39 protein-coding genes and 2 pseudogenes are annotated in these 41,565 nt (G+C 36.7%); 35 read left to right on the forward strand and 6 right to left on the reverse strand.

The features are described 5' to 3' along the window. The 5 genes and pseudogenes from Q9Q35_RS10120 to Q9Q35_RS10140 form a co-directional block, all read left to right on the forward strand. Positions 1 to 258 (forward strand): GntR family transcriptional regulator (locus tag Q9Q35_RS10120; protein WP_304653253.1); only part of this gene is annotated, 258 nt, incomplete at its 5' end. A 763-nt stretch (positions 259 to 1,021) separates the two neighbouring features. Then, positions 1,022 to 2,401: an FAD-dependent oxidoreductase gene (locus Q9Q35_RS10125; RefSeq protein ID WP_304653254.1), complete on the forward strand. Its 1,380-nt coding sequence runs from the start codon at positions 1,022 to 1,024 to the stop codon at positions 2,399 to 2,401. A gap of 160 nt (positions 2,402 to 2,561) precedes the next feature. Continuing rightward, positions 2,562 to 2,857: pseudogene (locus tag Q9Q35_RS10130) on the forward strand (Fic family protein); the annotation flags it as partial. A 294-nt stretch (positions 2,858 to 3,151) separates the two neighbouring features. Continuing rightward, positions 3,152 to 4,156 carry an Abi family protein gene (locus Q9Q35_RS10135; protein ID WP_304653255.1) on the forward strand — a complete coding sequence of 335 codons (1,005 nt, stop codon included), beginning with the start codon at positions 3,152 to 3,154 and terminating at the stop codon, positions 4,154 to 4,156. 618 nt (positions 4,157 to 4,774) lie between these two features. Continuing rightward, positions 4,775 to 4,939 carry a hypothetical protein gene (locus Q9Q35_RS10140; RefSeq protein ID WP_304653256.1) on the forward strand — a complete coding sequence of 55 codons (165 nt, stop codon included), beginning with the start codon at positions 4,775 to 4,777 and terminating at the stop codon, positions 4,937 to 4,939. Between the two features lie 253 nt (positions 4,940 to 5,192). On the opposite strand, the gene Q9Q35_RS10145 is transcribed toward Q9Q35_RS10140, so the two are convergent. Beyond that, positions 5,193 to 5,954, reverse strand: a complete 762-nt coding sequence (locus tag Q9Q35_RS10145; protein WP_304653257.1) for a DeoR/GlpR family DNA-binding transcription regulator — start codon at positions 5,952 to 5,954, stop codon at positions 5,193 to 5,195. Between the two features lie 177 nt (positions 5,955 to 6,131). Here Q9Q35_RS10145 and Q9Q35_RS10150 point away from each other — a divergent pair, with 177 nt between their 5' ends. The 17 genes from Q9Q35_RS10150 (at position 6,132) to Q9Q35_RS10230 (ending at position 19,203) form a co-directional block, all read left to right on the forward strand. Beyond that, complete coding sequence (locus Q9Q35_RS10150) at positions 6,132 to 6,587, forward strand: PTS sugar transporter subunit IIA (RefSeq protein ID WP_304653290.1); 456 nt, start codon at positions 6,132 to 6,134, stop codon at positions 6,585 to 6,587. Between the two features lie 15 nt (positions 6,588 to 6,602). Next, entirely contained in the window at positions 6,603 to 6,914 is a 312-nt protein-coding gene (locus Q9Q35_RS10155; protein ID WP_304653258.1) for a PTS galactitol transporter subunit IIB, read from the forward strand. Positions 6,915 to 6,928: 14 nt separating this feature from the next. After that, positions 6,929 to 8,458, forward strand: coding sequence for a PTS galactitol transporter subunit IIC (locus tag Q9Q35_RS10160; RefSeq protein WP_304653259.1), 1,530 nt, complete (start codon positions 6,929 to 6,931; stop codon positions 8,456 to 8,458). Next, positions 8,459 to 8,686 carry a hypothetical protein gene (locus Q9Q35_RS10165; RefSeq protein ID WP_304653260.1) on the forward strand — a complete coding sequence of 76 codons (228 nt, stop codon included), beginning with the start codon at positions 8,459 to 8,461 and terminating at the stop codon, positions 8,684 to 8,686. Beyond that, a complete protein-coding gene (locus tag Q9Q35_RS10170; RefSeq protein ID WP_304653261.1) occupies positions 8,683 to 9,396 on the forward strand; it encodes a class II aldolase/adducin family protein in 714 nt (237 codons plus the stop codon). The genes Q9Q35_RS10165 and Q9Q35_RS10170 overlap by 4 nt, the downstream gene beginning before the upstream one ends. 127 nt (positions 9,397 to 9,523) lie before the next feature. Further along, complete coding sequence (locus Q9Q35_RS10175; RefSeq protein WP_304653262.1) at positions 9,524 to 9,829, forward strand: bacteriocin immunity protein; 306 nt, start codon at positions 9,524 to 9,526, stop codon at positions 9,827 to 9,829. Positions 9,830 to 10,055: 226 nt separating this feature from the next. Next, a complete protein-coding gene (locus Q9Q35_RS10180; RefSeq protein ID WP_304653263.1) occupies positions 10,056 to 11,507 on the forward strand; it encodes a PRD domain-containing protein in 1,452 nt (483 codons plus the stop codon). Next, the gene (locus tag Q9Q35_RS10185; RefSeq protein WP_304653264.1) at positions 11,497 to 11,931 is read left to right on the forward strand and encodes a PTS sugar transporter subunit IIA; all 435 of its coding nucleotides are present in this window, start codon (positions 11,497 to 11,499) and stop codon (positions 11,929 to 11,931) included. Before Q9Q35_RS10180 ends, Q9Q35_RS10185 begins: the two co-directional genes overlap by 11 nt. A gap of 19 nt (positions 11,932 to 11,950) precedes the next feature. Next, entirely contained in the window at positions 11,951 to 12,412 is a 462-nt protein-coding gene (locus tag Q9Q35_RS10190; protein WP_304653265.1) for a PTS sugar transporter subunit IIA, read from the forward strand. A 20-nt stretch (positions 12,413 to 12,432) separates the two neighbouring features. Further along, positions 12,433 to 13,311, forward strand: a complete 879-nt coding sequence (locus Q9Q35_RS10195) for a ketose-bisphosphate aldolase (RefSeq protein WP_304653266.1) — start codon at positions 12,433 to 12,435, stop codon at positions 13,309 to 13,311. Positions 13,312 to 13,326: 15 nt separating this feature from the next. Further along, positions 13,327 to 13,638, forward strand: a complete 312-nt coding sequence (locus tag Q9Q35_RS10200) for a PTS fructose transporter subunit IIB (RefSeq protein ID WP_304653267.1) — start codon at positions 13,327 to 13,329, stop codon at positions 13,636 to 13,638. Between the two features lie 4 nt (positions 13,639 to 13,642). After that, entirely contained in the window at positions 13,643 to 14,743 is a 1,101-nt protein-coding gene (locus tag Q9Q35_RS10205) for a PTS fructose transporter subunit IIC (RefSeq protein ID WP_304653268.1), read from the forward strand. A gap of 13 nt (positions 14,744 to 14,756) precedes the next feature. Further along, positions 14,757 to 15,272: a D-lyxose/D-mannose family sugar isomerase gene (locus Q9Q35_RS10210; protein WP_304653269.1), complete on the forward strand. Its 516-nt coding sequence runs from the start codon at positions 14,757 to 14,759 to the stop codon at positions 15,270 to 15,272. A gap of 54 nt (positions 15,273 to 15,326) precedes the next feature. Next, positions 15,327 to 16,268: a hypothetical protein gene (locus tag Q9Q35_RS10215; RefSeq protein WP_304653270.1), complete on the forward strand. Its 942-nt coding sequence runs from the start codon at positions 15,327 to 15,329 to the stop codon at positions 16,266 to 16,268. Positions 16,269 to 16,276: 8 nt separating this feature from the next. Beyond that, positions 16,277 to 17,752: a xylulokinase gene (gene xylB, locus Q9Q35_RS10220; protein WP_304653271.1), complete on the forward strand. Its 1,476-nt coding sequence runs from the start codon at positions 16,277 to 16,279 to the stop codon at positions 17,750 to 17,752. A gap of 936 nt (positions 17,753 to 18,688) precedes the next feature. Further along, entirely contained in the window at positions 18,689 to 18,853 is a 165-nt protein-coding gene (locus Q9Q35_RS10225; protein WP_304653272.1) for a hypothetical protein, read from the forward strand. Continuing rightward, positions 18,850 to 19,203, forward strand: coding sequence for a bacteriocin immunity protein (locus Q9Q35_RS10230; RefSeq protein ID WP_304653273.1), 354 nt, complete (start codon positions 18,850 to 18,852; stop codon positions 19,201 to 19,203). The genes Q9Q35_RS10225 and Q9Q35_RS10230 overlap by 4 nt, the downstream gene beginning before the upstream one ends. 64 nt (positions 19,204 to 19,267) lie before the next feature. On the opposite strand, the gene Q9Q35_RS10235 is transcribed toward Q9Q35_RS10230, so the two are convergent. From Q9Q35_RS10235 to Q9Q35_RS10245, 3 genes are read right to left on the reverse strand one after another with little or no spacing between them, the layout of a single operon-like run. Next, the gene (locus tag Q9Q35_RS10235; protein ID WP_304653274.1) at positions 19,268 to 19,735 is read right to left on the reverse strand and encodes a PTS glucose transporter subunit IIA; all 468 of its coding nucleotides are present in this window, start codon (positions 19,733 to 19,735) and stop codon (positions 19,268 to 19,270) included. Positions 19,736 to 19,737: 2 nt separating this feature from the next. Further along, a complete protein-coding gene (locus Q9Q35_RS10240) occupies positions 19,738 to 21,237 on the reverse strand; it encodes a PTS transporter subunit EIIC (RefSeq protein WP_304653275.1) in 1,500 nt (499 codons plus the stop codon). A gap of 5 nt (positions 21,238 to 21,242) precedes the next feature. Next, positions 21,243 to 21,935, reverse strand: a complete 693-nt coding sequence (locus Q9Q35_RS10245; RefSeq protein WP_304653276.1) for an N-acetylmannosamine-6-phosphate 2-epimerase — start codon at positions 21,933 to 21,935, stop codon at positions 21,243 to 21,245. A 155-nt stretch (positions 21,936 to 22,090) separates the two neighbouring features. Between Q9Q35_RS10245 and Q9Q35_RS10250 the strand changes: the two genes are divergently transcribed. From Q9Q35_RS10250 to Q9Q35_RS10265, 4 genes are all read left to right on the forward strand, one after another. Next, positions 22,091 to 22,909 carry a MurR/RpiR family transcriptional regulator gene (locus tag Q9Q35_RS10250; protein ID WP_304653277.1) on the forward strand — a complete coding sequence of 273 codons (819 nt, stop codon included), beginning with the start codon at positions 22,091 to 22,093 and terminating at the stop codon, positions 22,907 to 22,909. A gap of 100 nt (positions 22,910 to 23,009) precedes the next feature. Continuing rightward, the gene (locus tag Q9Q35_RS10255) at positions 23,010 to 25,559 is read left to right on the forward strand and encodes a hypothetical protein (protein ID WP_304653278.1); all 2,550 of its coding nucleotides are present in this window, start codon (positions 23,010 to 23,012) and stop codon (positions 25,557 to 25,559) included. Between the two features lie 227 nt (positions 25,560 to 25,786). Further along, complete coding sequence (locus tag Q9Q35_RS10260) at positions 25,787 to 27,829, forward strand: hypothetical protein (protein ID WP_304653279.1); 2,043 nt, start codon at positions 25,787 to 25,789, stop codon at positions 27,827 to 27,829. Beyond that, positions 27,810 to 28,103 carry a hypothetical protein gene (locus Q9Q35_RS10265; protein ID WP_304653280.1) on the forward strand — a complete coding sequence of 98 codons (294 nt, stop codon included), beginning with the start codon at positions 27,810 to 27,812 and terminating at the stop codon, positions 28,101 to 28,103. The genes Q9Q35_RS10260 and Q9Q35_RS10265 overlap by 20 nt, the downstream gene beginning before the upstream one ends. A 756-nt stretch (positions 28,104 to 28,859) precedes the next feature. On the opposite strand, the gene Q9Q35_RS12005 is transcribed toward Q9Q35_RS10265, so the two are convergent. Further along, entirely contained in the window at positions 28,860 to 28,982 is a 123-nt protein-coding gene (locus Q9Q35_RS12005; protein ID WP_370648902.1) for a hypothetical protein, read from the reverse strand. 677 nt (positions 28,983 to 29,659) lie between these two features. Then, complete coding sequence (locus Q9Q35_RS10270) at positions 29,660 to 30,988, reverse strand: hypothetical protein (RefSeq protein WP_304653281.1); 1,329 nt, start codon at positions 30,986 to 30,988, stop codon at positions 29,660 to 29,662. 366 nt (positions 30,989 to 31,354) lie between these two features. Between Q9Q35_RS10270 and Q9Q35_RS10275 the strand changes: the two genes are divergently transcribed. The 9 genes and pseudogenes from Q9Q35_RS10275 to Q9Q35_RS10315 form a co-directional block, all read left to right on the forward strand. Further along, the gene (locus Q9Q35_RS10275) at positions 31,355 to 31,774 is read left to right on the forward strand and encodes a (deoxy)nucleoside triphosphate pyrophosphohydrolase (RefSeq protein WP_304653282.1); all 420 of its coding nucleotides are present in this window, start codon (positions 31,355 to 31,357) and stop codon (positions 31,772 to 31,774) included. After that, a complete protein-coding gene (locus Q9Q35_RS10280; RefSeq protein ID WP_304653283.1) occupies positions 31,767 to 34,694 on the forward strand; it encodes a DUF3427 domain-containing protein in 2,928 nt (975 codons plus the stop codon). Before Q9Q35_RS10275 ends, Q9Q35_RS10280 begins: the two co-directional genes overlap by 8 nt. Before the next feature lie 118 nt (positions 34,695 to 34,812). Further along, the gene (locus Q9Q35_RS10285) at positions 34,813 to 35,127 is read left to right on the forward strand and encodes an AbiH family protein (protein WP_304653284.1); all 315 of its coding nucleotides are present in this window, start codon (positions 34,813 to 34,815) and stop codon (positions 35,125 to 35,127) included. Between the two features lie 47 nt (positions 35,128 to 35,174). Continuing rightward, positions 35,175 to 36,023: pseudogene (locus tag Q9Q35_RS10290) on the forward strand (hypothetical protein); the annotation flags it as partial. A 253-nt stretch (positions 36,024 to 36,276) separates the two neighbouring features. Next, complete coding sequence (locus Q9Q35_RS10295) at positions 36,277 to 36,975, forward strand: hypothetical protein (RefSeq protein WP_304653285.1); 699 nt, start codon at positions 36,277 to 36,279, stop codon at positions 36,973 to 36,975. 263 nt (positions 36,976 to 37,238) lie between these two features. After that, positions 37,239 to 38,294 (forward strand): DUF871 domain-containing protein, encoded by a 1,056-nt coding sequence (locus Q9Q35_RS10300; RefSeq protein ID WP_304653286.1) that lies wholly within the window; start codon positions 37,239 to 37,241, stop codon positions 38,292 to 38,294. Beyond that, the gene (murQ, locus tag Q9Q35_RS10305; RefSeq protein WP_304653287.1) at positions 38,291 to 39,187 is read left to right on the forward strand and encodes an N-acetylmuramic acid 6-phosphate etherase; all 897 of its coding nucleotides are present in this window, start codon (positions 38,291 to 38,293) and stop codon (positions 39,185 to 39,187) included. The genes Q9Q35_RS10300 and murQ overlap by 4 nt, the downstream gene beginning before the upstream one ends. Positions 39,188 to 39,205: 18 nt before the next feature. Then, positions 39,206 to 41,155 (forward strand): glucose PTS transporter subunit IIA, encoded by a 1,950-nt coding sequence (locus Q9Q35_RS10310; protein WP_304653288.1) that lies wholly within the window; start codon positions 39,206 to 39,208, stop codon positions 41,153 to 41,155. A 60-nt stretch (positions 41,156 to 41,215) separates the two neighbouring features. Then, positions 41,216 to 41,565 (forward strand): MurR/RpiR family transcriptional regulator (locus Q9Q35_RS10315; protein ID WP_304653289.1); only part of this gene is annotated, 350 nt, incomplete at its 3' end.

Below are 41,565 nucleotides of genomic sequence, written 5' to 3' on the forward strand. Positions count from 1 at the left end.
CGTTTTCTGGCAAAGGAACTGCGTATCAGTGTGATTACGACGAAGAGGGCTTATGAAGAGCTGGAGCGGGATGGGTTTATTTCGACCGTTCCGGGAAAAGGAAGTTTTGTTGCCAGGAAGAATCTGGACTTTGTCCGGGAGGAGCAGCTGCGTAGAATCGAGGAGCATATGCAGGAAATTGTAGAGCTTTCCGTAGGCTGTTCTCTGAGCCTGAAGGAACTGCAGGCTATGCTGGAACTGATTTACACCGGAGAATAATTGCTGCAGGAGAACAATTGACGCAGGAGAGTAATTGATACCGGAGAACAATTAATACAGGAGAGTAATTGATACCGGAGAATAATTGATACATAGGAAAACAGGAAACATTGATTACTATTGATTTGAAAAGGAAGAGCAGGGGGCTTTGCCACCGGAAATGGAGGAGATATGAAAAACGTAGTTGCTAGAAAATAAAATTAGGAAAGGAAAAGCTATATGTCTTTCTCAAATGTAATCATTTGATTACGTTTGTTCACGTTTTATATAGCAGATGATCTTGGAAACTATTGTATTTTCATACTTAGCTTCACTTTTTAGGAGTTTTTTGATTCAGATAAGATGAGCACGATGCAAAGACTGCCAAAAAAGTTTGATCAGGTAATACCTTATTAGATGACAACTGTAAAACTTTTTTGTGTCCCAACGGCTTTACTAGGGCGTACTCATCCAGTGTGTATCTATACTTGGTATGAAGCAGATCTCATCTTTGATGGGAACCTTATATCGGACACCAAGAGATCAAGGGACTTTCTTTGAGCAAAGCTGTCAAAAAAGTGCAGCATACCAAATAAATGATAATGATACCGATGGTGTTACACTAGCGTTCGCAAAATTAGCTTTAAAATATCAAAGACGTCTCAGATACCTAATATAGCTAGAAGTGTTAAGATGAAGTTGAGCATTATAATTGATATCTCAATGAAATGTTTCGTACAATATAAATATACTTGCTAGAATTGATCGTGAGGAGGAATTTTTGATGGAAAAAAGTAAAGTAGTTATTGTTGGTGCCTCACATGGGGGACATCAATCGATCTTAGAATTATTGTCACGTTATGGACAAAATGTAGATATCACACTGTTTGAAGCTGGTGATTTTGTCTCGTTTATGTCGTGTGGAATGGAATTATATTTAGAAGATCAAGTTACAGATGTCAACGATGTACGTAATTTTAGACCAGAAAACTTCCCTCAGCCAAATGTCCATATTTTGAATAACCATGAGGTGAAAACGATCAATGCGGATACTAAAACAGTAACGGTAACGGATAAACAAAAAAATGAAACTAAAGAATATGCTTATGATAAGCTGATCTTGAGTTCAGGTGTCAAACCTAAAGCTTTACCAGTTCCTGGAAATGACTTAGAGAATGTCTTTTTGATGCGCGGTTATGATTGGGCACAAAAGATCAAAGCTAAGTTAGAAGATGAAAGCGTAAAAAAGGTCGCCGTTATCGGTGCTGGTTATATCGGGATCGAAGCAGCTGAAGCTTTTAACAAAGCTGGTAAAGAAGTTGTCTTGTTAGATGCGCTAAAACGTCCTTTAGGCACATACTTGGATAAAGAAATGACCGATATTTTGACCGAGCATCTAGAAGAAAAAGGCGTCAAAGTCGTGACTGGTGCTAAGGTCGAAGCCTTTGTCGGTGATACGAAAGTCGAAGCTGTGAAGACGGAGCAAGCTGAATATCCAGTTGACTTGGTGATCCAAGCAGCCGGTGTTTACGCAAATACAGCTTGGCTCAAGGGAATAGTTGACCTAGATGAACACGGTTGGATCGTCACGGATGAATATTTGCGTACTAACTTACCTGATGTTTATGCTGTTGGTGATGCGACTTTAGCTTATTCGATCCCAGCTAAAACTAAATTACCGATCGCTTTAGCAACTGTTGCAAGACGAGAAGCCCGCTATGTTGTGGAGCATTTGTTTGAAGATATTCCAAGTGAACCATTTGGCGGTGTGGTAGGTTCTTCGGCTTTGAGCGTCTTTGATCATCATTTTGCAACAAGTGGTCTGAACAGTTTTACAGCCAAAAAAGCTGGCATCACGCTTAGTTCTGCTTACTATGAGGACACTTTACGCCCGAAATATGTTCCAGCTAAAAACGGCAATCCTAAAGTTTTTGTACAGCTCTTCTTTGATAAAATGACCCATCAGATCTTAGGTGGTGCGGTGTTATCGACTTATGACGTGACAGCCCAAGGTAATGTTTTGGCCTTAGCGATCCAACAAAAAATGACCCTAGAAGATCTAGCTAAAGCAGATTTCTTCTTCCAACCAGGCTTTGATCGCCAATGGAGCTTGCTCAATCTAGCAGCACAAAAAGCTTTAGGTGAAGAAACGTTTGTCGAATAGGAAATAGTGATCTGCCATAGTCCTACACTGAAATGTTATTGGTGTGGGGCTATTTTGTTTGGGTAAAATGAATGCCAAAGTGGTAGATAAAGGATGTGTAGTTGATGAGACCACTATTTTCGATAACCGATAAGATGCTAAATTTGACAGTCGAGATCGCGATGTAGGTGTGTATGATGGCAATGGAACTGTGGTCCATATCGGTGCAAGGCCACAATTTGTTTATGGTTTAGTCGATGAATTATTTAAATGGGCAAAAAAACAGATATACCAGCTTCGATCAAGAGTTGTGTCGTTCATTTTGAATTAGAGATGATCCATCCTTTTCTTGATGGTAATGGGCGGATGGGCAGATCATGGCAAAATTTACTTTTAGCAAAATGGCAACCAGTCTTTGAATGGATCCCAATAGAGACTTTGGTTTATAAACATCAAAAGCAGTACTATGAATTATTAGCTGCTGGGGCCTTTGTGTGGTTAAAAATCAATATAAAAAACTCAACTTGTAAGTTAGTTTATTTTAGCTAGAATAAGGCTTGTGGTGATGAAGGGATGGATCGCTGTGGCGGTGAAATTTTAGTTTGATGACGTGAGTAACAAAAAATTCACACATAGCATAATAAATGATTGACAATATTTCACAAAAAGTGATAGAGTGTAGATGAAAAGAGATCAATCCCTCCACATTGGAATTTGTAGCTTATGCTCAGAGACCGTACGTGGGGGTTTTTTATTTGGGGAGAAATTAAGATGAAAAAATATGAGCAATTGAGTTATAAAGAACAGCTAGAGTTGTTCCATAATAGAGGGATGAAGTTTGATTACAGCTTTAATGAATTAGATGAAACTTTACCGGTGTATTTAAAGAATATACAAACTATTAGCACTTTGGGATATTACCAGTTGAAAGATTATGCTTATCCATATTTTGTCGACGGTAGGTACAATAATGTAGATTTTGCAAAAATTGTTGCCCATTATTATCGAGATAAACACTTAAGAAATGCAGTAGAGCATGCAATCGAGGATATAGAAGCAACGTTAAATACACGAATTGCATATTTGTTGGGCGATAAATATGGGCCTTTTGGATATTTGGAATTTAGAAATTGGTGTCAAAAAGAAGGTAAGAACAAATATATTCAAAATAAAAAAGTTAACAAATATTATATTGCTAAGGAACAAAATAAATTTTTAGGAAAAATACAGGGAAAGGCGAGAAGATCAAGTTCAAGAGATGTTAAAGCATTTGATAAAAATGATGACGATCAGGTTTACATGCCAGTTTGGTTAATGATGAATGAATTAACATTAGGTGATTCAATTTATATTGTTAAGTTAATGTCAAATAGAAATAGAAGAGCCATTGCCGAAAAATTTGAATGTAGTGTTGATGAGTTGATCAGTTGGTTAGAATGTATAAATTTGGTGCGAAATATTTGTTGTCATAACGGCAACTTAGTTGATATCAAGTTAGTTACTCAGCCTAAATTGCCAAAAGATTTTGAAGATGTTTTGTATTTAAAAAGTGAGAAAGAAGACAGTGCAAACTATACGAATAGACTTGCCATTGTTATTTGTATAGTTGTTAAACTGATGAGTAGCATCAACATTCGGTATCGCTTTGGTAATTTAATAAATGCATTGAATCATTTATTAGATGAAACTAACACGCCCGAAGTATATGGATTTAGGGATAAAAAGGCAATATATGAATGTTTTAGCAAAGAAAGAGAACTGATTTTTAAGGAGTAGCTTGGATCTCTTCTTTTGTTGGTGTAGGAGCATCGGCAGGTAATTCATAGATTTTCCTAACTAACAGGAGAAGTAAAGTTATGTTTTGTCCAAGGTTTACTAAAGGTTCATAAAAGCAAAAAATATCCCTAAATCACACTGTACTAGGGAGAGTAAAATTTTACTTTGAGCTATCTAATTTTAATTGGTATGAATTATAAGCCTATCATATAATATGCTTGCAATAGTTAACTATTTTAGTGGTGGAAAATTAGCCAGTAGAAAAGAAATCCAAGCTGCTTTGAATTTGCAAAAAAGTTATACTTCAGAGATTATTGCCACTATGAAAAAGAAGGGGATACTACTGTCTGAGGGAAGAGGCAGAGCAACTAAATATTATTTGGCAACAGATAACACATTAAATTAATGCCCCCAATGTTGAATAGGAGCAAAAGATTACCGGACGAAAAAGCGGATGAAAGTTGGAAAATCCTAGTATAACGTGGAAAAGCTACCGGACGAAAAGGCGGACGAAAGACGATAAATCCCGTCATACCAGCAAAAGGTTACCGGACAAAAAGTATTTCTATTAAGATTAAGCTGAATGCATGTTTTATGTTAAGGAAGTGATGGATCACCATGACAGTGAATTTTAAAGTTGATGAAGCAAGTGTAAGAGAGTTCTTTGATAATTTGGACAGTGAGACATTACTGATAAATATTGATCGGATGTTAAAAGAGCAACAAGCTTCTCGTGTTAAGTACAAACAGTCTGATTGGAAACAGATTTTTGATCAAAAATGATTGATTATCTGTTAGCTAAAGTGTTAGAGTATAAATGAAAAAGATCGATCCCTCCACATTGGAACCTATTCTTGGAACCGTGCGTGGAGTTTTTTTGGATTACGGGAACATAGCTGTCCTTTTTGAGCAAATGACAGCAGTAAAAAATAGTTATCCACAGGGGCAAATTTAATTTTGAAAAAAAGGAATCGCATGTGGCTCTAAGGCTATGTGAATTATAATTTTAATTTGGAAAAATATATTAACTGCCGTTTCAGTACACCACCCGAACATCGCTATTCTTGCACAGTTTCAAGAACGTGGTATCAGGCTTTTGATCGGTAATGATGATATCCAGTTTGTGGATCGAGACCATCTTGATGAAATCAGTATCTTGCCGAAACTTTGTGTGATCAACTAAAAGAACTGCTAGCTCAGCATTTTTGAGCATATATTGTTTGCAACGAGTCTGTTCCATATCAGCCATGAAGACGCCTTTTTCACTGATCGAGTTGCAGGAGAAAAAGGCCATGCGAGCATGAAAATTAGTAAGATACTTGATAGTATCATCACCTAAAAATGAATTTGAATAAGGCTTAAGGGCGCCTCCAGCCAAGAAGATGTGTAGATTGGAACGGAGGCGTCCTTTTTCTGCGATCGCAAGGTTATTGGTGATGATCTTGATATTGGTTTGGTCGTTCAAATGTTCAAGAATGTATTGGCAAGTTGTTGAAGTATCGATAAAGATGGCATCATTATTGCTGATCAGTTTTGAAGCAAAATAACTGACCTTATTTTTTTCATCAGCATTTTGTGCTTCACGGTAAGTCGTGGTAAATTCAATGTTATTTTTCTTCAAGAGCGTCACAAAGCCAAATGTACGCCGAACCATACCGGATTTTTCCAATTCGATCAGATCACGGCGAAGCGTTGAAGTTGATGTCTCCATCAACTCCTCTAACCGCTTGATATGGATATGCTGGTTTTCTTCAAGGACTGATAATAATTTTTCGAGTCGCCGTTGCTGTTTTTTCATCGTTACTTACCTCTTTGAATAAATTCTGAACTTTTGAACAATATGATAAAGCTTTTTTGAATGTTTGTCATATATTTAATAACATTTATTTTTTGAATTGTTTAAGTATTATAATTAAATTGTAAATAAATGAAAGCGGTTTATCAAGGAGGTAGAAGCTTATGCCAGTTGATTATCGTGCGATGTTGCATCCAGAACTTATTTTTTTTAGATCTTGCTGCTGAAAGTGAAGCCCAATTATTTGAACAAGTAGGCAAGCGCCTGCAGAAATTAGGGTATGTTAAGGAAAGTTACGCTGGGGCTCTAGAAAAACGTGAGCAGGAATTTCCGACTGGATTAGTGACCAAATACTTACCAGTAGCTTTGCCCCATACTGATCCTAAACATGTGGATCAGGCCTTTATCTGTATGGTCAAAAATGAAAAATTATTAGACGTATTGCAGATGGGATCAAATGAACCAATGCAAGCTCAATACTTTTTCTTTTTGGGGATCACCGATTCCAAAAATCAAGTGATCTTACTCCAAAAGTTCATGAAGTTGCTACAAGATCAAGAATTTGTAGCAGGTTTGACTAATATCAGTGCAAAAAATGAAATGTTTGAATTTTTACAACGTGAATTTGATAAATAATGGGAGGGATCTAAAATGGCAAAAATCGTCGTAGCATGTGGTAGTGGTGTTGCAACTTCAGAAACAGTTGTTGGGTCGATCAAGGATTTCTTAGATGACCACAATATCAGTGGAGTCGAAGTCGAAGCAACTGATTTTAAAGGGTTGGCAAGTGTGTTACCAAAATATGATGTTTACGTTTGGATCGCTAAACCAACGCAAGAGATCCAAGATATTTGTGATAGCCACGGGATCGTTGATGTCAATGGGGTCAATATTTTGACAGGTAATAATGCTGAAGATTCATTTAGAAAGATCATTTGGGCTTTGCAACAAATGGCAAGTTGAAAGAGGTGTGCTAAATGGAAGTCTTAAAAGAGATCGTCAATTTTGTCTTGAATTTAGGTGGACCTGTGTTTGTGCCACTTATCATGTTGATCATTGCGCTAGTTGCAGGTCTGTCGTTTAAGAGATCATTTATTGCAGCGATCACCTTGGGCGTGGCCTTTTCGGGGATGAATCTAGTTGTTAACTATATGCAAGAGATCATTGCACCAGCTGGGAAGGCGATGTCTAAAGCGCTGGGGGTGACCCTAAATGCAGTTGATGCCGGTTGGACCGGTGTGGCAGCGATCACGTGGTCATATAAAGTAGCTTTTCTCTTTTTCCCGTTGTTATTAGCGATCAATTTTGTGATGTTGACATTCAACTGGACTAAGACGCTCAATGTTGATATGTGGAACGTTTGGAACAAGATCTTTACTTATGTTATCGTGTACTACTTTACCAATAATATGTTTTTAGGCTTTATTGTCGCTTCTATCCAGATCATTTTTGAACTCAAGATCGGTGATGTTTGGCAACGCCACATTGAAGACATGACGGGGATGGAAGGGGTAACGGTCCCGCATTTCATTACGTTATTTGCCGTTATCCTTAACCCGGTAAATAAATTATTGGATCATATTCCGCTCTTCAATAAGCCATTTGACTCAGAAGCGATCCAAAAAAAGATCGGGATCTTTGGGGAAAATAAAGTTATGGGCTTTATCATCGGGATCTTGTTAGGGTTTGGTGCTGGATATGGACTCTCAAGATCATTGATGCTAGCTATCCAAGCTGCAACTGCGATGACGCTGTTTCCAATGATCTCTAAATTATTCATGGAGGCTTTGAACCCGATCGCAGATGCTATGGGTAATTTTATGAAAAAACATTTCAAAGATCGTCAAGTCTACATTGGTTTAGATTGGCCGATCTTAGCCGGACGCAGTGAATTTTGGGTGACCGTTATCGTTTTAGTGCCAGTTGAATTACTCTTTGCGATCATCTTACCAAATAATAATATCCTACCATTTGCGGGGATCATCAATCTTTCCTTTGCAGTAGCGGCCTTGCTTTTGACGGGGGCAAATCTTTTGCGCATGATCGTTTTAGGAATCATCTCAACTCCGATCTTCTTATATGGCGGGACGTACTTTGCACCAATGATCACTAAATTAGCAGTTCAGACCGGAAGTTTTAAAGTTCCAGCTGGACAACAACTATCTTGGTCAACGATCGAAGGCTCCGATTTTCGTTTGTTCTTTGGACAAGCATTTGCGGGACAATGGTGGGCAGTAGTAGCTACAGTTATTTGGACAGCGCTGTTTATTTGGTTGTACAAAGACCAACAAAAGATCGCTTTGCCAAGTAAACGCTATGCGACTCTAGCTAATGTTACCCCAACTAATACTGCTACACCAAAGACAAGTGCAAACTATCAAGACATCGATCTGAACGCTTTAGATGGGATGCATATTGGTGGTAAAAAGAAGGTCAACGATTATAAAAATATTGATTTAAATGCCTTGGATGGGATGGATCTTAGTCAGAAAAAGAAGGTGAGATAGATGTTATCGTCAAAGGGATCTTGGTCACTATGTTTATTATTAGCGGTAGGTTTATTTTTGGCTAGTCTGATCAAGCAGGATCTGTGGTTGTTACTAGCGGCTGGAAGCCTGGCGACCGTAACGTATTTCATGGGTGATGACATATTATTTGCAGAATATAACAAGAAACGTGAAGCTAAGCGAGCACGTTTGCAAAAAGCATTTGATGACAGGAGGAAACTGCGATGACAGAGACATTTTTATTTGAAGCAGAACGGCGTGATATGGCACGGGTCGCACGAAAGATGTTTGAGCGGAAAATGACGAACGTAGCTGGGGGAAATATTTCCCAGAAAATAACCGCCCATCAGGATGTCGAATATGGACATGTTAAGATCAAAAAAGGACATGACTATATGATAATGACACCAACCTTTATGTCAGAAGCTTGGTTTGGCGAACTCGAAGCGAGCCAGATCTTAGTAGTGGACTTGGAAACGGGGCAACAGATCGATGGTTCAGGGCGCCTGACTCGTGAAGTGAATATGCACCAAGAGGCCTATCAAGCAAATAAGAATATCGAGGTCGTCTATCATTCGCACGCTCCTAAATCAATGTTTTGGGCCACGATCGGGCGTGACATGCCTAATGTGACCGAGGCAACGAGTAACGATCTAGCTTTAGGTGAGATCAAATGTCTGCCGTATCGCCCAGCTTGTTCTAAAGAGCTGGCAGATATGGTGTATGAACACTTGCTAGCCTTAGGGGATAAAGCTGCTAATAACATCTTCTTGCTGGATAGCCATGGGGTACTGATCACCACTGATGACTTGCATCATGCTACCTGTATTTTGGAAACAGTCGAATGGAATGCCGAGATCGCATATAAGGAAGCAGTATTCCAGGGGCTGGGACTGTTGCAGGGGTACCGGTCTAAAGGAGTGGTTGTGGAGGGATAGAATAACTACGAATACCGGTAGCTTTAGGGGACGGAGGTTTCTGGCCCCCTTTTTGTATGGAGTTAAAATTATTGGACAACAGACGGTCTCTTGCATATAATACCCTAAAAAAGGAGTGATTTGATAGATGGAGAAAATTATAAATGAAGATGAGATCATGACTGTAGTTTATAATTTCATTGTAGATAGCAGTATAACTGATGATGAACGAAAAGTATTTATAAGTTTTAAAAATAGTGTAGGTTCAGGAACAAATTTTAGTCGAGCATTAATGAACTTATCGTATGATCTAAGGCAGATAGCGCTCAAAAATGTCTCTAAACATGTTGGGATGACACCAAATGTTAGTGAATTTTACAAAAAGATCGTGACTTATGGGCAACGGGAACTTAACTGGGCCTATGGGCTATCAGCGTATGGGATAATATTTTAAAAGAGGTGGAAGACTTGTGCTTACCATCTCTTTTTTGTTGTAGAAAATAAGTAGTAGACTGGGTTATTTGGATCGCTTGGGAAACGATTGTTAGGAGTATATAAAACATGTTATATTTGCTTTAAGAGAAAGGGGTTTCATTAATTGCTAGTTGCAACTATCAATTTTGAAGCTAACGTAAGGCATAAGTTTCGGTACAATAAGAATTGTAAAGAGGGTGCCACTTATGAAAAAAGAAAAAATGAAGGAATTGTTGAATTTTTTGCTGCACAGTACAGACTATGTGACATCTGAACAGTTGGCTAAACGATTTGACATCTCTAAAGTGACAGTCATTCGTTGGATCGCTACGATCAATCAACGTTACGATCAGCCGATAATTATTTCTGAAAGGGGTGTAGGCTACAAAATAAATTACGGCGTATATTTGCGTAATACTTCGCCGATCGATGAAGAAGAAGACCGCTGCTTGGCTGTGATCCGTGAATTACTTTTGAGCGCGCCAAAAGCTAAAAGACTTGATCAGATCTATGATAAATTTTTTGTCAGTGAGTCTGTCATCAAAAAAGATCAGCAACTGATCGGTAAAAAGTTAGCAAGGTATGGCTTAGCGCTAAAGCGACATGCGCGTAGTCTAGCGATCGCGGGTTCTGAAAAGAATGTGCGTGCTGCGATCATGGAGATCATCTTAAATCTAGATAAAGCAACTGACATCGGAGCTATTGAAAGTCAGGCTAAAGACATTGATCACTTGGATCTCAAATTTGCGATCAAGCAACTAGAATTTGCTAGTGCTGCTCTAGGAGGAACACTCCAGTATCCATATAATGTTAGCTTTTTATCGCATATATATGTTTTGCTGAGTAGAGCTAAGAAATACAAGACAGTTACACTTACAGCCAAATCAAAAGAACTAAAACAAGAAAAAATATTAGATCAACTAGAGATATACAGTGTCTGTAAACAAATATTCCTAAATATCGAGCAATATTTGGGAATGAAGATCAGTAGTAGCGAGATATATTATCTATTTGATTATCTCAGCTCAGCTAGGCTCAGCGAAACTAGTGATGTGATCGTCCATGAACTAGCTGAACAGATCGCTAAAGATTACATCAGTTTGGTCTCACAAAAGCTAAAAGTGCTCTTTGAAGTCACTAATTTAGCTGAGTTAAGTTCACATATCCAGTATATGTTAGAGCGTTTGGAAAAAAATATTCTCTTGACCAATGCTTTATTGGAAGAGATCTCTATGGAGTATAAAGAGATCTATGAAGCTATATTAGATGCCTCACAAAAGATAGTGGACAAGTACAATTTGCCCGAGATATCACAAGATGAATCTGGTTTTATCGCTTTGTATTTTGCTAAATATTTGGAATTAGGGATAAAAAAGGTAAATGCTTACGTGATCTGTACGACTGGTCTAGGGACTTCTAAACTATTAGCAGTCAAGATCAAGCAAACACTACCCACGATAAACATTATTGGAATGAGTGCTAATACAAATATTTCGCAAACGCTTGCCAATAGTCCAAAAAAGATCGATCTGTTGATCTCGACGATCCCGTTGGAAGAAGTGATAGACATACCGGTCGTTTTGGTCAGTGCAATTTTAACTTCTAGAGATATCGTTTCTTTGAATAATGCGGTGGGGGAAGTAGTCAATGAAAAATGAATTCTTTATCCATATTCGTATCACACAGTGCACTTCAAAAGTCGAAGTTTTAAAGAAACTAGCTGATAAATTAGCTGAGAACTTGCAACAAATACGAGCGCAGGAGATCTTTGAAGAAATGATGGCTAGAGAAATGATCAGCGATACGGCTTTAGAAAAGGGCTTAGCACTGCCACATTTTATCCATGAAGATAATAAAGTCCAGCTGTGTATCGTAACTTTAGCTAATGAGATCCACGATTGGAATTGTTTAGATGGCTCAAAGGTGAGACTTTTACTTTGTTTGATCATCCCCAAAGAATACGATGAACAAACTGAAGGGATCGCCCAGCTGGTAAAAGTGATGCAAAAATTAGCCGATAGCGAATTTGTCGCTACGCTCATCGATGCGCCAAGTAAAGTTATAGAGGAAAAATTGACTTAGTTGGAAAGATGGTGAAACAATGGGTGAAAAGTTACTGAAGGAAGTTATTCGCAAAGAATTGATGGTCATTCGCTCAACTTCTAAGAATAAGGCTGAGGTGATACAGGAGTTAGCAACCTTACTTTATGAAAATGATTTTGTAAGCGATATCAATTCTTTTGTAGATGATGTTTATTTAAGAGAAACAGCAGGTATCACGGGTATTGGGCAAGGTGTAGCGATCCCACATGGAAAGTCGATCGCTGTTAAACAAACTGCGATCGCGATCGCCATCTTGGAGGAAACGATCACATGGGAAACACTGGATGAAAAGCCAGTCAAAGTTGTTATCATGTTTGCTGTCAAAGAAGAGGATGCTGATATGACACATATCCTTTTATTACAGAGGATAGCTATCTTGTTAGCTCATGATGACTTTATCCAAAATTTGATCCAAGTTGACAATAAAGATAATTTGTATGATCTACTGACGAATTCATAAATAGAAAAGAGGAAAATAACATGGTATTAGTGTCAGGAAAAGAATTACTCACACTCGCTAAAGAGCACAAATTTGCGATCCCAGCGTATAACTGTGGCTCAGGTCAATTGTTAAACGCAACGGTAAAGGCATGTGAAGCAACAAATACACCATTTATCATCGCGATCCATCCAGATGAGTTGAGCTTTTTGACTGATAGCTTTATTGCACAGTGTTTAGCGGAAGCGCATAAAACAAAAGTTCCAGTAGCGATCCATTTAGATCATGGGGGAAGTTATGAACAAGTCATCCATGCGATCCAGTTAGGCTTTACCTCGGTCATGATCGACAAATCACTGGCGCCTTACGAGGAAAACGTAGCTATTACACAAAAAGTTGTTGAGGCAGCTCATGCAGTCGGGGTATCAGTCGAGGCTGAGTTAGGTACGATCGGAAATACTGGTAATAACGTTGAGGGTGGAGTAGAAGAAGGTGTTTACACTGATCCTGCAGTTGCTAAAGACTTTGTTTTGCGCACAGGTTGCGATAGCTTGGCTGTTGGGATCGGAACTTCACATGGGCTTTATCCTAAGCACATCAAGCCAAAATTGCGGATCGACATTTTAGATGAACTCACTGAAGCAGTCGATATCCCACTAGTTTTACATGGTGGTTCGGGTAATCCAGATGAAGAAGTTACTCAAGCTGTTGAACATGGGATCAGCAAGGTCAATATCTCAAGTGATATCAAGATCGTATTTGCTGATAAATTACGTGAAGAGCTAAATGATGGCAATAACGAAAAACGAGAGCCAAATGTTTTATTCCCAGCACCAATGTCAGAAACAGAAAAAGTAGTACATGCTAAGAATAAATTATTTAAAGCAGAGAACAAAGCACATTTATATTTTCAATTTTAAAGGGAGGGAAATGTCATGAAGATCGTCGGGATCGCAGCCTGTACCGCAGGGATCGCGCATACGTATATTGCAAAAGAAAAGTTGATCCAAGCGGCGCAAAGCAGGGGCCATGAAGCACATATCGAGACTCAAGGACTGGCTGGGCGCCAAGAGGTCTTGTCAAAAGAACAGATCGCCCAAGCTGATATCGTCATCATTGCTGCTGATATCAAGGTAAATGGACGTGAGCGTTTTGCTGACAAGAAAGTCGTTGAAGTTCCGACCAGCATTGTTGTAAAATCACCGAATAAATTGATCGAGAAGTTAGAGGAGTTAGAAAAGGGGTGATATCGTGGAATATCTAAAGAAACTTGGCTTTAAAAAGCATTTGATGACGGCGATCTCGTTTTTCCTACCGATCATTTGTGCATCTGGTTTTCTATTAGCGATCGGAAACATCATGGGAGGCACAGCGATCACAGATTTTGCTAAGGGTTTTAGCTTTGCCGATACGATGACAACGATGGGGGGCTATGGCCTAGGTTTCTTACCGATGATCGTTTCAACTGCAATTGCATACTCGATCGCAGATAAGCCGGGGATCGCACCAGGGTTGATCGTTGGTTTTGTCGCTCACGGGATCAATACAGGTTTTATTGGCGGGATCGCAGCAGGTTTTATCGCAGGGATAGTAACGTCTTTATTGTACTCAAGTCTTAAAGTTCCTAAATGGATGGAAGGATTGATGCCAACTCTAATAGTTCCATTTATTTCCAGCTTTATCAGTGGTATGGTCATGTATTATGTCTTAGGTGAGCCGATAAATTGGCTCGTAGGCTTGCTCACCGATTACTTGCAAAGTCTAAACAGCTCACAGTTGATCTTATACGGACTCATCATTGGAGTTTTATCGAGTATCGACTATGGTGGTCCGATCAACAAGACTGTCTTTGCCGTTGTGTTTGCGATGTTTTCCGAGGGGATCTATCCACCACTTACAGTTTTGATCGGTGCTTCGATGATCACACCATTTGGCTATGGGATCGCATATCTCTTACAAAAAGTCGTCAAAAAGAATGTTTTTGATAAGCAAGATATCGAGACACTCAAAGCAGCTATTCCAATGGGATTTTGTCAGATAACAGAAGGCTGTTTTCCGATCATCTTCAAGAATTGGATGAAAAACATGATCGCAACTGGTGTAGGTGGTGCAGTCTTTGGTGCTCTTTCAATGTATTGGGGCTGTGATTCACATATTCCGGCTTCTGGGATGTTTGCTGTTCCAACAATGACTGGTAACCATGGTTTGCTCTTTATCTTAGCTTTATTGATCGGTTCATTCGCACAGGCAATTACCTTCATCACCCTTATGAAAGCTGTTGATCCAGCCGAAACTGTCACAATTGAAGATGAGGAAGAAGATATCAACTTTAGCGAACTTAAGATCAGTTGATAGGAGGGAGCACATGACTTACAAAGAAAAAGTTTTAGACTTTTATAAAAATTCCGAGATCGTCTTTTCACAAGCCGAATTGGATAAGATCGAATATGCTGATTTTGGATTGGGTAGACCAGAGATCGAGGGCTTGAACTTGATCGTCTATGTGAATAATGAGCGATATTGTGCTAAAGAGATGGTGCTAGTGCCCAACCAAACTTGTCCTGAACATCGACATCCAAGAAGAGGCAATAAAGGTGAGATCGAGGGGAAAATGGAAACATTTCGGGTACGGAAAGGTAAGGTGTATCTCTACGTTGAGGGGCTAGAAACACCAAATATTCGGGCCAAGATACCAGCTGATTCAGCTGAGTTTTATACCGTATTGCATGAGATCGTGTTAGAGGCTGGCGAGCAATATACGATCTTGCCTAATACTAAGCATTGGTTTCAAGCAGCAGATGAAGGGGCGATCGTATCTGAATTTTCCTCGCCAAGTGACGATGCAACAGATATCTTTACTGATCCAAATATCAAACGCTGAAAAAAGAGGAGAAGGGGCCTGGTGCAACTTCTCTTTTTTGTAGGAGGATAGAAGATGGAAGAATATGTGTTAGAAAATGAATACCTCAGGGTCAAATTCATCGATATCGGGGCTACACTGATCGAGCTTACCAAAAAGCAAAATGAGACAAATTATGTGTTACATTATCAAGATAAAAGAAATTATCCCGATGATTTTTATTATTTTGGAACGGTCGGTAGGATCGCAGGGCGAGTATATCCTCCAGTCTATAAAGGCCGACCATTGGACACAAATGAAGGGCGAGTTCAACTCCATGGGGGAAAAGCAGGTCTGCATAAGAAGCATTGGTTTGTTAGGCGCATAGATGCGACCAGTTATTGTTTGGAGTACGTCGATACTGAGTCTGTCTATGAACCAATGTATTTAAAAATCATTTATAGCATTGAAAAAAATAAATTAAAAGTCAGGTATATTGGTGAGGCTTTGTCACCGACAGTTTGTAACTTGACAAATCACGCATATTTTAACTTAAATAAGGACAAGACGCTGGGAATAGCTAAGCATTGGCTCAAGCTACCAAAGACATCGTTACAATTAGTAGATAATGAATTTATCCCTACTGGTAAGTTTGACGATATGAAAGATGAGCAGGCAAAGTTTGATTTTAGTCGACCAAAGCAGATCAACGAAGCCTTTGAACAAGGGACAGAATTATCTAAATTCTGTGCAAATGGGATCGATCTAGCCTATGTTTTTGATCAAGGTGAGCCTGCTGAGATCTTTTTAGCAAGTGAAGATCGTAAAAATGCTCTTAGGATAACAAGTGATCAGGAAGCTTGCGTTATCTATACGTTGAACAAAGTGGAGCGAATGGAGAAGATAAATAACGGGATCTGGATCTATAAGCACGCGGGGATAACGTTTGAGATGCAACGGCGCCCTAACTACTTACAGCAAGTAAAAGATCCACTAACGAAAAAGTATCGTGCAACTACAGTTTATGAAGTATTGTGAGGTGCAAAATGAAATATGTACTAGGAATAGACCTCGGAACCAGTTCATTAAAAGGGACGTTGGTCGATAATGATGGAAAAATCAGAGCAATCGCCAGTAGCGAGTACACGCTGAGCCATCCAAAGGCTGGATATTCGGAACAAGAACCCAAAGCTTGGATAAAAGCTTGTAGCAAAGTACTGGAGCAATTAAAGCAACAAGTGGCTGATTTTACAGCAAAATTAGCTGGTATCAGTTTCTCAGGGCAAATGCACAGTCTAGTATTATTGGATGAAAACTTTGAAGTGTTGCGCCCGGCGATCTTGTGGAATGATGTTCGCACGACAGCACAATGTGAAATGATCATGCAAACATATGGTCCAGAACTTCAGCAGATCACGGGCAATATCGCTTTAGAAGGATTTACCTTGCCAAAGATATTGTGGGTCAAAGAACATGAACCACAGATCTGGAAGCAAACTCGACATATCTTATTACCAAAAGACTATCTACGTTGGTGGTCAACGGGGAATTTAGCGATGGACTTTTCGGATGCTGCGGGCACATTGTTGCTTGATCTAGAGCACAAGCAGTGGTCTAAGGCAGTCCTTGAACACTTTGAAATACCAGAAACTATCATGCCACCATTAGTCAGATCAAGCGAGGCGACGGGGACCTTGCGTGAAGCGGTAAAGCAAGAATTTGGCTTTAAAAATGATGTGCTGACGTTTGCTGGAGGTGCAGATAATGCGTGTGCTGCCCTAGGAGCTGGGATCTTGAAGCGTGATGTAGGGATGGTAAGCATCGGAACTTCAGGTGTGTTTTTGAGAGCACGACCAAAATTTGTAGATAATCAAGGTAAGTTACATTTTTTTGCACATGCTGTGGATGATCATTATTACTCGATGGGCGTGACGTTAGCAGCGGGTCATAGTCTGAATTGGTTTAGAGATACGTTTGCGCCAGATAAGAGTTTTGCCGAATTACTGGCAAATGTGGAGAAGATCGCGGTTGGAGCTGAGGGCTTATTGTTTACACCGTATCTAGTTGGCGAGCGGACACCATACTTTGACAGTCAGATCAGAGGTAGTTTTATTGGGATCGATGCACGGCATACGTTGGATCATTTTGCTAGAGCTGTGTTAGAAGGGATAACATTTTCGTTGAAAGATTCACAAGCATTGTTGGATCCTAAGCATGAATTAAAACGCCTTGTATCAGTTGGTGGTGGAGCAAAAAATGCTGTCTGGCTACAGATGCAAGCCGATATTTTTAATATGCCCGTGACGACGTTAGAAGTTGAACAGGGCCCAGGTTTAGGTGCTGCAATGTTAGCTGCCACAGGGCTAGGCTGGTACGCTGACTTAGCTGAATGTGTGGATAACTTTGTCGCTTATAGTGATACGATCATGCCTATTGCTGAAAATGTGGATAAGTATCAACGAATATATGATATTTATCGGAAAATTTACCCGCGAACTAGGGGATTGTGCGGGAGAATATAGTGGGAAGCGAGTCTTGCGGGGCTCGCTTATTTTTTTGAATAGCGAGCTTAACGTAAATAATTTAAAAATAGTGATATATAGTATCACAGAAAAGACGTGATATGGCAAAAGTCTTATATTAAGTTAGCTGAAAGTATTGATGAAGTGTTTAAGTTTATTGACGAAATATTGATAGCACGCTTAAATTTATTGATGATTTATTAACGAAATATCGGTGAAATATTTGTCATAGTGTTAAATGATCAATTATGGAAATAGGGAAACTTAATGGACTTTAGACAATAAGAATAAAATCGCTTATGACAGAAATTTTACCGCTGGAAACATACAAAATTACTATAGAGATCAATAATATCAATTATGGTGAGTAATGAGTATGTAGGGAAAATAAAAGTAACAGTGTTTTTTGCACCAGTTAAACCCGCTATAGCTGAAAGCGATCAAGATATTTGTAGAGAGTTATCCACAGGCAGAATTTTAATTGGGAAATAAACGGGATGCTTGTTGCTCTAAGGTTACGTAGGTTTTGATGTTAACTTAGAAAAAGAATGGGGAAAGAAATATGTTAAATACACTCTTTTTTGGGGAAATTTGTTAATGAATTTAGCAGTAATTAGATGATCTAGTCGCCATATCACTTTGTAACTTGAATTTTTTTCAGATATCTATATAGAGCAGTCTTTTAGATTATAATTACGAATCTTTGGAACTGAAAGATCGCGAGCAATGAGACTAAAAATGGCCGTAAATGAACCAGTCTAAGTTGATCCACGGCTGTTTTTAGATAACCAATTTTAATGTGATGTGATTCCTTCGTCTTTAATTAAAAAAAGTAATATTAAATTAAAAATATTACATTTTTATTATAAATCAAGTGTGATAAAATCCAATTGTAAGCTGTTTGTTGGATAGATTACATTAAAAAGGAGATGTACTATGAAAAAATCATTAGTTATCGTAGCGGTGATTTCAACTTTTGATGTTGTGACAAGTTTTAGTAATACAGCTTCTGCAAGCACCTCTACCAATGTACCTGTGACTGAAGGTGCTCAACGCTGGGGAAATACTCCTTTCGGGAGCTTTGGAGGAGGATCAAAATGACAGAAAAAGTTAATGTAAATCATGTAAAAGAAGTAGTCCATGAATTGTATAATAGTTTGGCAGAACGTCCAGAAAAAAATTCAGGATTACTAGATATTTTAGACGTATTGGCACAAGTCTATAAAAAGATCGATCAAGAAGAACACCCTGAATATCTAGTCGATAGACTTGTCAAATATATATATGCGGTCGGTTTTAGTAACCAGATTCGTTTTTTAGGTGAAGATGGAAAGCTTTTAGTAAAGCTGAGTGATGTTGCCAAAAAAGCAGGATTAAATAGTAGGTATAGAGCAGATTATTCGGATAAATCCCAATTTTACGGTTTTCTTGAAGATTTTCCAAGACGATAAAAATAAAACAGGCTGAAAATCATGTTCAAAACATTGATTTTCAGCCTGTTTTTAGTTACTGTTATTACCCAATTTTCACCGAGCCACAGCTCATACCATGTAGTGAGCTATCCATATCAGTCATAGTGACCTCTTCACCTGATGTTACTAGTACTAAGACAACATCTGATTTCCCTGCCTCAGTGATCTGTTTTTTATCCATCTTACAAAGGAGCGTTTCAGGTGAGACTTCTTGGTTGGCTGATACGAACATTTCAAAAGGACTTCCTGCTAGCTCGACGGTATCAAGACCTAAGTGCAACAAGATCTCGACCCCTTCTTTTGTCTTGAGCGAGATCGCATGTTTTGTTGGGAAGATATTGGTGATCGTTCCAGCAACTGGAGCATAGATCTCATCTGCGGTCGGTTTCACTGCAAAACCTTGTCCCATCATTCCAGTAGAAAATACCTCATCTGGAACTTCTGCTAAAGAAACGATCTTACCATCAACGGGCATTGCTAATTCTAATTTTTTCTTCTTAAAACCAAACATCTTTAATCACCTTTTCCTAAAATTTGATTGATCTCTTGGCTAAAGAGATCAGCTTTACCACCAAAGACGGCTTGGATCCCACCACCTACTTCTAAAACGGCAACCGCACCTAAGCTTTTGAGGGTCTTCTTGTTGACTTTACTTTTATCAACGACAGCGACACGCAAACGTGTGGCACAGGCTTCGACTGTCTCGATGTTTTCAGGCCCACCCAGTGCTTGGATCACGAGCTTAGATTCAGCGTTTAAAGAATTATCAGTCGGCACTGCTTGGACAGGTTCAGTATCCTCAGCTTCTAGACCTGGGATAGCGACTTTGAATTTCTTGATACAGAAAGTAAAGACCACATAGTAGACAAAGGCCCAAACGATCCCAAAGAAGATGACGCGTAACCAATTCGTCTTATCTTCACCTTGTAAGATCCCAAATAACAAGAAATCAATAAAACCACCCGAGAAGGAATTACCGATCCGGATATTCAAAAGATCAGCAAAGAAGAAAGATAATCCGTCTAAAAAGGCATGGATCACATATAACCATGGGGCTACGAACAAGAAAGTATATTCGATCGGTTCAGTGATCCCCGTTAGAAATGAGGTCAACCCACCACTGAGATATAAACCACCATCTTTTTTACGATTTTTCTTTGGTAAACAGCGATACATTGCATAAGCAGCAGCTGGTAAGCCAAACATCATGGTCGCAAACCGTCCAGCAAAGAAACGTGTCCCATAAGTGAAAAGACCAGTATGGTTAGGATCAGCTAGCTGGGCAAAGAAGATATTTTGCGCACCTGAGATCGTATGCCCGGCAACTACTTCGGTCCCACCAAGTGAAGTGTACCAAAAGAGTGGATAGATCGTATGGTGCAACCCAACAGCACCTGTCAAACGAAGCAAGAAACCATAAAGAAATGTTCCAAAGGCGCCCATGTGTGCGATATTTTCCCCAGCAACACGCAACCCACTTTGGATCGGTGGCCAGATCATGTAAAAGAAGGCACCGATGACGATGGCTGCTAAAGCTGAGATGATCGGAATAAAACGAGAACCGCCAAAGAAACCTAAGAATTGGGGAAGTTGTATCTTGCGATAATGATTATGCAGATAAGCTACGGTACAGCCGATGACGATCGCACCAACGACACCAGTATCGATCGTTGCACCTTTAGGCGAGAATAATTCAAGTAAACCACTGATCGTTGCTGTATAAACTAAAAATGATACTCCACCAGCTAGACCGGCCGTTCCTTTATCACTGGTGGCAAGGCCAACTGCGATCCCGATCGTAAAGATCAATGCTAAGTTTGAAAAGACGGCATTACCCGCAAAACTCATGACCTTTAAGATCGTCTGTAACCAGGCTTGATCTAAAAATGGATAAGTTTTGACGGCGCTTTCATTGCTGAGCGCGCCACCTAGACCAAGCAAAAGACCAGCGACTGGTAAGATCGAGATCGGTAACATAAAGGCTTTTCCGAGGCGTGAGAATTTTTTAAACATGGTGATTACCCCCTTAATTCATCAATAAAACGTGTGGCGATCTCCTTAGGACGTGTGATCGCACCTCCGACAACGATGCCAGCGACACCTAATTTTTGAACTTTTTTAGCTTGTTTTGGATCATGGATCTTACCTTCGGCGATCACATCTAACCCAGCATCAACTAACTCTTTGATCAATTGATAATTAGGACCGTCTAAAGCAGGACTTTCTTTTGTATAACCAGCTAATGTAGTCCCGATAAAGTCGACCCCAGCTTTAGCAGCGTTCAAGCCTTCTTCTAGAGTCGAAATATCGGCCATCAACAATTGATCGGGATATTTTTGTTTGATCTGTTCAATGAATTCATTGATAGTTGCTCCGTCATGACGTTTGCGTAAAGTACAGTCAAGTGCGATAACTTCAACGCCTGTTTTTACCAATTCGTCGACTTCTTTCATCGTGGGTGTGATATAGGGCTTTGTTGGTGGATAGTCACGTTTGATGATCCCAATGATTGGAAGATCAACTTTTTCCTTGATCTCTAGAATATCCCGTACTGAATTGGCTCTGATCCCAACAGCGCCAGCTTGCTTTGCTGCCAATGCTAAAAGAGGCATTACTCCACCTTCTGGTGTATAGAGTGGTTCGCCTGGTAATGCTTGACAGGACACGATCAGACCATGATCTATCTTACGTAAAAATTCTGATTTTAGCATACATCTCACTCCGTTTTTATATTTTTTGGATAATATCTCCAAACGTAATATAACATGTTTAGAATTTTTTGTAAACGTTTTTATCCATTTTAAATGAACTATGGAGAAAAACTCCAAAAAAGTGTATAGTTATGGTATAAAGAGAGGTCATGACGATGAAATTAAAGGAAAAGATCCATCAAAGTTATTTTGAATTAACGCCAGCTGAAAAAAAGGTAGCCGATCATTTTTTATGGGCAGGAGCTGATATCGTCTATGAAACGATGAACGATATCAAGGAAAAGACCAAGGTCGGTGATGCAACGATCGTACGGTTATGCCACAAATTAGGCTATAGTGGTTTTGCTGATCTAAAAGTTGAGGTCGCAAAAGAAGACTATTCCAGCAATGTCGAACAAACAGAAAATTCACCGTACGCTAGCATCGAAAACGCTCTGACTAAAACGATCAAGACAACTTTAAGTGAATTAAACCAAGAAGCACTTGCCAAAGCTGTTACAGCAATAGGAAAAGCAAAACGCATATATATATTAGGGGTAGGAGGCAGTGCACTCTCGAGTAAGGCATTGGAAAGTATGCTCTTACGGATCGGAGTAAGAGCACAAGCAGTGACTGATCCGCATTATCAAGCCCAATTAGCAGCGATCACCAATAGTTCAGATCTATTTATCGTTTTTTCTTTGACTGGGAGAACAAAAGATACGTTAGAACCACTAAAGATCGCTAAGAAAAACCAAGCTCAGATCATTGCGATCACCACTTATCCTGCTTCACCGATCGCACTTGAAGCTGATATCGTGTTACAAACGGCGGTCGATGATTTTCTAAATGGTGGCTCACTTATCGGGCGGATGTCACAACTGTTGATCGCAGATGTTTTAGTCTATGAATACGAAAAACTAAATTCAGCTGATACGATAAATGCCCGAGAAAAGGTAGTGCGGGCTATTTTGAATAAGAGGAAGATGGAGTAAAGGTAGAGGGAATGGATACTGTCATATCAAATCTTTTGCTTCATTTGGCATAATTATTGTGAATTTTTAACTTATTAGATATGAAAGGAATTTAAGTAATATGGGAACAGCTTTAATATTTTGTTTACCATTTATAGGGGGAATTATCCTTATTGTGGCTAGAAAAGTATCTATTAGGGGGAAATTTTTTATAGAAAAACTAATACTTAGAAAAGATAAAATAGCTGCTCATATTATAATTTGGGTGTTTCTGATTTACTATAGCCTTATTGGTATAATTGGAGTATACACAAAAGATAATTTGGATTTTTATACAATACTGTCTGCAGTACTCACACTAGTGGGACTTTACGGCTTATACTATGGTTTTCTTCCATTTATAGCTGGGTATGATAATAGAAAAAATGATAATTACTTGGGAATGAATAAGTTAGAATTTGCAGTGAAACATAGTCTAGTGTATCAAATAACAAAGATTCCAGAATTTTATATAGCATTATTATTTTCAATTTTAGCGCTATATTTTTTAGAGAACCAAATAGTATATTATATTTGGGAGTCAGTAATCATCTTTTTAGTGTTTATTTTTGTAATGATACTCTGGTTTATTTTCGATATTTTTGAAGTGATAATAGAAATGAAATCGGATAATGATTATACTTTAAAGAGGACTATAAGAAAAAAGATAGGTAATAAGTATAGTGAATATTTTGATTATATGAATAAGAAATATTTCTCTGATCCTAGGGTAGGTCACTTTTTTGAACAATTAGAAGAAGATATTAAGAATTTAGAGTCTGATAGTCACAGATGTGAATATGTCAAGATTGTTTTTGATAGTCTATCAAGATACACCAATTTAAAAATAGATAATTTAGCTAAATTTAGTACTAGCGGAATAGTTAATTACAAAAGCTTTGTTGTAAGAAAATATGATTTGTTATTAAATCAAGACTTATTTAACAAAGATAATGATATGCTGTTTAGTGTTGCACTTGAGATGTTTGAAGAAGATATTAAAATCTTTGATAAGTTAATTGAAAGAAATCATTCTTGGATCAAAAATGATAAGTATCAGTATGTTGTAGGAGGAATAGAAGAAAGTTCTAGGATTGAAGATATTATAGTAACTTTATATTCTAACTTCCCTATTGAAAAAAATATACATGGCTATATATTTAAGAAAATATCCAATTTAGCTAACTCCGATAAAAAAATTGCTAAATTATTTGAAGAAATGCCTAATTTTGGCTATGAGAAAATTAAATCTGAGAAAGAATTCGAGTATAGTGGCAGATTAGATATTTCGATTCCGGAAATGGGTAATGTCATACAAATAAAAGAAGAAAGTTGGAAGAACATTAAATCTGTGGAAATATTCTCAGCGAGTAAAAATGCTCCTAAAATAAAATCAGGGAAAGAAGTATATCTTTATTTGAATCAAAATATAGAAAGAATAGTTTTTGAAGATGTCACAGGCAGTAAGAGTACACTTGTATGTAATGAAAAGAAAAAATACTATAATAAGTTTGTGAACGATTCATGGAAAAATTTCTTAAATGCTTATGTAGGTATCAAAGATAAATTGGAAGGAAGCTTATTTGATTTATGTAAACTAAAAACAATTGGTAATTATCACGAAGGGATATTGAATTCGAATGATGATACTAACTTGGCATACTCTGAAATTTGTTTTGATTACTTAATGTCTGAAATCGGATATGCAAATAAAGAGAATATTGAGAACGTATTTCTTATTGTGAAATCGATGGCAGGAGACTATCGTGGTGCCTATGCTTTGTATAGATTATTTTATTTAGAAGATAATGACTGGGACTGTAGTGTGAGATACTCTTTAGACATTCTCAGAGATGTGTTTAGAACTACGACTTCTGAAAAAAAGAATCAATTTAATAGGATATGCCAATTAATAGTAAAATGTGACCAGACGATAGATATAAAAAAATTTAAACGTATTTTTGATACTAGATATCAAAGGAAGTTGGATGAGAGTTTTTTTTATGCTTTTAAAGAATTTGATAAATTAAAATTGCTATTAGTACAGGATATATTGTTAGATGATATGGATGATTTTACACGTGAAATAGAACTGAACGAAGGGTGGAAGAGAAAAAATTTAATGCTAAAATATTTAAATAATTTGGAGTTGATTTTATCTAAAAAATCTATTTATGATAGTAACAATTATTTGATTACTAGTAATAGTCTTAGTAACTTCATTGTTAAAAATATTAGCGACTTGAAGTATACTGACTGGGATAATATGCCACTGTACACTATATTGATATTGGAAGATATAATACGCGTTGGAATTTATGATAATAGCATATGCTTAATTATGGATAAGTTGATAAGTAGAAATCATATCAATGTTAATCAAGGAATGTTTACTAAGTTCTTTACCGTTAAGATGGTGGATAAAGATTACTATATTTATTTACAGGATACAGATTTTGTATATAGATATAGGATGGCACTCTTAGGGTATTTGAAATATTGGAACCTAGATGTAGATGCCTATATATCAGTTATTGAAAAAGAAGTTGAAAATTTTGATTATTTGAGGCTTAGCAAAATAGAAAAGGCGTTAATAGAAAAGCAATTAAATAAAATTATTTTTCAAGAATAGTGTTAACCATTGGGATATAAAAAGAGTGCATGACAGAAATATGTATTAATTTTTACCTTAATTGCTCTAATAGTTTTAAAGATGAGAGCAATATAAACTGTTTAAAATTAAAGAATTTTATGCAGATAATTAGTGGAAGTTGAATGTTATAGGAATTTAGCATATTATTTAAGATGATATATAATTAAATATATGGGAGTACTTGTTATGAATAAGGGGGATTATTAATGACCAAAAAAATTGATTTTCATATTCATACTATTGCAAGTGTTAAAGATTTTGAGTTTGTATTTTCACTAGATTGGTTAAAGAAATATATTAAAATTACGGAGCTTGATGCTATAGCGATAACAAATCATGATTTATTTGATAAAGAAAACTTTGATGAAATTTCAAAAAATTTGGACAATGTGAAAGTTTATCCAGGAATTGAACTTACTTTGGATATTGGACATGTAAATGTAGTTTTTCCCATTGACTGTGTTGATGAACTATCTAATTTCTCAGATTGGTTATCTAAAGTGCATCAAACTAATAGAGATAGGATAACGTGTGATCAATTATGTAAAGAATTATCTTGTTGGGATCAAGGAATTTATATATTTGAATTAGGAAAAAGTAAGGGGGTAAAAGAAATACCTGATCCCTTACAAGAGGTAGTATGTGTGGGAGGAGTTCCTAATCAATTAAGATTTAATATTGCTAAAAAAGATGATACTAGCTTGATTCCTTGTTTATTTAGTGATGCACATGCTACAGATAAGGATGCTGATGGGCGAAATAATATTGAAGAGTTAAGCGGTAAGCAAACGTATATACAAGTTGATTCATGTGAATTTGAAGATATAAAAAAATGTTTACAGAATAGAGATAAAGTAAGTGTAAATAAAGAAAACTTGCAAGATGTTATTAACATTAATGGAGTAAACGTTTCTACAGGACTTAATTTAGTAGTAGGAAAACGTGGAACTGGAAAGACATATTTTCTGAATCAAATTAAAAGGTGGTATAGTAAAGAGGATTACTATGAGATAAAGCAATTTGAAACTGCTCATGCAGATGAATACATTGAAAAGCAAAGAAAAGAGCAAGGTCTTACAGCTATCAATTTGTGGCAGGAAAAATATAAAACTGAATTTTCTAAAATAAAAAATTATCTAAATGCTGATAATGAATTTGAAAATATTGAAAATTTTTTAGATGATGTTAAACGCTTTGCTGATGAAATGGCTAAGAGTCAGTCTCGACAAAAGTATACGTTGTTTAAGGAAGTTGAATTTGAATTGTCTAAAACAGAATTTATAGAAGAGGCACTCACAAATATTAAAGAAGTTATTGCAAAAGACGAAATATGGAAACTTCTATCAAATAGTATCCAAAAGAAAAATAATTTTATTGAAGTTTATTCAGAACTTAGGGATGTATATGTGGAACACAGAAAGAATAATGAGATTAGAAATAGAGTCAATAAAATCATGTTAGAGGTTAAATCTACAGTTACAGCACGAACAGGAATAACTAAAATTCAAGAATGTAGTATTAATAAAGTGATTCATAGGCAACAGTTAGAGAAAAAAATAAGTTATTTCTTAGAAAGAATTGTCCAAACAACTTCTTTAAAAAAGGAAAGTTTGCATGGATATCAAATACAAGTAAATTTAGTGCCCTACGATTCTGCTAGTCAATTTCAAAAGGAAATTGGAACGAAAGAAGCAGTTAATAATGATTTAATGGTAGCTTATAAAAACAAAAGTTTCATTGATTTTTTGAACAATTTAAAGCAGAAAAAATTTTATAATGAAGCTAATTTTGCAGAATATTTAGTTCGTAAAGAAGTTAAACTTCTTGATTCGGAAGGGATTCCCGCTTCTGGAGGGCAAGCTGTTGGATTTGCTTTGATGTTAAGGTTGAATGAAGCTAAAAATAAATCTATTATACTAATAGATGAACCGGAATCTTCCTTGGATAATGCTTATATAAAAACGGAATTAAATACTGTATTAAAGAAGCTTTCAAGTAATAGCATGGTTGTGGTTATAACGCACAATTCCACACTAGGAACACTACTAGAACCAGATTATTTGATTATTACTTCTAAAGATAATAATGGGAAATACTCCGTTATGTCTGGAGAGTTTAGTTCTAGCAAAATAAGGGATTCAATAAATAATATCGAAGAAAAGAGTCATGATAAATTTATTGAAGCAATGGAATCTGGAATGGATGCGTATACTAAGAAGGGAGAAATATATGGAAATCTTAAAAAATGAGACAAAGTGCTATTTTTTAATAGGGGGTAAAGAAATAAGACCAGAGAATTTATCTAAGAATGATTTATTGAGTTTATTTAATGAAATTTATGAGTTAGAAGATACTACTACTGTTGAAATACCAACGAGTGATATGATTAGTAGTATTAAAAATCCTGTAGAGAGGGAAATTGTTAGCCAAATTGTACAAAAGATAGTGGAATTTACTGATAATTTAGAGCAAATAAAGCAAGATATTGAATCTGCATTTCCAAGTCTTAATTCTGAAAATTAGTGGTTATCTTCTATAATTGGTAATTCGATGGCAATAATCGAATAAACAAGGGAGGCGGTGGCCTAAGTAAAAAGACATTTTCAACTTCCAACTTTTTTGATGTCTCTCAAACGTTGGAAGTTTGGCCTCTTTGTCAACCACGGTGTAAAGAGTAAATATTTTTAGAGAAGCTCTGTGAGAATGGCTTAGGCTGTTTTCACAGAGCTTCTTGAGATATGTTTGGAGATAGATCCGAGCTTTGAGATGTTCAAAATTACGATAACCATGGGCTGTTCGCTAAATTTGTTTTATTTTACGATTTATACCTTCTAGAGGGTCGTTAGTGTAGTGCTGATATTTTGGTTCTAAAGCTGTGATAACAGGAGATAAATTATCAAAGGACGTCGGTAGTATTTTGTCAGCCTTAGAGGCGTTATAGCGGGAACCTGAGTACTTTTGGTGTGCTTCATCAAGACACTGTTTGAATATTTTTAGCTTAGAGGTCGTTGGATCATCGATGACTTCTAGTAGTCGTTGATAATCCCAATATGCCTTACGAAAGTTTTGATCAGTTAACCCAAGTCCCTGATCGACCAAGCGTTCAGAGGTGACACATTTGCGTTGTAATCTTTCACAAAATTGATGAGTACAGTCCAGATCATCATATCGCTTTAAGAAGAGTTTTCAGTTACATTTAAACAACTGATAGTTTTTAGAACTATGGTCAAAGCTGTTCATTAGGTCAGCACGTATTGAATTTACAGCACGGTTGAGCATTTAAATGATGTAGAATCTGTCGATGATGATCTTGGCAAGATTATTGATAAGATCGACATAGTAAGAATTTAGATCGCAACTAACAGTACGAACTAAGCTTCTCACAGAAGCAGGAAACCGCATGAAGTAATTGAAAATAGTCTGTTTAAGCGATTAGGTAAGATAGTCTGGATAATATGATTATCAGCGTCTAAGCAAATAAAATGATAAGTGTTGTGAGTTCCTCTGAATTCATCAAAGCATAGATGAAGAGGTAAGAAATTAAAGTTATCTTGAAACTCACAACGAGTGGAATCAAGAAGACGATTGACAGTAGAAGTAGAGAGCACAGAGTTTGCGGAGCAAGTAGAATTACAGTTACGACAACGTAACCTAGCTGAACGAGCAGCAATAGCAGTTTGATATGTCGCATTGACAGAAGGAAGTCTGATAAAATGTTTAGGAGTAAAACCATGCGATAAAAAGCAGTAGTTCCGCAGTTATGGCATCTAAAAGTAGCTAATTCTTGTGGCAAGAAATTAGTAGTGGCAGGGAAAATAAGATAATTGATACCTCATGGATACCGTACTTTCTAGTTGAGTTTTCGTGGTAGGCTACATAAGAAAAAGATGCCATTATGGCTCTTTTTTGTGTATACAGATACTTTTTAATGATAAATCAAAAAACTGTGTAATGAAATAATATCATTACACAGTAAAGCATTTTTCTATATTGGAGAACAAAGATTTAATAGCAGTTTTTCTCAGATTAGTCTTTTGTTGATTCAAAGTCCGCTATACGAATTGTTTATAATATAGAGATTACGAGTTGTTATTAGGGGATAAATTCATGCGTATATTCTTTTCATATTTAGGAACCCGAGTATCATAAAGGATTGTTAAAGGGGAATGATCTTTTATGAATTTTTCGTATTCAGTAGTCGAAACTTTAAAGTAGAAGTTATATGCAGTATTATCTTCAGTTGAACTCTTTTTATTTAATAATTTCTGAAATTCTTTTTTTGTAAAGGTTAAAAGCAAAGTACCTTTTTTATCATCAACTATAGCAAATTTTAAACAATTGAAGTGTTTTAAATTTTTTTCTTTTATCTTAAACCAAGAATTAAACTCATACTCTTGTTCACTTTCATTGTAGTATGTTCTGGAAAATCTAACAACAGTTTTATTATCTAAAGCATATTTTTGCTTAATTTCATTCCTATCAGTTAAATTTTCAAAGATATCATATTTAACTGATATTTCATCATCATTGTTTTGTGAGTTATATAAATTCTTTATTCCATCGTATGTTGAAAAGCCATCTTTAAACTTGAATTGTGGATTTATAACCATTGTATTTTGTAGATTTAAATCCATTATAGTTTGGAGAGTATCTTGTTCATTTTTTCTAGTGTATTCAAAATACGGATTAATAAAGATGTTATCCGAATAATTTTCAAGATCGTCAGATTCAAAATCCTTCAATACAGGGTTGAAAAAAATAAAATTATTTATAGGAGCGGGCTTTTTTGAGGAGTCAATAATTTCTTTCCAACTAAATATATCGCTATGTGTAATAGGAGTAGATTTCAAATAACTTTCTAAATATTTTTTATTTTCCATATTTTTGAGTAATTGATTAATTGAAACAAGAGTTTTTTCTTGTTTAGGATCTTTTTTAAGGATATCTAGAATGTTACAATTTTCAAATTTAAATCCCTGAAAAATCAATCTAAGCGCGACTTCTCTGACAACTTCCGAGAATCTATCTTTATCTACAGCATTAATGTTTTTCTTTCCAGATTCATATATATTATCTAATTGTAACAATTGAATTTTTATGATATCTTCATCTCTGTTTTTCTCAGAAATATTATTTTCCTTTTCTATATGTGGTGTTGATAATTCTAAATTTAATAGTTGAATAATTCGATCCAATTTTTCGTAATATAAATTTTCCTTAGCTTTATTTTTATCACTTTTTTTGGAACTAATATAGGAAACTATTGCTACCGGAACAGATAATACTGCAGCTACAAATGTTCCATCAATTATATTCCCAATATGTATATTCCCAAAATATATTACTAATAGTAAAACGAATAGTATAAATGTTTCTAAAGCTATTTCTAGTTTGTAATCTCTGTACATTTTAATATTCATCACCTTTTTTTAATTTTTAACTATTATAATTATAGTTTGGTGAGAGCATCAAAGTCAAGTATAACTCTAATAAATAATGAAGTATGTTAACAAAATTAATTCATAATACAGCTGTAATATATTTATGTGGAAACCCGTTTAGAATTTCATAGTAGTGTTGTAGTAGACAATAACCGTACATATCTGGGCACTACTATATTTTTATCAATATCTTGACATATGTCTCAAAAGTAAAGTTAAATAAAATCATACACTATATAAAATTGCAATAATGTTTTTAATTGATATGATTGAAAAAATAAAGTAGAAATAACTTAATAAGTAGTAATAAACACTAAGAGAGGAGCTAATATTATGACCAAAAAACATGTCAAAGTAGTCGGTGCTGCGATCATCGACGATAACAAAGTATTAACAACAAAGCGCAGTTCGGATCGTGTATTAGGCGATCTTTGGGAGTTTCCAGGTGGTAAGATTGAACCAGGTGAAACTCCACAACAGGCGTTAAAACGTGAGTTAGAAGAAGAATTTAAAGATGAGATTCTAGTAGGGTCACAAGTTGCCGAAACAGTAAAATATGAGTATGAATTTGGTGTTGTTGAATTAACCGTCTTCTATGCCAAATTACTTACAAATAATTTTGATTTGGTAGCTCATAGTGAAGTTAAATGGCACACGGTAGATGAATTAGCCAGACTTAATTGGGCACCAGCAGATATTCCTGTGGCAAAAGCTATCGAAAACGTTGATTTAAGGAGCATTAGTTTTGAATAGTCAATTAGTTGATAATATTTCCAATACAGTACTTAATAATTTTGTTGATAGTGACAAATATTCAGCCGTTGGTGGCTTATCGGCTTCGTTAGTGGCTAATGAATCTAAAAATACTAATGTTTACCGTGTTTTAAAAAATGAGTTACAGACCTGTAGTGAATTTACGTTTGCAGTTGCATTTATCACTGACTCAGGTTTATCACCTTTTTTGTCGGTTTTCCAGGATCTCGCTAAGAAAGGTGTCAAGGGCCGTATTTTAACTTCAACGTATTTGTGGTTCAATCAGCCTAAGACTTTTGAGAAACTAGCCAACATTCCAAATGTTGAAGTTCGGATTTATGCAGGAAAGGATAAGAATACTGCCGAAGCATTGCCTTTTCATGCTAAGGGATATATGTTTTCGTATGAAAGTGGCTATAATTCAGCAATTATCGGTAGTTCTAACCTGACAAACAATGCTATCATCAAAAATTACGAATGGAATCTACGAGTGACTTCACTTGATAACGCTGAAATTACCAAAAATATTAGCGAACAAATTGAAGCAGAGTGGGCTCGGGGAGTTGAGCTAACAGAAGCATGGATTGAAGAATATACCGAGTTATACAAACAAAATCATCCTAAAATGATTTCAACAGCTGAAATAGCTGAAAGTATGGAAGCCTATCAAGATAGCAGTCAAATTGTTCCCAACAAAATGCAAAAAGCTGCCTTAGATCAACTAGCTGAATTACGCCAAAGTGGTAAACAAAAAGGTCTAATTATTTCAGCAACAGGGACGGGCAAGACATATTTAGGCGCTTTTGATGTGAGAAGTTTTTTGCCAAAACGTTTCTTGTTTGTAGCTCATCGAGAACAAATTTTACAAAAGTCACTTGAGAGTTTCTATAAAGTAATCGGTGGTAATCGTGATGATTATGGGATTTATAGTGGCAATAATCGAGCAGGCTTAGATAAAAAATATGTTTTTGCGACAGTTCAAACATTATCAAAACCAGAAAATCTTGCGTTGTTTGCTAAAGATGATTTTGATTATATCTTATTTGACGAAGCTCATCATTTAGGTGCTTCAATGCATCAGCGAATTTTTGAATATTTTACTCCTAAATTTTGTCTAGGAATGACAGCAACACCAGAACGAACAGATAATTTTAATGTCTATAAGTTATTTAACTATGACATTGCTTATGAAATTCGATTGCAAGATGCTTTAGAAGAAAATATGCTATGTCCGTTTTATTATTACGGAGTTGAAGATTACGAATTAGATGGTGAAGTTATTGACGATACCACAGATTTGAAACGCTTGGTAAGTAAAGAACGGGTGGATTATATTGTTAAGCAGACTAAATATTATGGTTACTCTGGTGACAAATTGCACGGCTTAATCTTTTGTAGTCGTAAAGAAGAGGCTAAAGAGCTTGCGGTTTTGATGAGCCAAAAAGGTTACAAGTCAGTCGCTCTGACTGGAGAAGATAGTATTGCAAGGCGTGATGAAGTGGTAACTCAACTTGAAAATGGGGAAATTGATTATATTGTTACGGTAGATATTTTTAACGAGGGGATTGATATTCCCTGTGTTAATCAAGTTGTGATGTTACGCAATACAGAGTCAAGTATTGTCTTTGTTCAACAATTAGGGCGTGGTCTGCGTAAATTTAAGGATAAAGAATACGTGACGATCATTGATTTTATCGGGAATTATAAAAATAACTACCTGATTCCAATCGCTTTAACTGGTGATAAGTCACATAGTAAAGATAGTGTACGTGATGCAATCGATCTTGAACCAATCTATGGAACTTCGGTGATTAATTTTACCAAAGTTGCTAAGGAGCGCATCTATAAGTCAATTAGCCAGTCCAACTTAACGCTGAAAAAGAAATTGCATGATGAGTATATGAACGTCAAAAATAAACTTGGACGTGTACCTTTGATGTGTGATTTACAACGTGATTCGATTGATCAAAGCGTGATTGCAGGCAAGTATAAGCAATATAATGCCTTCTTATCTGCAATGGGCGAAGAAGAATTTACCTTAACGAAATTTCAAGAACAATTACTATCGTTTGTAACAGTTGAATTAAGTAATGGTTTGCGTAAGCATGAATTGTTATTGTTAAACGCGTTACTTAATGGTGAATTAACTGATGAGCAATATGTTCAAATCCTAAAAGCAGAAGGTTGTTATGTGAATGAAGCTGTCTTGGAATCAGTTGATCGAATTTTGTCTTTAGCATTTTTTGATGATAAGTCAAAACCAAATAAAGTTAGCTATGGTGATACTGAAATAATTCAACATGACGACGGTTTATATCGTTTCAATGAAAGAATTAAAGCAGAACTAAAAGCAAATGACTTTAAGGTCTTATTTGAAGATGCGATTAGAACGGGATTACTTAAAGCAGAACAATATGATCCAAGCAAGCAGTTTACAATTGGAAGTAGATACGAGCGAAAAGATGTATGTCGGCTTTTGAATTTCAAAAAACGTATTCCAGGACAAAATATTGGTGGTTACTTTATCGATAAAGATCATGATACTTGTCCAATTTTCATCACATATCATAAGAGTGAAAATATTAGTGAAACTATTCAATATGGAGACTATTTCAAGAATCCAAGTGTGATGCATATGTATTCTAAAAACAAGCGTCGGATTGAAGGTGCTGAAATTCAAAGTCTCTATCGTGGTGTTGATGAAGGCAAGCCAGCCTTGGCGATGGATATGTTTGTCAAAAAATCTGATGATGAAGGTACATCATTCATTTATCTAGGGCCATGTGAGATTATAAAAGGATCGTTAAAACAAGAATTTTCCAAGCGAAAAGATGGTAAAGAGGATCCAATTGTTTCAATGGATCTAAAATTGGCAAACCCAGTTGATGCTGATCGGTATTATATGCTGACAGAAAAATAATTATTTTAGGTCATGGATGCAGTGTCCATGGCTTTATTATTATATTAAATGTTATTAATTAGATATAAATCTTTTGTGGGATAATAGATATAAAGTTGATAGTGGTGGTGAAAATGATATGACATCTAAATTGGTAATAGTCGGAAATGGCTTTGACTTATGTCATGGTTTAAAGACAAACTATAGAGATTTTTTAGAGAGTGAGTATTGTAGTGATCAATTAAAACAAGATTTAAGTGAAATTGAAGACTATATAAAAGCAAAGCAAAATATAAGTAACGAAGGTGTCAATTTATGGACAGACATGGAGTATATGTATTACCGAGCTATGGTATCAATAGATGAAGAAGATTTTTCAAAAGTTGAAAATTTTAATAGCATAATTGAAGACTTTAAAATGGAATTTATGAGATATTTGGATAATTGTTTATAATATGATGAAGTAAAAAACGTGATGATCTTCAATTATTATTAAATGAAGCTGACAGGATATTAGATTTTAACTATATAAACACTATTGAAGCAGTATATGGGATATCTGATCCTAAAAAGCATATAAAAGTTCATGGCTCAATTAAAGATAATTATATTGTTTTGGGGTTTCCAAATACTTATTCAAGTTATAATGATCACTTAAAAAAATTTATCGAAGATATAAATAGTGATAAAACTATTTGTAGATATAATCAAAATACCTTTAATGCAACTTTATCCTCGTATAGTGATGAAAGTATAGCAAGGTGGAATGGCGAAAAAATATGGCAGAGAATATTATTAGAGTTTCATAGATTTAAAAAAGCGAAGATAGATAAGAAAGAATTTCAAGAATTATCCAGATGGTTTAACAATTTAGATGTAAATAGGCCAGCATCAGATGACTTTGTTAATGGTAGTGGATATAAGTTAATTAATAGTCCTAAATCACCTAGAACTGAGCACCAGGGGGATATAGAAGGCTACTCTGTGCCACTGGGATATCAATATATTTTTAGATATACTAATATGAAATTTTCAGAAGGGAAAATATCCGTTACTGTAAATTCAAAGCTAGTTCGAGAATTTTTGGAGAAGTATGAGGGAATACCAGGTCTTATCGATGTAGGCGATTTATTTAATAATGAAATCGATATAGCTGTTATAGGGCATGCACTGAGAGGAGACATTGAAATTTTTAAGCAAATACAACTTATAAATAATAGGATATATCATAAAAATATAAATGAAATAATTGTATATATTTATAATGATAAAGAAAATTTATCAGAAAGAGCTAGTAAGATATTTTGTTGTCAAAAAGTTTTGGAGAAAAAGTATAGGAGTCCCTATTAGAGAATAAAATACTTTATAGTATGCAAAAACGGGCGTAAATGGACTTAAAAAATTGTGGCTCGTTGTCGACCACTATGTAAAGAGTAAATATTTCTAGAGAAGCTCTGTGAGAATGGCTCAAGCTGTTTTCACAGGGCTTCTGTACCTTTTTCGATAAGGTTGAGGATAGCCCAAGGTATTTTAGTCCTAAAGCTGTTAGAGTAGTAATAAAAAGATACCTAATATAGTAAAATAAATTAAAGAGGTGATCAAGATGCGAAGAACAGACAAAACGAAGAGTGATAGAAAATATTTAAAAGCAAATATTTTAGGCTTTACGATCAAGATACACAAGATAGGAATTATTTTATTGAGTATTATGATTTTTATTATGTTAACTGGTTTAGCACTTACTGGAATTTATAACATGAAACAAAGTCAAAATATCACAGATAAAGCAACAACACAAAAAATAACGCAACAAGAAACAAGTACACGCAAAAAAGCAAGCAGTACGCAAATCGAATTACCAGAAGAAACAGATACACAAAATAGTCCATATGAAGCAACGACAAACTCAGCAATGTTAGATGAGAATAAAACATCACAAACGCATCAATTTGCAACATGTTGTACTTGTGATGAATGTATGTCGAAGAAACAACAACTGGAAAATGCAAACAATAGTAATGCTTATGGATGGTTTATGTCTCAGGGAGAAGAAATTTCTCCACCTAAAAATGTGCCAGCAATAATTTGGAATTTGATCAACGAAGGTCAAGACGTCTATACTTTTATAGACCCGCATTTTGGTTTTAGAATTTATGAAGTAGGTACTAATGAATTTATGGTAGAAACAGATCTAACGACCCCAGAAGGTAAACAATACATGTTAGAAAAAGTCGATAATGCTGAAGCTAGAATAATTTCAGAACCAGACAATGCAAATTATTGTGTTGAAATTATCAAATAAAAAATTAGTAGAATGATCTTTATATAAAAAGAGATAAAATATTATATCAATATACGCCATAAATTCCAGCCCCCTAAATCAGACACTAGCCCTGATTTAGGGGGCTGATTGTTTTCTATAAGTGAGCCTCACTACGAGCACATTGCGATTTTTAGAAATTATATTCCAAAAAATTAAACATAAAACAAAATATTTGAAATATAAATTCAACAGCTTTATAATGAAAGCGTAAACAATAGTAGCGTTAGAAAGGGGCGAAAACATTGCAAGGTTTTTCAGTTTTCATGGATAAAGATATTGATGAAACAACGGTAGCGTATATTGAGCAGATGGCAAGAGCGGGCTTTACGGGGATTTTTACTTCGCTGCATATTCCAGAAGATGATCCCAATAAGTATCGTGAGCGGATCACTAAACTGGGAGCTATAGCTAAGAAGAACCAGTTATCTCTAATGGTCGATGTTTCAGGCGATGCTCTTAGTAAAGCTGGTTTTAGTTTTAATAATTTGACCGAATTAAAGAAACTGGGAATTACAGGTTTACGTGCTGATGATCGAGTTGAGCTAAAGATGATCGCTAAGCTCACTAAAGAACTGATCGTGGGACTAAATGCTAGTACCATGACTAAAGCTGATATCACTGAACTTAAAGAGCTAGGAGCAGATCTTAGCCGTTTATTAGCATGGCATAACTACTATCCAAGACCTGAGACGGGGTTAGATAAGAACTATTTTTATGAGCAAAACGCATTTTTTAAGCAAAACGACTTAAAAGTAGTCGCCTTTATCGCAGGTGATACCGCCTTACGTTATCCGCTTTATCAAGGATTACCTACGTTAGAAGCTCATCGTTATTTGAAGCCAATAGTTGCTTACCTTGAACTAAAAAGCTCAAATGTGGATGGTATCTATCTCGGAGATAGTGGACTTACAGCTGATGCGCAAAAACAATTTGCTTATTTGCTAAAAGAAGATCGTTTGCTTTTACGTGCTAAAGCAAGTTCAAGTTACTTTTCCCGGGTTATCGGAAAACATCAAAATCGAAAAGATGTTGCCTGCGATGTGATCAGAAGTGCAGATGCCCGCTTAAAAATTAGTGAGCCGATCTTACCTGAAAATACGACGTTTCGGCCTAAAGGTACGATTACACTCGACAATTGTGACTATGGCCGCTATATGGGCGAACTTCAGCTCGTCAAACGTGATCTCAAAGCTGATCCTAGAGTGAATGTTGTGGGAAAAGTCAGTGATGAAGATCTTGATCTTTTAGCCTATCTCGGTGCTGGACAAAAATTTGAAATAGTGGAGGACAAAAGATGATCGATCTAACTAACTTAACAACTGAAAAACGCAATGAAGCTACGCAAGATCTCGATAAGCTGAGTGTAGCTGAAGCGTTAGAAAAGATGAATCAAGAAGATCAAAAAGTAGCTATTGCAGTTGGCAAAGTTTTGCCTGAGATAAAGCCAGTTATCGAAGCAACGATCACAGCTTTTAAAAATGGTGGGCGTTTGATCTATCTAGGAGCTGGCACGAGTGGCCGGCTTGGAGTTCTCGATGCAGCTGAATGTGTCCCAACTTTTGGGGTCTCGTCAAAACAAGTCATTGGCCTGATCGCGGGTGGAGAACAAGCGATGACATTAGCGATCGAAGGTGCAGAAGACGATCTGACCTTGGCAAAGCAAGATCTGAGTGCATTGGAGCTAAATGATAGAGATGTAGTTGTCGGGATCGCAGCCAGTGGACGCACGCCTTATGTGATCGGGGGCTTAAAATACGCGCGCGATCTCGGAGCTACGACGGCAAGTATCGCTTGTAATTTAGGTGCTTTGATCTCCAAATATGCTGAATTTGCGATCGAAGTGGATTGTGGACCAGAATTTTTGACTGGGTCGACTCGGTTGAAAGCCGGAACAGCGCAAAAATTGATCTTAAATATGATCTCAACTATCTCAATGATCGGGATCGGTAAGGTCTACCACAATCTGATGGTCGATGTAAGACCGACCAACGAAAAATTAGTTGAGCGTAGTAAGCGGATCATCATGCAGGCAACGGATTGCACCTATGAAGTCGCTGAAAAAACGTTTGAGGCAGCAGGTCAAGATGTAAAATTAGCGATCGTAATGCTGTTAACGAATTGTTCAGCCAAAGAAGGGAAGGATAAGTTACAAAAAGCAAAAGGTTTTGTAGGTAAAACACTAGCACAATAAAGAAGGGAAGGATCTAAAATGGCTGAAGATAAAGTAACTCGGATCGCACGTGAGATCTATGAAAAAGTTGGTGGTCCAGAAAATGTAAAAAAAGTTATCCACTGTATGACACGTGTCCGTATGACGATCATCGATGAAACTAAAGTTGATCTTTCTGGTTTAAAAGCGATAAAAGGCGTAATGGGTGTGGTCGAAGATGAGACTTTACAAGTAGTTATTGGTCCAGGAACAGTCAATAAAGTAGCCCAAGCAATGGTCGACATGGTAGGTGTCAGACTAGGGGAAACATTTCCTAATGCTAAAGCGGGATCGATGGAAGAATTGATGGCCAAAACGAAATCAGCTACAAAAGAAAAGTATAATAAACCATCTAAGTTTAAAGCAGTACTCAATACGATCTCTAAGATATTTGTGCCTTTGATCCCAGCCTTTGTTGGAGCGGGGCTGATCGGTGGCTTAGCCTCAGTGCTTGGGAACTTTGTGACAGCAGGGATGCTTGATGCTGCGACGTGGGGCCAGATCGTCACGGTTTTAAAGATCATCCAAGGCGGGATCTTTGGTTATTTGGCGATCTATGTTGGTTTGAATTCGGCTCAAGAATTTGGCGCTACTCCTGCACTAGGTGGTGTTATTGGGGCCGTTTCTCTACTAGCAGGAATGGATCCCAATGCTCCACTGAAAAACATCTTTAACGGAGCACCATTATCAGCAGGTCAAGGTGGGATTATTGGGGTGATCTTTGCCGTATGGTTATTAGCTCTTTTTGAAAAGCAAATGCACAAGCTCGTGCCAGAGTCACTTGATATCATTGTGACACCGACCCTTACTTTATTATTTATCGGTTTAGCGGAGATCTTTTTGATCATGCCAGTTGCTGGTGTCATCTCCTCTAGCTTAGTTGGGGCGATCAACTTCATTTTAAGTGTAGGTGGAGGATTTTCAGGTTTTGTTTTAGGTGCTTTGTTCTTACCAATGGTCATGTTTGGATTACACCAGATCTTAACGCCGATCCATCTAGAAATGATCTCAAAGACTGGTTCGACGCAACTTTTGCCTGTACTTGCGATGGCTGGTGCAGGACAAGTTGGTGCAGCGATCGCTTTATGGGTCCGTTTGCGCAAAGATAAAGAATTTGTCGAACGAGTTAAAGGTGCTTTACCAGTTGGGATCTTAGGGATCGGTGAGCCATTGATCTATGGGGTCACCCTGCCTTTAGGACGACCATTTGTGACCGCATGTATCGGTGGTGGTATTGGTGGTGCGATCATCGGTGCTTTAGGCAATGCTGGAGCGATCGCGATCGGACCTTCTGGCGTGGCGCTCTTACCTTTGATCGCTGATGGAAAATGGTGGATCTATCTTTGTGGACTTTTAGGTGGCTATGTAGGCGGATTTATCGCAACTTATTTCTTCGGGATCCCAGCTGACGCAAAAATGAAAGCGGATAACTATGCTAAAGAAGAAGTAAAAGAGATCATTGAACCAACGCTTAAAGTAGAAGAACCAGTTGTTGAGACTACTACGATCAATGCACCACTGACAGGTAAATTAGTAAAGCTTTCACAGCTAAATGATCAAGTATTTGCTAGTGGCTTGATGGGTAAAGGGATCGCGATCGAGCCTAAAGATGGTGAGATCTGTGCTCCAGTTACGGGAACGATAACTTCGCTCTTACCGACAAAACACGCCATTGGGATCACTAGTGATGAAGGAGTAGAGCTCTTGATCCATGTTGGAATGGACACAGTTGAGTTAAAAGGTGTTGGATTTGAGAGCTTTGTCAGCGAAAATGAGCATGTTAAAGCAGGTGACCTCTTGTTAAAAGCTGATCTTGAAAGGATCAAAGCGGCTGGCTTTTCAGTTACAACTCCGATCGTGGTCATAAATACTAAAGAATATAGTGCAGTTGAAGTTGTTACTTCAGCTGAGGTGTTAAAGGGACGACCGCTTATCACGATCAAAGCGTAAAACTGTTTATCTAGGGGAAGTCTGATATAATCATGAGTAAAGAATGGAGACGATACTACGATGGATACTTTACTTGTTATTCGGCAAAACTATTCCAATTTTACTCCTGTGGAAAAAAAGATCGCAGATTATATTTTTAAAGTTGAAGACCAGATCCTAGGTAAGAGTGCCCAAGAAGTCGCCAAGGCTCTTGGAACTTCGACGGCAGCATTAGTGCGATTTTCACGTAAGTTAGGCTATGATGGCTTTTCACAGTTGAAACAAAAATTGAGTGCGACCTATGCTTTTCATGCAGATGATAAAAAGTACTATGAAGAAGTCAGTGATGCCGAAACACCACGTTCACTCAAGAATAAATTAAAAGTCCGGATCAATCACATGGTAGAAACGACTAATGATGCTTTAGCTGA

The sequence above is a fragment of the uncultured Ligilactobacillus sp. genome (assembly GCF_948826705.1).
Taxonomy (GTDB): Bacteria; Bacillota; Bacilli; order Lactobacillales; family Lactobacillaceae; genus Ligilactobacillus.

Coding starts and splice junctions, on each gene's coding strand:
- Q9Q35_RS10125 (WP_304653254.1), top strand. CDS start 1,022: ATGGAAAAAAGTAAAGTAGTTATTGTTGGTGCCTCACATGGGGGACAT.
- Q9Q35_RS10135 (WP_304653255.1), top strand. CDS start 3,152: ATGAAAAAATATGAGCAATTGAGTTATAAAGAACAGCTAGAGTTGTTC.
- Q9Q35_RS10140 (WP_304653256.1), top strand. CDS start 4,775: ATGACAGTGAATTTTAAAGTTGATGAAGCAAGTGTAAGAGAGTTCTTT.
- Q9Q35_RS10145 (WP_304653257.1), bottom strand. CDS start 5,954: ATGAAAAAACAGCAACGGCGACTCGAAAAATTATTATCAGTCCTTGAA.
- Q9Q35_RS10155 (WP_304653258.1), top strand. CDS start 6,603: ATGGCAAAAATCGTCGTAGCATGTGGTAGTGGTGTTGCAACTTCAGAA.
- Q9Q35_RS10160 (WP_304653259.1), top strand. CDS start 6,929: ATGGAAGTCTTAAAAGAGATCGTCAATTTTGTCTTGAATTTAGGTGGA.
- Q9Q35_RS10165 (WP_304653260.1), top strand. CDS start 8,459: ATGTTATCGTCAAAGGGATCTTGGTCACTATGTTTATTATTAGCGGTA.
- Q9Q35_RS10170 (WP_304653261.1), top strand. CDS start 8,683: ATGACAGAGACATTTTTATTTGAAGCAGAACGGCGTGATATGGCACGG.
- Q9Q35_RS10175 (WP_304653262.1), top strand. CDS start 9,524: ATGGAGAAAATTATAAATGAAGATGAGATCATGACTGTAGTTTATAAT.
- Q9Q35_RS10180 (WP_304653263.1), top strand. CDS start 10,056: ATGAAAAAAGAAAAAATGAAGGAATTGTTGAATTTTTTGCTGCACAGT.
- Q9Q35_RS10185 (WP_304653264.1), top strand. CDS start 11,497: ATGAAAAATGAATTCTTTATCCATATTCGTATCACACAGTGCACTTCA.
- Q9Q35_RS10190 (WP_304653265.1), top strand. CDS start 11,951: ATGGGTGAAAAGTTACTGAAGGAAGTTATTCGCAAAGAATTGATGGTC.
- Q9Q35_RS10195 (WP_304653266.1), top strand. CDS start 12,433: ATGGTATTAGTGTCAGGAAAAGAATTACTCACACTCGCTAAAGAGCAC.
- Q9Q35_RS10200 (WP_304653267.1), top strand. CDS start 13,327: ATGAAGATCGTCGGGATCGCAGCCTGTACCGCAGGGATCGCGCATACG.
- Q9Q35_RS10210 (WP_304653269.1), top strand. CDS start 14,757: ATGACTTACAAAGAAAAAGTTTTAGACTTTTATAAAAATTCCGAGATC.
- Q9Q35_RS10215 (WP_304653270.1), top strand. CDS start 15,327: ATGGAAGAATATGTGTTAGAAAATGAATACCTCAGGGTCAAATTCATC.
- xylB (WP_304653271.1), top strand. CDS start 16,277: ATGAAATATGTACTAGGAATAGACCTCGGAACCAGTTCATTAAAAGGG.
- Q9Q35_RS10225 (WP_304653272.1), top strand. CDS start 18,689: ATGAAAAAATCATTAGTTATCGTAGCGGTGATTTCAACTTTTGATGTT.
- Q9Q35_RS10230 (WP_304653273.1), top strand. CDS start 18,850: ATGACAGAAAAAGTTAATGTAAATCATGTAAAAGAAGTAGTCCATGAA.
- Q9Q35_RS10235 (WP_304653274.1), bottom strand. CDS start 19,735: ATGTTTGGTTTTAAGAAGAAAAAATTAGAATTAGCAATGCCCGTTGAT.
- Q9Q35_RS10240 (WP_304653275.1), bottom strand. CDS start 21,237: ATGTTTAAAAAATTCTCACGCCTCGGAAAAGCCTTTATGTTACCGATC.
- Q9Q35_RS10245 (WP_304653276.1), bottom strand. CDS start 21,935: ATGCTAAAATCAGAATTTTTACGTAAGATAGATCATGGTCTGATCGTG.
- Q9Q35_RS10250 (WP_304653277.1), top strand. CDS start 22,091: ATGAAATTAAAGGAAAAGATCCATCAAAGTTATTTTGAATTAACGCCA.
- Q9Q35_RS10255 (WP_304653278.1), top strand. CDS start 23,010: ATGGGAACAGCTTTAATATTTTGTTTACCATTTATAGGGGGAATTATC.
- Q9Q35_RS10260 (WP_304653279.1), top strand. CDS start 25,787: ATGACCAAAAAAATTGATTTTCATATTCATACTATTGCAAGTGTTAAA.
- Q9Q35_RS10265 (WP_304653280.1), top strand. CDS start 27,810: ATGGAAATCTTAAAAAATGAGACAAAGTGCTATTTTTTAATAGGGGGT.
- Q9Q35_RS12005 (WP_370648902.1), bottom strand. CDS start 28,982: ATGCGGTTTCCTGCTTCTGTGAGAAGCTTAGTTCGTACTGTTAGTTGC.
- Q9Q35_RS10270 (WP_304653281.1), bottom strand. CDS start 30,988: ATGTACAGAGATTACAAACTAGAAATAGCTTTAGAAACATTTATACTA.
- Q9Q35_RS10275 (WP_304653282.1), top strand. CDS start 31,355: ATGACCAAAAAACATGTCAAAGTAGTCGGTGCTGCGATCATCGACGAT.
- Q9Q35_RS10285 (WP_304653284.1), top strand. CDS start 34,813: ATGACATCTAAATTGGTAATAGTCGGAAATGGCTTTGACTTATGTCAT.
- Q9Q35_RS10295 (WP_304653285.1), top strand. CDS start 36,277: ATGCGAAGAACAGACAAAACGAAGAGTGATAGAAAATATTTAAAAGCA.
- murQ (WP_304653287.1), top strand. CDS start 38,291: ATGATCGATCTAACTAACTTAACAACTGAAAAACGCAATGAAGCTACG.
- Q9Q35_RS10310 (WP_304653288.1), top strand. CDS start 39,206: ATGGCTGAAGATAAAGTAACTCGGATCGCACGTGAGATCTATGAAAAA.